This is a genomic window from Rhodococcus olei (assembly GCF_039540555.1).
In the GTDB taxonomy this organism is placed as follows: Bacteria; Actinomycetota; Actinomycetes; order Mycobacteriales; family Mycobacteriaceae; genus Rhodococcus_G; species Rhodococcus_G olei.
In genome coordinates this window covers 1-56,578 of sequence record NZ_BAABFB010000030.1, presented here as the reverse complement: position 1 = coordinate 56,578, position 56,578 = coordinate 1, and the positions used below count along the sequence as shown (strand labels likewise).

The following is a 56,578-nucleotide window of genomic DNA, read 5'->3' as shown; positions in this document are numbered from 1 at the left end:
GGCCGCGGCGGCCCGGTCGGCCGTCTCGTCCGTCGATCCGGAGTCCAGGACGATCAGCTCGTCGACCAGACCGCCGAGCAGCGGGTGGATGGTGTCCACGACCGCGGCGACGGTCTTCTCCTCGTTCAGCGCGGGCAGCACCACCGAGACGGTCCGGCCGGCCTTCGCCGCCTCGAGATCGGCGACGGTCCAGTCCGGGTGGTCCCAGCTGTTCGCCTCCGACCACAGCTGGACCCCGCCGGCGTTCACCGCACTCATGCCAGCCCCCGCACCGTCCGGACCGGTGCCCGGGTACCGGCGATCGCCGCGATCATGTCGACCACCCGCCGGGTGGACGCGACCTCGTGTACCCGGAACACCCGCGCGCCCCGCGCGGCCGCCCATGCCGTCGCTGCCAACGTGCCCTCCAACCGCTCGGCGAGTTCCACCCCCAGAGTCTCCCCGATGAAGTCCTTGTTGCTCAGCGCCATCAGGACCGGCCATCCGGTCTTCACGAGATCGTCCACTCGTCGCAACAATTCGAGCCCGTGAAAGGTGTTCTTGCCGAAATCGTGGGTCGGATCGATCAGGATCGAGTCCCGCGGCACCCCGAGCGCGAGCGCCCGCTCGGCGGCAGGCACCACCTCGTCGAGGACGTCGGTGACGACGTCGGCGTACCGGACCCGGTGCGGCCGGGTCCGCGGGACCGCGCCGCCGGTGTGCGAGCAGACGTACCCGGCACCGAGCTCGGCGGCGACCAGGACGAGATCGGGGTCGGCGCCCGCCCAGGTGTCGTTGATCAGGTCGGCGCCGGCGGCGCACGCCAACCGGGCCACCTCGCCCCGCCAGGTGTCCACCGAGATGATCAGGTCCGGGTGCCGGGCGCGGATCGCCTCCACGAACGGCACCACCCGCCGGATCTCCTCCGCGGCGTCGACGTCGTCACCCGGGCCTGCCTTGACGCCGCCGATGTCGACGAGGTCCGCGCCCTCGTCGACGGCCCGGTTCACGGCCGCCATCGCGGCCTCGTCGGTGAACGTGGCGCCGCGGTCGTAGAACGAGTCCGGAGTGCGGTTCACGATCGCCATCACCAGCGCCCGATCGGTCGCCACGGGTCGGCCGCACAGCGTCTGCCGCTGCGCAGGCCCCGCGGACGACGCCGACGGTCGCTGCGCAGGCTCCGCGGACGACGCCGACGGTCGCTGCGCAGGCTCCGCTCCGGTGATCTCCGTCATGGCTTCATAGTGGCATGCAGGCGTCGAGCGCCCGATCGACGTCCTTGGTGACCAGCAGAGCGTCGAGGGCGCGCTGCTGCACGAATCCGCCGTCCCGCAGTCCGTCCAGCCACCGCAGCAGGCCGGTGTAGTGCCCGACCGGGTCGAGCAGCACCATCGGTTTGTCGTGCATGCCGAGGTAGCCGGCGGTCCACGTCTCGAACAGTTCCTCGAGGGTGCCGATCCCACCGGGCAGCGTGACGAACGCGTCCGACCGGTCCTCCATGACCTGCTTGCGCTGGCGCATCGTGTCGGTCACGATCAGCTCGTCCGCGTGGACGTCGGCGACCTCCCGGTGCACCAACGCCTTCGGAATCACGCCGACGGTGTGGGCGCCGTGCCGCCGGGCCGACTCCGCGACCGCACCCATCATCGACACGTTGCCGCCACCGGACACGAGATGCATTCCGCGGCGGCCGATCTCGGCACCGAGCCGGGCGGCCAGCGTCAGGAACGACGGGTCGACGGGACCGGACGCGCAGTACACGCAGACCGCGATCGGGCGGCCGGTCACCACTCGTCGACCTCCTCGCGCGGTTCGACCACGACCTCCCCGAGCTGGGACTCCACCACGATGCGGACGGCTTCCTCGACGCTGTCGGTGACGTGGATCAGCTTGACGTCGGCCGCCGCGATCTTGCCCTCGGCCACCAGGGTGGAGCGGATCCAGTCGACGAGCCCACCCCAGAAGGCGGTTCCCATCAGCACGATCGGGAACCGCGTGATCTTGCGGGTCTGCACGAGCGTGAGCGCCTCGAACAGTTCGTCGAGGGTGCCGAATCCACCGGGCAGACAGACGAACGCCTGCGAGTACTTGACGAACATCGTCTTGCGCGCGAAGAAGTAGCGGAAGTTGATGCCCAGGTCCACCCACTCGTTGAGGGACTGCTCGAACGGCAACTCGATGCCGAGGCCGATGGAATACCCGCCCGCCTCGCAGGCGCCGCGGTTGGCGGACTCCATCACTCCCGGGCCGCCGCCGGTGATCACGGCGTATCCCGCTTCGGCGAGCCCTGCACCGAGTTTGCGGCCGAGTTCGTAGTCCAGGTGCTCCGAAGGTGTGCGCGCCGACCCGAACACGGCGACCGCGCGCGGCACCTCGGCCAGCGCGTCGAACCCCTCGACGAATTCGCTCTGGATGCGCAGCGCCCGCCACGGATCGGTGTGCACCCAGTCCACCGGCCCACGCCGGTCGAGAAGTCGCTGATCGGCGGTGCTGGGGCCCGTCTTGCGGTCGCGGCGCAACTGGACCGGTCCGCGCTGCTGGGCGGCGGAGCTACCGCGCTTGCCGGTGCTGCGTTTGGCGGGACGTCCTGGGGTTCTGTCGAGGGCCATGCGGCCAAGGTTAGTAGTCGGCGCGTCCCCCGCTGGCGTCGTACACGGCGCCGGTGGAGAAGCTCACCGCGTTCGAGCTCAGCCAGGCGACGAGTTCGGCGATCTCCTCCGGCATGCCCATCCGCCCCATCGGAGTCAGGCTCTGCGACCGCGCGAGGATCGCCGGGTCGGTGTCGGCGTTCATCGGGCTCGCCACCGCGGCCGGCGCGACGGCGTTGGCCAGCACGCCGGTGGTGGCCAGTTCCCTGCCGAGCGACTTGGTCAGGGCGATCACCGCGGCCTTCGACGCCGAGTACGCGCTCTGGATGGGATTGCCGCCCTTGGCCGCGATGCTCGCGAGATTCACGATCCGGCCCCATCCGCCGGCGACCATGCCCGGCGCGAAGGCGCGGCAGAGGAGGAAGGTGCCGTCGACGTTGATCCGGAACGTGCGACGCCACTGTTCGAGATCCACGTCGACGAGCAGCGCGGACGGGCCGACGACACCGGCGCTGTTGACGAGGATGTCGACCGGGCCGATCTCGGCACGCACCCGCTCGACGTCGTCCGGGTCGGTGACGTCGAGGCGGACGTCGGCGCCGGCCGCGACGTCCGCGGTGACGACGCGGACCCCGGCGCCGGCGAGCACGGTCGCGCAGGCCGCCCCGATGCCGCCGGCTCCTCCGGTGATCAGCGCGGTGGCGCCCTCCGGGTACGTCGCTGCCATGTTCGCTCCTGAGGATTGTGTGCCGACCCGGCACGGTTTATGTTGAATAGGCACATAATCACTTGTGTCACTGTGCTTGATTCACAAATATATGGCGCGGGACACACGCGTCAACCGCCCACTCGCCAACCACCGTGAGGACTCGATGGAGATTCGCTGGGTGCACGCATTCGTCGCCGTCGCCGAGGAGTTGCACTTCGGCCGCGCCGCCGCCCGGCTGCAGATGGCGCAGTCCCCACTGAGCCAGACGATCCGCAAGCTCGAGAAGGATCTGGGCGTCGCACTGTTCGAGCGCAGCACCCGCACGGTCTCGCTGACCGCGGCCGGCCACGCGTTCCTGCCGCACGCCTACCAACTCCTCGAGGGAGTGGACACGGCACGGCAGGCGGCACGCTCGTCGACGGGCGGCGTCTACGGACACATCCGGATCGGCTTCACGGGCGTGCTCAACCACCGGGCGCTCCCGCCACTGACCCGGGCGCTGCGACAGCGTTACCCGAACATCGAACTGTCACTGGTCGGCCGGATCATGACCCGCGACGCCGTCGTCCAGCTCGAGAGCGGCGCCCTCGACCTCGCCTTCGTCGGTCTGCCGGTCCAGTCGTCGTCCGTGCACACGCGGCTGATTCGCCGCGAGCCGTTCGGTGTCGTACTGCCCACCGACCACCGGTTGGCGGGCGCGTCCGCGATCGACCTGGCCGAACTCGCCGACGAGGGCTTCGTGACCACCCCACTGTCTGCCGGATCGAGCCTGCAGGAGACGGCGATGCGCGCGTGCCTCGACGCCGGTTTCCGTCCGCGGATCGTGCAGGAGATCACCGACCCGTTCATGATCCTGATGCTGGTCGCCGCGGGCGTCGGCATCTCGCTGATGACCTCCGGACTGAACGAAATCCTGCCCCCCGGAACAGTTTTCGTCCCACTGACCGGCGAGCCGATCTACATGAACCACGGCATCGGCTGGCCCGCGAAGGGCATGTCGGACGCCCTGCGGGTGGCGCTGGCGACATCGGAGGAGATCCTGCCGACACCCGGCGGCGACGAGCGCGCCAATTGAGATGATTCTGGTCTTTATTTCAGACTTATTCGGTGTTGGACTTGCCATAGTCGGCCGTGACAGGCTCGTTCCTCGCCGGCAGTTGTGAGACGGATCACGATTGGGAGCACAGGTGCGAGACGCGCCCGCCCCGCCGGTTTCCTGGGGACGAAAGGACCACCCATGCCACGCACGTCTGCGCCTGCACCCACCGGCGGACACTCCCACCCGAACGCCCGCCGCGCAGCGATCTCGGGCTTCCTCGGCAGCACGCTCGAGTACTACGACTTCTTCATCTACGGATCCGCCGCGGCGCTCGTGTTCGGCAAGATCTTCTTCCCCGGCGGCGGCACCACCGCCACCCTGCTCTCGATCGCCACGCTCGGCGTCGCGTACGTCGCCCGCCCGCTCGGCGCGGTGCTCTGGGGCCACCTCGGCGACCGGTTCGGCCGCCGCAACGCGCTGATGGCCTGCCTGATGCTGATGGGCCTCTCGACGTTCGTGATCGGCTGCCTGCCGACCTACGACACCATCGGCATGACCGCCCCGATCATCCTCGTGCTGCTTCGGCTGTTGCAGGGCCTGTCGGCCGGCGGCGAGTCGCCCGGCTCGTCCGCCCTGACGCTCGAGCACGCACCGGATCACCGGCGCTCGTTCTTCACCTCATTCACGATGAGCGGCATCATGTTCGGCATCGTGATCTCGAGCCTCGTGTTCATCCCGGTGGCCTCGCTGCCCGACGAGGCGCTGTACACGTGGGGCTGGCGTATCCCGTTCTGGCTCAGCATCGTCGTCACCGTGGTCGCACTGCTGCTGCGCCGCACACTGGACGAGCCCGAGGTCTTCGAGGAACTCAGGGAGCAGGACGAAACCGTCTCCCTCCCCGTCGTCGAGATCTTCCGCTCCCACTGGCGCACCGTGCTCCGCATCAGCCTCAGCGCCACCTTCGCGATGATCAACACCATCGTCAACGTCTTCGCCCTCGCGTACGCGGTCAACGGGGCAGGCATGGAACGGTCGTCGGTGCTGTGGGCGATCGCCGCCGCGAACTTCGTCGCCGTCCTCACCCAGCCACCGTTCGGCATCCTCGCCGACCGGATCGGCCGCAAGCCGGTCTTCGTGATCGGCGCGATCGGTGCGGGCGTGATGGTGTTCGTCTTCTTCCATGCGATCGAAACCGGAAGCGTCCCCCTGGTCTTCGCGTCCGGCATCGTGATGCTCGGCGTGTTCTACGCGATGCCGAACGGCGTCTACCCGGCGTACTTCCCCGAGCAGTTCCCGGCCCAGGTGCGGTACACCGGCATGGCGGTGAGCCTCATGCTCGGCCTGCTCGTCGCCGGCTTCACCCCCGCCATCGCCCAGGCACTGACCGGCGGCGACCCCGCCAACTGGGCGCCGGCGGCGTGGATGTGCCTCGGCTTCGCGATCCTGGCCGCGCTCGCGGCGCTGACCGGACCGGAGACGTACCGCACTCCCACCGCCCAGCTCGGCGAGCAGCAGCAGGTCGCGCCGGCACGACCTGTTCTCACCGAGACGAGGGTGTGACGGCCGTGCGCACCCCCACCGCATCGCACCGTATCGGTCTCGTCGGCGCCGGTATCGGGACGTCACTGTCTCCGGCACTGCACACCCGTGAGGCGCACGAGCTCGGCCTGACCGACTACCGCTACGACCTGCTCGACATCGACGACCGCGGGATCGCCGCCGAGTCGGCGGGCGACCTGGTCCGTACCGCATTCGCCGAGGGCTGGACGGGTTTCAACGTCACCCACCCCTGCAAGCAGACGGTGATCGCCGGGCTCGACGACCTCTCCGACAACGCCCGGTCGCTCGGCGCGGTCAACACAGTCGTCGTCCGCGGCGGAAAGCTGATCGGCCACAACACCGATCACAGCGGCTTCCTCGCGGGACTGCGGCGCGGCCTGCCCGACGCGCGACTGGAGGTCGTGCAGGTGGTCGGTGCGGGCGGCGCCGGGTCGGCCGTGGCCTACGCCCTCGCCGCTGCCGGGGTGCCGGAACTCCGGATCGCGGATGTGGACCCGGCCCGCGCGGCCGACGTCTGCACCCGCGTGTCGGGCGCGTTCGAGCACACCACCGCGGTCGCGGTGCCCCTCGGCGATGTCCCGGCGGGCCTCGCATCGTGCACCGGCCTGGTCAACGCGACCCCGATCGGCATGGTCGGGCATCCTGGCTCCCCGGTGGATGCGGCTGCGCTGCACCCGGATCTGTGGGTGGCCGATGTCGTCTACCGCCCGCTGCGGACCGAACTGCTGTCCGCCGCCGAGCGGGCCGGCTGCGCCGTGCTCGACGGCGGCCAGATGCTCGTCGCGCAGGCCGCGGACACCTTCGAGCTGCTCACCGGGCATGCCGCCGACCGGACGCGGATGCGCGCCCACCTCACGGAACTGCTTGCCGCCCAGCAGGTCACGGCCGGTCACTGACCGCCAGTTCGCACGGCCGGTCGCTGACCGCGCTGTCACCCGTCTCTTCATCTTCTCGCGATCGTCAGGAGTCCACGATGACCTCCACACCGCCCTTCGCCGCACCTCTCGACCTCGGTGGGTTGCGGCTGCGCAACCGTTTCGTCTCGGCGCCGATGGAACGCAACTACTGCGAGCTCGACGGCACCATGACGGACCGGTACGTCGACTACCTCGTCCGCCGCGCCGCGGGCGGTGCGGCGCTCGTCTTCACCGAGGCCAGCTACGTCCGCGCGGACGGCAAGGGCCGGATCCGGCAGATGGGGGTCGACGTCGACGAGCGGATCCCCGGCATCGCCCGGATGGCGGACGCGATCCACGCGCACGGCGCGCTCGTCGGTGTCGAACTCAACCACGGCGGACGCACCGCGCAGGGCGCCGTGAGCGGATTCGTGCCGGTCGCCCCGAGCCCGATCCCCTGCCAGGTGGTCGGCGGCGAGATGCCGGAACAGCTCGACGCCGACGACATCGAGCACCTCATCGAGTGCTTCGGCGAGGCCGCCGCCCGCTGCCGGCGAGCCGGTGTGGACGTGATCTCACTGCACGGCGGTCACGGCTACCTGATCCACCAGTTCCTCTCCCCCGCCTACAACAAGCGCGACGACGAGTGGGCCGACCCGACCCTGTTCGTGAACCGGGTGATCGCGTCGGTCCACGATCACGCCCCGGGAATCGTTCTCGGCCTGCGCTTCTCGGCTCTCGAGGCGGTCGACGGCGGACTGGACGCGGAGACGACGCGTGCCCGGATCGCCGCGATCGACACCGACCGGCTGCACTTCCTCGACGTCTCGGCGGGCAACTACGAGTCCGGGCAGTGGATCATCCAGCCCGGCGAGTGGGAGCGCGGACTGCTGGCCCCGTACGCGGCGCCCTACAAGCAGGACCACGACATCCCGGTCGGCGTCGCCGGCCGGATCAGCTCACCCGACGTCGCGGCCCGGATCATCGCGTCCGGGCAGGCGGACTTCGTGTCGATGGCGCGAACCCTGCACGCGGACCCGGACTTTCCGAACCGTGCCATCGACGGCGGCCGTTACCGGCCGTGCATCGCCTGCAACTACTGCATCGACAGCCTCGCGGCGGGACCGATCCCGTGCTCGGTGAACCCGTGGGTGGGTCGCGAGGCCGAGCAGCCGTCGACTCCGGCCGAGGCGCCGGTGCGGGTCGCGGTCGTCGGCGGTGGCCCCTCCGGGATGGCCGCGGCGCGCGAGCTGGCCGCGGCCGGGCACCGGGTGGTCCTGTACGACGAACGCGACGACCTCGGTGGGGACTTCGCGCTCGCATCGACGCTGCACGAATACCCCGAGTACCACCGGATCGTCGACTGGTACCGCGCCGAGCTCGCCGACCTCGGTGTCGACACGCACACCGGAGTCCGCGTCGACGCGTCGACGCTGGCCGGCGGCGACTTCGACGCCATCGTGCTGGCCACCGGGGGACGCGGACCCGCGCTCGACCTGCCCGGCGCGCACACCCGGCGCATCCGCGACGTCCGCGAGTTCCTGCGCTCGGGCGATCCCGCGCCGGAAACCGTGACCTTCTTCGGCGCGGACCGGGAGGCCGCCGCCGTCGCCGACGATCTGTTGCTGCGCGGCACGCGGGTTGTCATGATCGGCCCGCAGGAGAGCATCGCCCACGACGTCGGCAGACGCGGCAAGATCGTGCTGCTGCCCCGCCTCGCGGCGGCCGAGAACCTGACCACCCACCTGTCGTCGTTCGTCACCCGCATCACCGCGGACACCCTGGTCGTCTCGACCGACGGGGACGAACGTGAGGTTGCGGCCCCGGGCGAACTGCTCGTCTCGCACGGTGTCGAGCCACGCGCCGACCTGCTCGCCGACCTGCGTTCGCTCGCACCACGACTCGGCGTCCACACCGTCGGCGACGCCAGCGGCGACGGCGGCTCCATCCATGCGGCGGTCGTCACCGCGGCCGACGTCGCACAGACCGTCACCACGGCAGCGGTGACGTCGAGAGAGGAAGTCGGCGCATGATCCACGAGTTCCTGCCCCCGATCGGTCTCGGGACCTGGCCGCTGGTCGGGTCCGACGCGACCAGGTCGGTGCTCGCCGCCATCGAGAGCGGCTACCGACTGATCGACACCGCGTCGATCTACGGGAACGAGGACGCCGTGGGTGTCGCGCTCGCCGAATCGGGTGTGCCCCGCGACGACCTGCTCGTCACCACGAAGATCCGCGGCAACGACCAGGTGTCGGGTGACATCCGGGGCGCGTTGGAGCGAAGTCTGGAGAACCTGAAGCTCGACCGGCTCGATCTCTACCTGATCCACTGGCCGCTGCCGCGGATCGACCGCTACAGCGCGACCTTCGAGGCGATGCTGGCGTGCCGCGACGCCGGCCTGGTCCGCCACGTCGGCGTCTCCAACTTCCTCGGCCACCATCTGCAGCGGGTCGTCGCGGACACCGGCGAGGCGCCGGCGGTCAACCAGATCCAGATGGATCCCTCGCTCGCCCGGGCCGCGGTTCGGGCGGTGAACGACGAGCTCGGTGTGCTGACGCAGTCGTGGAGTCCGCTCGGCCGCGGTGACGTGCTCGACTCCCCCGTGGTGCGCGAGATCGCCGAACGCATCGGCGTCAGCCCGGCACTGGTCGTCCTCGCCTGGCATCTCGAGCAGGGCGTGGTGCCGATCGCCCGATCCGCGAATCCGGTTCGCCAGAAGGAGAACCTGGCGGCGGTGGACGTCACGCTCACCGCCGACGACCTGGCGGCACTCGACGCGCTGGACCGCGGCGAGTCGGCGGCGCGCGACGTCGAAGCCGAGGAGCACTTCTGATGGGCACAGGCACATTGCGGGTCGGCATCGTCGGCTGCGGCAGGATCGCGGGCAACCACGCGAGGGCGCTGCAGCGCGTCCCGGGTGTCGACGTCGTCGGGTGCTGTGACCCCGACCTCGCGCGGTCCCGGAACTTCGCTGCGACGCACGGTATTCCGCAGGCCTTCGGGTCCGTGGACGAACTGCTCGCCCTCGGCGTCGACGCGTGCACCGTCTGCACGCCGCATCCGGTGCACGAGGAGGTCGTCCTCGCCGCCGCGGCCGCGGGGATCCATGTGCTGTGCGAGAAGCCGATCGCGGTGGACGTCGCGGCCGCCGACCGGATGATCGAGGCCGCCGACCGCGCGGGCATCACGTTCGGGGTGCTGTTCCAGCGCCGCTTCTGGCCCGCCGCCCGCCGGATCAAGACGGCGATCGACGACGGCACCCTCGGCGCACCGACCCTCGGCGAGGTGTCGGTGATACTGCACCGCCCGTCGGAGTACTACTCCGCGGACGCCTGGCGTGGCCGGTGGGACACCGACGGCGGCGGCGTGCTGATGACGCAGGCAGTGCACCAGATCGACATGCTGCAGTGGTTCGTCGGCGACGCCACCTCGGTCAGCGGGTTCATCCGCACCCACACCCACGGCGATCACATCGAGACCGAGGACAGCGCCTCCGCCGTCGTGACGTTCGCATCCGGCGCGACGGCGACCATCACCGCGACCACCGGCGCCAATCACAACCTCGGAAACCGGGTCACCGTCGTCGGCGCCACCGGCGCGATCGCCAGCGTCCTCGAGTTCCCGGAGGGCCGCGAGGGCGTCAACGAGATCTGGACCGTCCCGGGCGAAATCACGCTCGGCACGCCGTACTCCCCAGACGTCCAGGCGAATCTGGACGTCGCGGACGTGAACGCGGGTCTGACCGACTTCCACACGCTGCAGGTGCAGGACTTCGCCGACGCCGTCCTGACCGGGCGCGCACCCGCCGTCACCGGCCGCGACGCCCGCGCCTCCCTCGCGATCGTCGCAGGCATCTACGAGTCGTCCCGCACCGGACGCGTCGTGGACCTGCGGGCGGCACCCACACTCGTCACCACGAAGGAAACCCGATGAACACCGACGCACCCACCACTCCCACCTACGACGTCGTCGTCGTCGGCTCCGGCGCGGGCGGGTTGTCCACCGCGATCACCGCGGCCCATGGCGGGGCCACCGTGCTGGTCGTCGAGAAGGCCGACGTGTGCGGCGGCGCGACCGCGTGGTCCGGTGGCTGGATGTGGACGCCGCGCACACTGTTCGCCCACGCGGACGGCGTGCACGAGGACCGCTCGTTGCCGCGCACCTACCTGGAGAACCGGCTGGGCGAGAACTTCGACGACGCGAAGGTCGACGCTCTCCTCGACGGCGCCCCGGAGATGGTCGAGTTCTTCGAGCGCCGCACGGCGCTGCAGTTCGTGCCCGGCGCGAAGATCGCCGACATTCACGGCGACACCCCCGGCGCGGGAACGGGACACCGGTCGGTCGGACCGAAGCCGGTGAGCCTGCGCACGCTCGGCCCGGACGTGGCGAGGCTGCTGCGCCGCCAGCTGTACGAGACCTCGTTCCTCGGCATGGGTATCATGGCCGGCCCCGACCTGCAGGCCTTCCTGCACTCGACCCGCTCGCCGAAGGCGTTCGTGCACTGCGGTGTTCGCGTCGGCAGGCACCTCACCGACCTGGCCACCAAGCGGCGCGGCCAGCAGCTCGTCAACGGCACCGCCCTCGTCGGCAGGTTGCTGCGGTCCGCGCTCGACGCGGGTGTGGAGATCCGGGTGAACACGGCCGCGACCGCGCTGACGACCGATGACACGGGCGCGGTCACCGGGATCCGGCTCGACGGACCCGACGGCGCCCACACCGTCGCCGCCCGCCGCGGTGTCGTCCTCGCCACCGGCGGCTTCACCCACGACCTCGATCGGATTCGCGAGCTGTTCCCGCGCACCCCGAGCGGTCGCGAGCACCACACCCTCACCCCGCCGACGACCACGGGCGACGGCATCACGCTCGGCGAATCCGTCGGCGGGCGGCTCGACACCACAGTCGCCTCCCCCGTCGCGTACTGCCCGGTGTCGATCGTCAAGTACCGCAATGGAAAGCAGGGTGTCTTCCCGCACATCCTCGATCGCGGCAAGCCCGGCACCATCGGTGTCCTGGCGGATGGTCGCAGGTTCGTCAACGAGGCACTCGGCTACCACGACTACACGCTGGCGATGGTGCAGAAGGTGCCGGAGGGCGAGGAGGTGTGCTCCTGGCTGATCGCCGACGCCCGGTACCTGCGGTACCTGCCGCTCGGATTCGCGAAACCGCTTCCCATCCCACTGTTTCCCTACCTGCGGTCCGGCTACCTGACGCGGGGGAAGACGGTCCGTGAGCTGGCCGAGAAGATCGGCGTCGACACCGACGGCCTGGAGAAGACCGTCACCGCGTTCAACGAGGGCGCCCGGGACGGCGTCGACCCCGAGTTCGACCGCGGCACAACCCCGTTCACCAGGGGCTCCGGCGACTACGACAACCCGTGGCCGAATCCGTCGCTGGCACCACTGGAGAAGGGCCCGTTCTACGCGGTCAAGGTCGTGCCCGGCAGCTTCGGCACCTTCGCCGGCCTGGCCACCGACGCCGGGTCGCGGGTGCTGGACGCCGACGACCGCCCGATCGGCGGCCTGTACGCGGTCGGGGTCGATCAGGCGTCGGTGATGGGCGGCCACTACCCGTCCGGCGGCATCAACCTGGGACCCGCCATGACCTTCGGCTTCCTCACCGGACGTCGCCTCGCCACGACAGGAGAGACCGCATGAGCGCACCGCTGGGCCTCGCGGCCCTGACCGTCCTCGATACCGCACCACTGCAGCAGATCGACCTGGCCGAGAAGCACGGCTTCGACACCGTCGGCATCCGCCTGCTTCCGGCCGCACCGCGCACCACCGCCTACCCCGTGCACACGGACCCCGCGGCGCTGGACACCCTGATCCGGCGCCTCGCCGATTCGCCCGTCGAGGTGTTCGACCTCGAAATCATCCGCCTCGGCACCGATTTCAACGCCGCGGCGTACGAGCCGCTGCTCGAGGCCGGGGCCCGGCTCGGCGCGAAGGCCGTCCTCGTCGGCGGCGACGACCGCGACCGTGCCCGGCTGACCGACTCCTACGCCCGGCTCGCGGACCTGTGCGGGCGGTACGGGATCGTCGCGAGCCTCGAATTCATGCCGTGGACGGCGGTTCCGAACGCCCGGGCCGCCGTGGAGATCGTCTCGCAGGCCGACGGTCCGGCGCGCAGCGTCCTCGTCGACGCCCTGCATGTCGCCCGCTCGGCGACCACCCTCGACGACCTGGCTGCGATTCCCCGGGAGTGGTTGCACTACGCGCAGATGTGCGACGGCGCCGTTCCCGCCCCCACCGACGACGCGGAACTGATCCGGCACGCCCGCGAGGAGCGCCGAGTCCCCGGCGAGGGTGGCATCGCGCTGGCGGACATCTGGTCGACGCTGCCCGCGGACCTGCCGATCAGCGTCGAACTACCCAACGAGCCGCAGCGCCGCGCGGTGGGCACCGGGCCGTGGCTCGACCATCTCGTCGCCGCGACCCGCCGGGTGCTCTCAGTTGCTCAGGTAGCCCCGTAGCGCTGCGGTCACATCGGTGATCTGCGAGACCGGCACCCGTTCGTCCCGCTTGTGGGCGAGGTTCGGGTCACCCGGCCCGTAGTTCACCGCAGGGATGCCCAGCGCCGCGAACCGGGACACGTCGGTCCAGCCGTACTTGGCGCGGACCTGCCCCCCGGCGGCGGTGATCAGCTCCGCCGCCGCCGGCGCGGACAGGCCCGGCAGTGCGCCCGCCGAACTGTCGGTCACCTCGAAGCCGAGGCCGAGGCCGTCGACGACCTCCCGGACGTGGTCGACGGCCTGCGCGACGCTGCGGTCGGGGGCGAAGCGGAAGTTCACGTCGATCTCGGCGGCGTCCGGCACCACGTTGCCCGCCACCCCGCCTGCGATGCGGACCGCGGACAGTCCTTCGCGGTAGACGCAGCCGTCGATGTCCACCGAGCGGGCCTCATAGTCGGACAGTCGCTGCAGCAGCGGGGCGAACTTGTGGATCGCGTTGTCCCCCAGCCACGATCGCGCCGAATGGGCACGCACCCCGGACGCGCTCAACCGCACCCGCAGCGTGCCCTGGCAGCCTGCTTCGACGAAGCCGCCGGTCGGCTCCCCGAGAACCGCGACGTCGGCCCGCAGCCAGTCGGGCAGGTCCCGCTCGATCCGTCCGAGGCCGTTGTACTTCGCGGCGATCTCCTCGCAGTCGTAGAAGACCAGCGTCACGTCGTGGGACAGATCCTCGATCGTCGCGGCCAGGTGCAGGAACACCGCGTCGCCGGACTTCATGTCGACGGTGCCACAGCCGTGCAGCACGTCACCCTCCGCGGAATCGCGTTCGCGCCGGCTGGGCACGTTGTCGGCTATCGGGACGGTGTCCAGGTGCCCCGCCAGCAGCACCCGGCTCGGCAGCCCCAGATCGGTGCGGGCGAGGACCGCGTTGCCGCTCCGGATCACCTCGAATCCGATGGTCTGCTCGCGCAACGCCAGTGCGACGGCGTCCGCGATCAGTCCCTCGTCCTGCGACACACTCGGAATGTCGACGAGCGCGGCGGTCAGGTCGATCGGGTCGGCGTGCAGGTCCAGATTCGGCAGCGCAGTCACCCGATCAGCCTAGGCGGTTCCGCCGCCCGTGAGTCCTCTTGCCCCCCAGAGGGACCAGAAGAACTCACTGATCGGAGACCGGAGCGAAGGTGCGGGCGGCCCTGTCCGACCTGGACTCGGCCCCGTCGAGGACGGGCTCCGGGCAACCCTGCGGATGCTCGGCATGCCGCCCCGGGAGGGACCGGTGGACGTCGGCGACGCCGTCCGTCACCGGATCTCGTGGATCGCGCCGTCGAAGCCGGCGCGGAAGAGCCGGCCGGCGGAGAAGCCGGTGTCGCCGCCCCCGTAGGTGAGGACGCTCGACAGCGGCAGGCCGGATGCGAGGACACAGAACCGGTTCGGGCCGTCGACGCGCAGGATCTGGCCGGAGACGTCGGTCGGGACGACCGGGCGACCCTGCGGGTCGAGCACGAGCCCGTCCGGCGCCGCGAACACGTCACCGCCGGTGAACGTCACCACCGATTCGGGGGCGCCGGGGTTCGCGGTCGGGATCCGGCTGACCCCGGGATCGCTGAAGGTCCGCGACACGTACAGGTACCGGTCGTCGGCACTGAGGGCGGCACCGTTCGCGCTGGGCAGCACCGCCCAGTCCGGCTGCACGACCCCGTTCGGCAGCACCCGCCCGATCAGCGACCCGAAGTCGTTGGTCGCGTACACGGTGCCGTCGCGGGCGACGGCGAGCCCGTTCGCGGCGCTGAGACCGGACGCGAACGGCCGAACCGCGCCGGTCGTCACGTCGACCGCGACGATCCCGGCCGAACGGGTGGCGTCACCGGTGAAGACCCGCGCGTCGGCGCCGTACCCGACCAGCAGCGACCCGTCCCGCGCCCACGCGAGAGCACCCGCGCCGCCGCTCGGCACCGTCGCGATCGGAACCGCGGCCGCACCGGGCCGGTCCAGCCGGAACACCCGGCCCGAGACCAGATCGGTGACGTACAGCCGGCCGGCGCCGTCGACCGTCGCGCCCTCGAGCACCGCGCCCGGCACCCGGCCGACCAGGACCGGTGAGCGGCTGTCCGGGCAGGCCGGCGCCGCCGTCGCGGCGGGGGCCGTGACCGCGGCGGCGACCACCGCGAACAGCACGCCGACGGCGGCAAGGGCGGCGGTGCGGGTGAAGGCAGGTCGGCGCATGGATTCCACGTCCCCTCGGGTGGCGATGACTGGTCGTAGCGTTGCACGAAACACCGGCCTGCGCTGGTTCACCTGGCCGGACGGTACCCTGAATGCCCGTGAGCATTCAGGGAGCTACCGCAGTCGGTATCGCAAACGTCACCACGGGTGGGGTCGTCCTCGACACCTGGTACCCGGAGCCCGCCCTCGGCGAGGTCGCCGAGACCGGCACCACCGTCCTGACCGGAGCCGACGTCCCGGCCGAGCTGGCCGCACTGACCGGTGAGGACGCCGACCGCGGCGTCAACCGTGTCGCCGTCCGCACCCAGGTCGCCGACCTGTCCGCCGCGCCGGTCGACGCCCACGACGCCTACCTGCGCCTGCACCTGATCTCGCACCGCCTCGTGCGGCCGCATGGCCTGAACCTCGACGGTGTCTTCGGCCTGCTCGCCAACGTCGTGTGGACCAACCACGGCCCGTGCGCCGTCGACGGCTTCGAGCTGGTCCGCGCCAAGCTGCGCGCCCGCGGACCGGTCACCGTCTACGGGGTCGACAAGTTCCCGCGCATGGTCGACTACGTGGTCCCGTCCGGCGTCCGGATCGGCGACGCGGACCGGGTCCGGCTCGGCGCCCACCTCGCCTCCGGCACGACCGTCATGCACGAGGGCTTCGTCAACTTCAACGCCGGCACCCTCGGCAGCTCGATGGTCGAGGGCCGCATCTCCGGCGGCGTCGTCGTCGACGACGGCTCCGACGTCGGTGGCGGCGCCTCGATCATGGGCACCCTCTCGGGCGGCGGCAAGGAGGTCATCTCCGTCGGACGGCGCTGCCTGCTCGGCGCGAACTCCGGCCTGGGCATCTCGCTCGGCGACGACTGCGTCGTCGAGGCCGGCCTGTACATCACCGCCGGCACCAAGGTGACCGGCCCGGACGGCACCGTCGTCAAGGCCAAGGACCTCAGCGGCCGGTCCAACATGCTCTTCCGCCGCAACTCGGTGACCGGTGGTGTCGAGGTGGTCGCGAAGACCGGCACCGGCATCGAGCTCAACGCCGCGCTGCACGCGAACGACTAGTACCCGAACGACTGGATTCATGACGCACGCCGAGGAACAGCAACCCACCCCGTCGACCACGGAGGCGGGCGACACCTCCCACCTCGGTCACGGCCTGAAGGTCCGCCATCTGACGATGATGGGCCTCGGGTCGGCGATCGGGGCGGGGCTGTTCCTCGGCACCGGCGTCGGCATCGCCAAGGCCGGGCCGGCCGTGCTCGTCTCGTACGTCATCGCCGGCATCATCGTGATCGCGGTGATGCGGATGCTCGGCGAGATGGGCGCCGCGATCCCGGCGTCCGGATCGTTCAGCCACTACGCCCGGATCGGCATCGGCGAGTGGGCGGGGTTCACGCTCGGGTGGCTCTACTGGTTCATGCTGATCATGGTTCTCGGCGCCGAGATCACCGGCGCGTCCGAGATCGTGCACAGCTGGATGCCCGGCGTTCCGCAGTGGGTGGTCGCGCTGACGTTCGTGACGTTCTTCGCCGCCGTCAACCTGTCGAAGGTTCGCAACTTCGGTGAGTTCGAATTCTGGTTCGCCGCGCTGAAGGTCACCGTCATCGTCGCGTTCCTGGTGATCGGCGTGCTGCTGGTGTTCGGCCTGCTGCCCGACACCGACCCGGTCGGAACGACGAACCTGCTCGATCAGGGCGGGTTCATGCCGAACGGGATCGCCGGCATCGCCGCCGGACTGCTCGTCGTGGCGTTCGCGTTCGGCGGCATCGAGATCGTCACGATCGCCGCCGCCGAATCGCGGAACCCCGAGCGCTCGATCGCGTCGGCGGTCCGCAGCGTGGTGTGGCGGATCAGCGTGTTCTACCTCGGATCGATCGCGATCATGGTGTTCGTGCTGCCGTGGAACTCCGGGCAGTTGCAGAGCGGCCCGTTCGTCGCGGTGCTCGACCAGGCGCACCTGCCGTACGTCGCGGGGTTCATGGAACTGGTCGTGGTGGTCGCGCTGCTGTCGGCGTTCAACGCCAACGTCTACGGCACCTCCCGGATGGCCTTCGCGCTGGCCCGGGACGGCGACGGCCCGACCGCGCTGACCCGACTGTCACCGACCGGAGTGCCGACGAACGCGGTGCTGGTGTCGGTGTTCTTCGGGTTCGTCTCGGTGCTGCTGAACTGGCTGCTGCCCGACTCCCTGCTCGAGATCCTGCTCAACGCGGTCGGTTCGGCGCTGCTCGTGGTGTGGATCTTCATCGTCGTCGCGCAGTTGCGGCTGCGCCGCCGCCTCGAGGCGGAGGGCCGGCTGACCGTGAAGATGTGGGGCTTCCCGTATCTGAGCTGGCTGACCCTCGCCGCCCTGGGCGGCCTGATCGTGCTGATGCTCACCGACCCCGACGCCCGCAAGCAGCTGATCTCGACGGCGATCCTGACCCTGATCATCGCGGGGCTGTCGGTGCTCAACGCACGGCGGCGCAGGACTCCGGCACCCGCCCTGTCCTGACCGTCCGGCACTCCCCCTCCCTGGGTGCAGCCCGCACCAGGCCACGCCACCGCCGTCATCGTCCGCCCCGACCGGAGCGTCATGCACGGCGAGCGATCGCACTGCGGGCTCCGACCTCGACGGGACGTGACGGGTGTCGGTGCCGACGACGTGGCACCCCGGGGCGGGCTGGGTCATGCCTCGCGGATGCTGGACTGGACGAGACCCTCGCACCCCTGTCAACGCCCTGTTCGCACGGGCCGATGACCACCTGTCCGAGGTCGCGGACGCGCGCAGCGAGATCGACTGATCGGGCAAAAGCGCTGACGCGGGCGCTTCGGGCGACCATCATTCGAACATGGGTTCGAACGCGGCGAAGGATCGAGTGGAGCACCACCCTGGCGGCGCTGCACGCAGCCGTCGAGGGGCCGCTCGCCGCCCCGTTGACCGGACTCCCCGACGACGACGTCATCCACGTACTGCGGCGAATGGAAACGACGCTGCGGAAGACGGCCGCGGTCGGACACCGACTGGTCGTCGAGGTGATGGAGCGGTCGATCCCCGGGAACCTGGACTGCCGCTCGATCACCGACTTCCTCACCCAGACCCTGCGCATCTCCGGCGCCGACGCCACCCGCCGGGTCAGGGGCGCAACGAAGGTCGGGACCTGGCACACCCCCACCGGCGTCGATCTCGACCCGGTACTGCCGGAGTCCGCCCGCGCGGTCCGCGACGGCGACATCGGCCCCGACCACGTCGCCGCCATCGCCACGATCCTGCGGGAAATCCCGCACAACACCCCGATCGAGCGCATCGAGGTCGCGGAAGCGATCCTGGCGACCGCGGCCCGCTCGGCGACCCCCGAGGACGTGACGACGCTCGGACTGCATCTGCTGGCCCACCTGAACCCCGACGGCGACGGGCCCGACGAGAGGGACCGCCGCCGACGCCGGGGCCTGCGCACCGGCAAGCAGGACAGCGACCTCATGACACCCATCTCGGGCCTGATCGACCCGAGACACGGGCACTGCTCGATCCGATCCTCGCCACATACGCCCGACCCGGCATGACCAACCCCGACGACCCCGAATCACCGCGTGGCGACGTCGACTCCGACGCCCTCGACCGCACCGCCCTCGCACACGCGGCGGCCCGGGACACCCGCACCGCCGTGCAACGCAACCACGACGCCCTCGAAGCGGGTTTGCGGCACCTGCATTCGTCCGGGGTGCTGGGCAGCCACCGCGGCCTGCCGGTCACCGTCATCGCGACCATGACCGTGCAGCAACTGGAAGACGCCACGGGGCTGGCCACCACCGGCACCGGCGGCCTGGTCCCGGTCCGCGACGCGCTGCGGATGGCCGAGAAGGCGCACCCGGTGCTCGCGGTGTTCGACCACCACGGCCGACCACTACACCTGGGTCGATCCAAACGCCTCGCCTCCGCCGACCAGAGGCTCGCGTTGATCGCGGCGTCGCGTGGCTGCACCCGACCCGGCTGCGATGCACCCGCCTCGATGACCGCCGTCCGCCCCAAGCACTTCGTGCAGGGGGGACCCCCATACGTCACCGAATGGAACAAGGGTGGCCGCACCGACATCGACTCCCTGGATTTGGCGTGCGATCACTGCCACGCCCTGGTCCACGACGGCCCCGGCGGCTGGCGCACCCGCACCTCAGCCGACGGCACCGCGCACCCCGGCCGCACCGAATGGATCCCACCCGCCCACCTCGACCCCACCCGCACACCCCGGGTCAACCGCCGCCACCATCTCGGCGGGATCCTCGCCGCCGCCCTCGCCCACCACCGCGCCCGCCGCGACGCCGAAGTGCGGGAGCATCGGCGGCGGTGGAACCGCGGCGTGGACGAGACCGGCGACGGCGAGGTACCGCGACCGCGCGTGACGTGACCGCGACAAGGCACGCCCCGAACCCGTTGGAAAACTCGACGTCCGGCGGGGCGCCACCCGTGGACACGTCATGAGCGCACAGGGATTTACCGCAACCGCACCGTCGGTGTGGGCTTCCGACGTAGGGTCGGCGGACCGATCCCCCGTACCGAGCAGGAGTGCCTGGTGAGCTTCGTCCTCGTCGAACGACCGCGCGAGCAGGTCGCGCTGGTGACCCTGAACCGTCCCGATCGGATGAACGCGATGGCGTTCGACGTGATGGTGCCGCTCAAGGAGGCGCTCGAGGCGATCAGCAACGACAACTCGGTGCGCGCGGTGGTCCTGACCGGCGCGGGGCGCGGCTTCTGCTCCGGCGCCGACCAGGCCTCCGCCGGCTCTCCCCCGCACATCGACGGGCTGACCCGGCCGTCGATCGCGCTGCGCGCGATGGAGATCCTCGACGACGTGGTGCTGGCGATCCGGCGGATGCACCAGCCGATGATCGCCGCGATCAACGGCGCCGCGATCGGCGGCGGTTTCTGCCTCGCACTGGCCGCCGACATCCGCCTCGCATCCACCGACGCGTACTTCCGCGCCGCCGGCATCAACAACGGCCTGACCGCCAGCGAACTGGGTCTGAGCTACCTGCTGCCGCGGGCGATCGGCTCGTCGCGGGCGTTCGAGATCATGCTGTCGGGCCGCGACATCGACGCCGCCGAAGCCGACCGCATCGGCCTCGTCACGAGGCTCACCGCACCCGAGGACCTGCTCGACGAGTGCTACACGCTCGCCGAACGGATCGCGGGGTTCTCCCGGCCCGGCGTCGAACTGACCAAGCGGACGCTGTGGTCGAGCCTCGACGCATCGTCGATGGCCCAGCACATGAACCAGGAAGGCCTCGGTCAGCTGATGATCCGGCTGATGACCGACAACTTCGAAGAGGCCACCCTGGCCCGGAGGGAGAAGCGGGAGCCGGTCTTCCGTGACACGAAATGACGGGGACACGAAATGACACGACACGACGTGACAGGGTCAACGAACTGAGCCCGCACACGAGGTGACGGCGCGGCTCGTGTGGACGAGCCGCGCCGGGTGCGGCAGGGTCGGAGCATGGGCGCCGACGAGGAGAACCTGCGGGCCATCGAGCCGGGGATCGTCACGGACTTCACCGACCGGATGACGTACGCGTCGTACCTCGACCTGGACACCCTGCTGGGAGCGCAGCACCCGGTCAGCGTCCCCGAGCACCACGACGAACTGCTGTTCATCATCGCCCACCAGACCAGCGAACTGTGGCTCAAGCTCACGCTGCACGAACTGGAGGCCGCGAAAACGGCGCTCGCGCAGGACGACATCGCGGTCGCGCTCAAGTGCATCGCCCGCGTCAAGCACATCCAGAAGTCGCTGACCGAGCAGTGGTCGGTCCTGGCGACCCTGACCCCGACCGAGTACTCGGAGTTCCGCGGCTCCCTCGGCAACGCGTCGGGCTTCCAGTCGCACCAGTACCGCGCGGTCGAGTTCATCCTCGGAAACAAGAACGCCGGGATGCTGGCGGTGTTCGAATCCGATCCGGCGGCGCACGCGCTGCTGTCGCGACTGCTGGACGAGCCCAGCCTGTACGACGAGTTCTGGCGGCACCTGCATCGCACCGGGCTCGCGGTGCCGACGTCGGCGCTCGAGCGGGACGTGCGCACGGCGTACACGATGAACCCGGACCTGGTGCCGCTGATCAAGGACGTCTACGAGCATCCGCACCAGAACTGGGCGGCCTACGAGTCGTTCGAGGAGCTGGTCGACCTGGAGGAGAACTTCCAGCTGTGGCGGTTCCGGCACATGCGGACCGTGCTGCGCACGATCGGCACCAAACCCGGCACCGGCGGCTCGAGCGGGGTCGGGTTCCTGCGGCGGGCCCTCGATCTGACCTTCTTCCCCGAACTGTTCGCCGTCCGTACCGAAGTCGGTCGATGACCGGCGCGACCCGGGACACGGTCACGGTCGCGGCGCGTCAGGCGTGGCTCGGCCGGTGGGCGGGGCCGACCCGGTTCGCGCTGCGCGGCGGCCTGATTCGCGTGCTCGGCCCGGACCGGGCCACCACACCGACCGCCGGTCTCACCTTTGACGGCACCGTGTTCCCCGGATTCCGGGACGCCCACGTCCACCTCGAACTCGTCGACGCCGCAGCCCTGTTCGCGGGCGGCCTCGACGAGGTGTACGACCTCGGCGCCGGCCTGGCGGCGGCGGCCCACTGGACGTCGCGGTCGGACCGTCCCACCCCGGGACGACCGCGGATCCGGTTCGCCGGGCAGTTCCTGACCGCGCCCGGCGGCTACCCCGGCGACCGCGCGTGGGCCCCGACAGGCTCGGTGCGCGAGATCACCGGACCTTCGGACGCCGCCGACGCGGTCACCGAACAGGTCTGCGCCGGAGCGGATTTCGTCAAGGTCACACTAAACTCCGACGCCGGGCCGGTCCTCCCGGACGGCACCCTGCGCGCCGTGGTGACGGCGGCCCACCGCCTCAGCCGCGGCGTCGTCGCGCATGCCGAGGGCGCCGGCCAGGTCGACCGGGCACTCGCCGCCGGCGTCGACGTGCTCGCGCACGCCCCGTGGACCGAACGCCTCGGCGAGCGCGTGGTGCGCGACGCCGCGCGGTCGATGCGCTGGATCAGCACCCTCGACATCCACCGCGGCCACGACCGGGAGGTCGCCGGCGACAACCTGCGCCGCTTCCACGCGGCCGGCGGACGCGTGCGGTACGGCACCGACCTCGGCAACGGCGATCTGCCCGCCGGCGTGAACGCATCCGAGGTGGCGGCCCTGTTCGCGGCCGGCCTGGACCGGGCCGCGGTGCTGGCCGCGATGATCGACGGCGCCGCGGCGCTGCGCTTCTCGGCGGGGCTCTCGCGGTTCTGCTGGATTCCGGGCACCCCGCCATCCGACGACGGCGACTTCGCGAGCTGGCTGACCGGTGCCCGCATCGTCGCCGCCGCCGACCTCGAGGAGGAACTCCGATGACCACCGATCCGGCTGCCGACCTCGCCGCCGACGCCCGGGCCCGCGACGCCGCCGACCCGCTCCGCGACTACCCCGCTCTGTTCCACCGCGTCGACGCGTCCGACGTCGTGTCCTACCTCGACGGCAACTCGCTGGGGCGGCCGACGATCGCGGCGACCGAGGCGATCTCGGCGGCGGTGGCGCAGTGGTCGGGCCGGTTGATCCGGGGGTGGGACGAGGAGTGGTTCGACCTGCCGATCACGATCGGCGACCGTCTCGGCCGGGTGGTGCTCGGGGCCGCACCGGGGCAGACGGCGATCGGGGATTCGACGACCGTGCTGCTGTACAAGCTCGCCCGCGGCGCGCTGGCGATGCGGCCCGACCGCACCGAGATCGTGCTCGACACCGACAACTTCCCCACCGACCGGTACGTTCTCGAGGGCATCGCAGCGGAGCTCGGTCTCGACTTGCGGTGGATCACCGTCGATCCCGCGTCGGGCGTCGAAGCGGGTGCGGCGCGGGAGTCGATCACCGAGCGCACCGCGCTGGTGGTGCTCAGTCACGTGGCGTACCGGTCCGGGTTCCTCGCCGACGCCGAGGAGATCACCCGGGCGGCGCACGACGCCGGGGCACTGGTGTTGTGGGACCTGTGCCACTCGGTGGGCAGCGTGCCGATCGAATTGGACCGCTGGCAGGCGGATTTCGCGGTCGGCTGCACCTACAAGTACCTGTGCGGCGGACCCGGGTCGCCCGCGTTCGGGTATGTCCGCGCCGCGCACCTGGACGGGTTCACCCAGCCGATCTGGGGCTGGATGGGGCGCCGCGACCCGTTCGAGATGGAGGCGGGTTACATTCCGGCCGACGGGATTCGGCGGATGATCAGCGGCACCCCGTCGGTGCTCGGGATGATCGCGATGCGGTCGACGCTCGACCTGATCGATCGGGCCGGTATCGCCGTCGTTCGGGACAAGTCGGCCCGCCTGACCGACTACGTGATCGAGCTGGCACGGCTCCTGCTCCCCGAGGCGCGGATCGCGTCCCCCCTCGACCCCGCCCGCCGCGGCGGACACGTCACCCTCGACCACCCGCGGTTCCGGGAGGTGCTGCCCCGCTTGTGGGATCGCGGGGTGATCCCCGACTTCCGGGCACCGCAGGGGCTGCGGCTCGGCCCGAGCCCGCTGAGCACGACCTACGCCGAGGTGCTCACCGGGATCGAGGTCATCGCCGACCAGCTGTGACCGCGTCCCTCCGCGCCAGCACCCCGAACACGGTGGTCGCGGCCAGGAAGAACACCGCACCCACCCACGGGGCGAGCGTCGCCGCCGCGAGCACACCCGTGACCGCGAACAGCAGGACCTGCACGACGAGTCGCCGCGGGTTCGGCAGCCGGTGCGCCGACGTCGGCGCCATCCACACCGCCCAGACGGCGGCGGCGGCCACCGGCAGGCCGACCGCGGCCAGCACCCGGATCGCGGTGGATCCGTCGACCTCCGCGCCGGACAGCGCGAGAATCGTCAGCATCGCCAACTCCAGCAGGAACGCGGCCGCCTCGAGCGGGCCGGCCGAGGCGTGCGGGCGCCCACCCGCCGCCTGCGTCATTCCGCGACCTTGACGAGCAGCTTGCCGAAGTTCTTGCCGGCGAGGAGCCCGACGAAGGCGGAGGGAGCGTTCGCCAGGCCGTCGACGATGTCCTCCCGGTACCGGACCCGGCCGTCGCGAATCCACTCGGACATGTCGGCGATGAAGTGGGTGTACTGGTCCCGGACGAACTCGGCCTGGATGAACCCGCGCACCGTCAGGCTCTTGGTCAGGATCCGGCCCATCAGTGCCGACGACCGGTCCGGACCCTCCGGGGCGGCGGTCGCGTTGTACTGGGACACCAGTCCGCACACCGGAACCCGCGCGTAGGTGTTGAGCAACGGCAGAACCGCGTCCCACACCTTGCCGCCGACGTTCTCGAAGTAGACGTCGACACCGCTCGGGCAGGCGGCCGTCAGCTGCTCGGCGAAGTCGGCGGCGCGGTGGTCGATCGCCTCGTCGAAACCCAGTTCGCGCAGGTACGCGACCTTGTCCGGACCACCGGCGATCCCGACCGCGCGGGCGCCCTTGATCTTCGCGATCTGCCCGACCGCGGATCCCACCGGGCCGGTCGCGGCGGCGACGACGACCGTCTCCCCCGCCTTCGGTTTGCCGATCTGCAGCAGCCCCGCGTACGCGGTGAACCCGGGCATGCCGAGCACACCGAGCGCGGTCTGCACCGGGGCCGCGGCGGGGTCCAGCTTGCGGACGTGCCGGGCGTCGGCCAGCGAGTGGGTCTGCCAGCCCGAGAACGAGAGCACCACGTCACCGGCCGCGAAGCCCGGGGACCGGGAGTCGACGACCCGGCAGACGGTGCCGCCGACCATCACCGCGTCGAGCGGAACCGGATCGGCGTACGACTCGGCGTCGCTCATCCGACCACGCATGTACGGGTCGAGCGACAGATACAGGGTTTCGAGCAGCAACTCGCCGTCCCCGGGCACCGGGACCGGCACGGTCTCGACCCGGAAATCGGACGACTGGGGCTCCCCGACGGGGCGGGAGGCGAGCACGATGCGAGTGTTCTCGACAGGCAGGCTCATGCCAGTCGAGGTTAGTCCCCCGACGCCGGGGCCGCAGGGCGCGACGGCGCCGGAGTCGGTCCCCGGTGGCAGGATTCGAGGGCGGGGCCGGGCTGCGTCCCGCGCTCCGACGCCCGAGAACGCACGCGACGAAGGGACGACGAATGAGCACCGTGAACATCAGCAAGCACCACCCCGACGCGTACCGGCAGCTGCTCGCGCTCGACAAGCTCGCGGAGGAGGCCGTGCAGCGTGCCGGACTGGACCCGCTGCTCGCGGAACTCGTCAAGATCCGCATCTCACAGCTCAACGGCTGCGCGTTCTGCCTGCGCATGCACACCCGAGACGCGATCTCCCACGGCGAGACCGCCGATCGGCTCGCGGTGGTCGCGGCGTGGTGGGAGTCTCAGTACTTCACCGACCAGGAGCGGGCCGCGCTCGCGCTCGCCGAGGAGGTCACCCGGCTCCCGGTGCCGGCACCGCGCATCTGGGACGACGGCACCCTCACCGACGAGCAGGTGTCCGCGGTGACCTGGCTGACGGTGGTGATGAACTCGTGGAACCGGGTCGCGATCTCGAGCCACTACCCGGTGGCGCCCTGACCGCCGGGTACGCCTAGAGCAGCAGCTTCTTCTGGACCTTGCCCATCGCGTTGCGCGGCAGCGCGTCCACGACCCGGATCTCACGGGGTCGCTTGTGCACCGACAACTCGGACGCGACGTGCGCGATCAGGGCGTCGGGGTCGACGCCGTCGCCGACGACGAACGCGACGATGCGCTGCCCGAGGTCGTCGTCGGGCACCCCGACCACCGCGACCTCGCGCACGCTCGGGTGTCCGAGCAGGCTGGTCTCGACCTCGCCGGCGCCGATGCGGTAACCACCGGACTTGATCAGGTCGGTCGACGCACGGCCGACGATCCGGTGGAAGCCCTCCGGGTCGATCGCGGCGACGTCGCCGGTGACGAACCACCCGTCCTCGGTCCACGATTCGGCGGTCGCGTCGGGTCGGTTCAGGTAGCCGTCGAACAGCATCGGCCCGCGCACCTGCAGGCCTCCGATCGACTCGCCGTCGTGCGGGACCGGGACGCCGTCCTCGCCGACGATGCGCGTCTGCACCCCCTCGACCGGCTGCCCGACCCAGCCCGGCCGCCGCTCGCCGTCGGCGCGGGTGCTCAGCGTGATCATCGTTTCGCTCATCCCGTACCGCTCGACCGGGGTGAGCCCGGTCAGCGCGGCGAGCCGCTCGAAGACCGGGACCGGGAGCGGGGCGCTCCCGGAGACCAGCAGTCGGGCCCCGGACAGTGCCCGCGCCGACTCCTCGTCCTCGGTGACACGCGACCACACGGTCGGCACCCCGAAGTACAGCGTTCCGCCGGCCTCGGCGTAGGCCCGAGGCGTGGGCTTGCCGGTGTGCACCAACCGGCTGCCGACCCGCAGCGGACCGAGCAGGCCGAGGATCAGCCCGTGCACGTGGAACAGCGGAAGACCGTGCACCAGCGTGTCTTTCGAGGTCCACTGCCACGCCTGCGCGAGTGCGTCGAGTCCCGCCGCGATCGCGCGCCGGGACAGCAGCACCCCCTTGGGCGCGCCGGTCGTGCCGGACGTGTAGAGCACGAACGCGATCGACGCCGGGTCGGGCTCGGGGTGGCCGTGCCAGTCGCGGGCGTTCACGCGCACCGGCACCACCGGCAGGGGCGAGCCCTCCGGTGCCGCGCCGAGCCACGCCTGCGCGCCCGAATCGGCGAGGATGTGGTCGAGTTCGGCGGGCCCGGAGTCCGGCGGCACCGGGACGACCGTGACACCGGCCAGCAGCGATCCGACCACCGCCACGACCGTCGAGACGCTCGGGGTCGCCAGCACCGCGACCCGCCGGGCGCCGGCGATGCGGCGGGCGAGCGCCCCGGCGGCGCCGAGGACGTCGCTGCGCGAGAGGGTGCGGCCGTCGATGCGCACGGCGTCGGGCAGGTCGTCGCCGCGGGCGACGGCGAGCGGGTTCAGGGAACTGAGCAGCACGGCTGTCAGCGTCTCACAGCGGCCGCTGAGGGCGCGCGGCCCCGGGCCTGAGCCCGGGGCCGCGCGGGGACACGCGATCAGTCCGGGACGGTGATCCGGCCGTCCAGGACCGCCTTGTTGATCGATTCGCGCAGCGCCGAACACCGTCCGACGTGCGCGCCGCGCAGCGTCAGCGTCGGATCCTGCTGGAACTCCTCGCAGATCACCTCGGGGTGATCGGTGCTCCACTGCACCGACGTGTGCTGCCAGCTGTTCTTCTCGACGAGAACCCGGTTGCCGCAGCGTTCGCAGTCGACCGGCTGCATCAGGCCGACGCCTCCGCCTCGGCGGCCTTGCGGGCGAGGTTCTCCTCGACCTCCCTCTTCCACGCCTCGACCGGCTTGGTGGTGTCGAGCTCGAACTCGAAGCGGTCCACCATGTCCGGGGTGATGTCCGCGACGTCGACGTAGAACTGCTCGTACCAGCGCCGCAGCTGGTAGACCGGTCCGTCCTCGCTGCACAGCAGCGGGTTCTCGATCCGGGTCTTGTTCTTCCAGATCTCGACGTCCTGTTCGAATCCCATGCCGATGTAGCCGATCATCGCCTCCACCAGCTGGTCGGCGATGTCCGCGGGCACCTGCTCGGTCTTCTTGACCGCGATGCCGTACATGAGCACGAACTTGTCGGGGCTGACCGGGTAGTGGCAGTTGATCAGCATGGACTCGACCTCGTACCGGTCGTACACGTAGACGAGGTCGTCGGTCATGAACGAGGGCCCGTAGTACGCGGCAATCGACCGGTTTCCGAGCAGCCTCGGGACGTCCGGGTCGTCCCACTCGACGACGTCCTCCCGGCTCTCACCGGACTGCTCCTGAATGGCGACGTGACCCTCGAAGACGTTCTTGAAGTATGTCGGCATGCCGTAGTGCACGTAGTAGAAGTGCGCCATGTCGACGACGTTGTCGATGATCTCGCGGCAGTTCGTGTCGATCTCGATCGTCTTCCACGTCCACTCGGTCCACTCGGCCTCGGGGTCGCGGATCTCCGGGATGGCGACCTCCGGCGGCGGCGGGTTGCCCTCGGGGTCGTGCCAGACGAACAGCAGCTCGTCCTTCTCCATCGTCTGCCACGCGCGTGTGCGCGCCAGCGGCGGAACCCGGCGGGCGTAGGGGATGCCGGTGCACTTGCCGTTGCCGCCCCAGCGCCAGTCGTGGAACGGGCACGCCACCGAATCGCCCTTGACGGTGCCCTGACTCAGGTCGCCGCCCATGTGCCGACAGTAGGCGTCGAGGATCTTCACGTCGCCGTTGCTGTCGGCGAAGACCACGAGCTTGGTCCCGAACGCCTCGACGGAGTGCGGCTTTCCGTCCTTGAACCCCTCGACGAGGCCCAGGCAGTGCCACCCCCGCGCGAAACGGGTCGGCGGCGTCCCCTGTTCGATGATGCGAACCTCGTCGTCCCCGGTCTCGACGGTGGTCATGGAGCATCCTCTCGTTCAGCGACCGCCCCGCGGTCGCAGGTGATGATAGTCACAGCCTCTACCAATCTCGTTGCACTGGAACGTGTTCACCAGGGCCGATCCCACCCATCGGGATGTAACGATCTTGATCAATGAATTGAATCACGTGATACAAGTTGTCGGACGAAGAACGCGAGATTGGCGGGGCGTTCGGCCAGTCGGCGCATGAAGTAGGCGTACCACTGCGACCCGTACGGGACGTACACCCGCATGCCCGCCCCGGCGTCCGCGAGCCGCTGCTGTTCGCCCTCGCGGATGCCGTACAGCATCTGATGTTCGAACGCGTCGGGGCCGCGACCGGCGCGGACCGCCTCGTCGCCGGCGGCCGCGACCATCGCCGGGTCGTGCGAGGCGACCATCGGATAGCCCTGCCCCGCCATCAGGATCGCCAGGCACCGCCGGTACGAGGCGTCGACGTCGCCGGCGCTCTGGTACGCCACCGACCCGGGCTCCCGATAGGCACCCTTGCACAACCGGATCCGGGACCCGGGCCCGGCGAGGTCACGGCAGTCCGCCTCGGTGCGCCGCAGGTACGCCTGCAGCACCGCACCGAGCCACGGGAAGTCGGCACGCAGCGTCGTGACGATCGACAGTGTCGAGTCGGTGGTCGTGTGGTCCTCGGCGTCGACCGTGACCCACACGCCGGCCGCCTCGGCCGCGGCGCACAGAACCCGGGCGTGCTCGAGGGCGATCGCCTCCCCGTCCGCAGGCAGCGCCTGCCCGAGCGCCGACAGCTTGACCGACACCTCGAGCGGACGCGGCTCACCGGCGCGGGCCTGCGGGAGATCGCCGAGTTCGCGCAGCAACGCCCGGTACTCGGCGACCGTGGCCCGGGCCTGCCCGAGGTCGGCGGTGTCCTCGCCGAGGTGGTCGAGGCTGATCGACCGCCCTGACGCGAGCAGCGCCCGGGCGACGGTGAGCGCCGCGCCGCGGTCCTCGCCGGCGACGAAGCGGGTGACGAGCGACCGGGTTCCCGGCGCGTGCGTGATCGCCGATTTCATCCGCGGTGACCGAGCCGCGGCCAGGATCGCCGGCCGCAGCGGATTGGCCACCGTCACACCTCCGGCCCCATGTGCGGGTAGCGGTGGTCCGTCGGCGGAACGAACGTCTCCTTGATCGTGCGCGCCGACGTCCACCGCAGCAGGTTCAGCGGCGACCCCGCCTTGTCGTTGGTGCCCGACGCGCGCGCCCCGCCGAACGGCTGCTGCCCCACCACCGCACCGGTCGGTTTGTCGTTGACGTAGAAGTTGCCCGCGGCGAACCGCAGTGCCGCCGAGGCCTTCTCGACCGCGGTCCGGTCGTCGGCGATCACCGACCCGGTCAGCGCGTACGGCGCGGCCGCATCCACCATGTCGAGCACGTCGGCGAATGCGCCCGGGCGGGCGTCGTCGTAGACGTGCACCGAGAGCAGCGGTCCGAAGTACTCGGTGGAGAAGGCCACGTCGCCGGGGTCGTCGGCGAGCAGCACCGTCGGCCGGACGAACCAGCCGGCGACGTCGTCGTAGGTGCCCCCGACCGCGACCTTGACCCCCTCGGCGCCGCGGGCCCGCTCGATGGCCGCGACGTTCTTCTCGTACGCGGCCCGATCGATCAGCGCCCCACCGAAATTCGTCAGATCGGTGACGTCGCCGTAGGCGAGCTCGTCGGTCTCGGCGAGGAAGTCCTCCCCCATCTCCTCCCACACCGACCGCGGCACGTACGCCCGGGACGCGGCCGAGCACTTCTGCCCCTGGTACTCGAAGGCGCCGCGGATCAGGGCGGTGCGCAACACGTCCGGGTTCGCGGACGAGTGCGCCACGACGAAGTCCTTCCCGCCGGTCTCCCCGACCAGCCGCGGATAGCCGTGGTAGCGGTCGATGTTCGTGCCCACCTCCCGCCAGAGGTGCTGGAAGGTGCGGGTGGATCCGGTGAAGTGGATCCCGGCCAGCCGCGGATCGCCCAACGCGACGTCCGAGACCGCCGGGCCGGTTCCGGTCACCAGGTTGATCACCCCCGGCGGCAGCCCGGCCTCCTCGAGCAGCTTCATCGTCCAGTAGGCCGAGAGGGTCTGCGTCGGTGAGGGTTTCCACACAACGGTGTTGCCCATCAGGGCCGGGGCGGTCGGAAGGTTGCCGGCGATCGCGGTGAAGTTGAACGGCGTGATCGCGTACACGAACCCTTCGAGTGGCCGGTACTCCATCCGGTTCCACACCCCGGGGCCCGACACCGGTTGCTCGGCGAGGATCCGGCGCGCGAAGTGGACGTTGAACCGCCAGAAGTCGACCAGCTCGCAGGGCGCGTCGATCTCCGCCTGCTGGACGGTCTTCGACTGACCGAGCATCGTTGCCGCGGCGAGGGTTTCCCGCCACGGACCGGCCAGCAGGTCGGCGGCGCGCAGCAGCACCGCGGCCCGCTCGTCGAACGGCAGGCCCCGCCACGCCGGTGCGGCCGCGACGGCGGCCTCGACCGCGGCGGCGGCGTCCTCGTGGGTGGCGTCGGTGAGAGTGCCCAGCACCGCGGAGCGTCGGTGCGGTTGCACGACGTCGATCCGCTCGCCGGCACCCAGCCGGTGCACACCGCCGATCACGTGCGGCAGGTCGATCGGTGCGCCGGCCAGCTCGGCCAGCTCGGATGTCAGGATCGTGCGCTCACGACTGCCCGGCGCGTACGAGTGCACCGGCTCGTTGACCGGCGCGGGAACTCCGGTGACGGCGTCCATGCTGCCTCCTGCCCCGAGGTGGCGACCGGAGACGTACCCCGGTCGCCGAGGAACTGCCGTCCAGGCTAGCCCAACCCCGTTGTCCCCGCCGGGTTCCGGACGGGGCGTGGCCGCCTACAGGCGGCGGGCGGCGGCGGCGATGCGCTCGTCGGTCTCGGTCAGCGCCATCCGCACGTGGCGGCGGCTGCCGGGGCCGTAGAAGTCGCCGGGGGCGACGAGGATGCCGCGCTCGGCGAACCAGTCCACGGTGTCGCGGCACGCCTCCTCGCGGGTCAGCCACAGGTACAGCCCGGCCTCGGAGTTGTCGACGGTGAACCCGGCGCCGCGGACGGCGGCGAGCAGGATCTCGCGGCGCCTGCGGTACCGCTCCCGCTGCTCGTTCTCGTGCTCGTCGTCGTTCAACGCCGCGGTCATCGCGGCCTGCACCGGCAGCGGCATGATCATGCCGGCGTGCTTGCGGACCTCGAGCAGCTCCGCGACCAGTGCCGGGTCGCCGGTGACGAAGCCGGCCCGGTAGCTGGCCAGGTTCGACGTCTTCGACAGCGAGTGCACGGCCAGCAGGTTGGTGTGGTCGCCGTCGCAGACCCGCGGGTCGAGCACCGAGTACGCGTCGGCCTCCCAGGTCAGACCCAGGTAGCACTCGTCGGACACCACGATCGCGCCGCGGGTGCGGGCGAACTCGACCACCTTGCGCAGGTGGTCGATGCCGAGCACCTTGCCGGTCGGGTTGGACGGCGAGTTGATGAAGATCAACTCCGGATTCTCCGGCCCGAGCCGGGTGAGCCCGTCCGCACGCAGCACCCGGCATCCGGCGAGCAGCGCACCCACCTCGTAGGTCGGGTACGCGACCTCGGGGATCACGACGAGGTCGCCGGCGCCGAGCCCGAGCAGGCTCGGCAGCCAGGCGATCATCTCCTTGGTGCCGATCGCGGGCAGCACCGCCGCCGGGTCGATCCCGGTGACGCCGTACCGCCGCGCCAGTGCGGCCGCGGCCGCCTCCCGCAGGGCCTGTTCACCGTGCGTCGTCGGGTACCCGGGCACCTGCGACACCGAGGCCAGTGCCTCGCGGATCAGCGGGGCGACCGGATCCACCGGGGTGCCGACGGACAGGTTGACGATGCCGTCGGGATGCGCCTGTGCCGTCGCCTTGGCGTCGGCGAGCGAATCCCACGGAAAGTCGGGCAGGCCGCGCGAGACGGCGGTGCGGGGCACGTTCAACGACCTCGTATCTCGGTGGAGCTCAGTGCTCGCCCATGGGCGGGAGGGCCTTGATGAACGGCGGGTCGTAGTCGACCTTGCCGAGCTTCGCCGCGCCGCCGGGCGACCCGAGGTCGACGAAGAAGTCGACGTTCGCGCTCACGTACCCGTTCCACTGGTCCGGGACGTCGTCCTCGTAGAAGATCGCCTCGACCGGGCAGACCGGCTCACACGCGCCGCAGTCCACGCACTCGTCGGGGTGGATGTAGAGCATGCGGCCACCCTCGTAAATACAGTCGACGGGGCATTCCTCGATGCACGCCTTGTCGAGCACATCCACGCACGGTTCAGCAATCGTGTAGGGCACTGCCGCTGCCTTTCTGACACGGACCTTCGTCGTAGGGCGCACGACGTGCACGCCCGAGCAACCAGTATCACCCCTGGCCCGGACGCGCGCCGGGGCAGGGTCCCCTCAGACCGTGGTCGTTCCGCGATCCCCGGTGCCTGCGACGGCCGTCCGGACCGTGTGTCCGTCGATCCACCGTTTCCCCTGCACCGCCGCGTCGATCAGCGCACCGCGTTCACCCAGGTAGTCGGCGATCGCACCGATCACGGGCAGGTGCCCGAGGGTGCGCCACGGCTGCGCCGCCTGCGGCCGCTTGCCCAACTCGTCCGGGATCGCGCGCAGCACCCGCGCCGTCGACCACAGGCCCCCGAGCGCGGCGAGCGGGCGCCACGGCCGGGGTGCCGCCTCCCAGCCCGCCTCGTCGGCGGTCAGCAGTGTCCGGGCGTCGATCTCGCGGTCACACAGCACCGACGCCAGCAGGTCCACCTGCGCGGTCCGGTCCGTGACCCCCAGTTCCCGGGCGACCGCGATCAACACGATCGTCTGGTTCGCGAAACCGAGCAGGACCTGCAGCGGCAGCCGCTTCGCGATCGGGCCGAGCACCCCCGGGAACGCGACCACGATCGTGTTCAGCAGCCCGAGCCGAGTCAGCCACCACCGCGCCCGCCGCTCGTCCCCGGCCCGCTCCCAGGCCGCGGTGCCGGGCACCTCGGCGAAGTCGAGCACCCACGCCACGCCGTCGAGCAGCCGGTCGAGCCGGGTGCCGCCCTCGACCGGCGGAACGAACGTGCGGGCCTTGATCCCGAACGGATCGGCCGACGCCAGATCCAGCACCGGGTTCACGCCCCACGCCGCGCGGTCCAGCACCGCGACGACCCGGGCGTCCCCGATCGCATCCCCCGAACCATTCGCACCGACGCTCATGACACCCCCACTCTCTCGGCGTACCCGGTGGTGCGCTCCCGCGCGGGACGGCCGATGCCCTCGGCGATCGCGCGCAGTTCCGCCACCGTCTTCTCCGACCCGTGCTGCGAACCGGCCATCCGCGAGATGGTCTCCTCCATCAGGGTCCCGCCGAGGTCGTTGGCGCCGCCCTGCAGCATCGCCTGCGTGCCCTCGACACCCAGCTTGACCCAACTGGTCTGGATGTTCCGGATCCGTCCGTGCAGCATCACACGGGCCAGCGCGTGCGCGGCCCGGTTGTCGCGTCGGGTGGGCCCCGGCCGAGACGCACCGGCCAGGTACAGCGGCGAGGACTGGTGCACGAACGGCAGCAGCACGAACTCGGTGAAACCGCCCGTGCGGTCCTGGATTCCACGCAGCACGTTCAGGTGCCCGACCCAGTGGTGCGGCTGGTCGACGTGCCCGTACATCATCGTCGAACTCGACCGCAGCCCCACCTCGTGCGCGGTCGTCACCACGTCGACCCAGGTGCTGGTCGGCAACTTGCCCTTCGTCAGCACCCAGCGCACCTCGTCGTCGAGGATCTCCGCCGCGGTGCCCGGGATGGTGTCCAGGCCGGCGGCCTTCAGCTCGATCAGCCAGTCCCGCACCGACTGCCCGCCGCGGGAGGCCCCGTTGACGATCTCCATCGGGCTGAACGCGTGCACGTGCATCGACGGCACCCGCTCCTTGACCGCGCGGACCAGGTCCGCGTACCCGGTGACCGGCAGTTCGGGGTCGATGCCGCCCTGCATGCACACCTCGGTCGCGCCCGCGACGTGCGCCTTCCACGCCCGGTCCGCGACCTCGGCCGCGGACAGCGTGAACGCGTCGGCGTCGCCCTTGCGCTGCGCGAACGCGCAGAACCGGCAGCCGGTGTAGCAGATGTTGGTGAAGTTGATGTTCCGGTTCACCACGTAGGTGACGTCGTCACCGACGGTGTCGCGGCGAAGGGTGTCGGCGAGGGCGACCAGCGCCTCCAGCCCGGGGCCCTCGGCGGTCGCCAACGCGCGGTAGTCGTCGTCGGAGCAGCCCGCCGGGTCGCGCTCGGCGTTGCGCAGTGCCGTCAGGACGTCCGAGTCCACCCTCTGCGGCGCACTGAGCGAGAGGACCTGCTCGCGGACGGTCTCCCAGTCGCCGAACGCGCTGCCGAGGTCGCTGCGGGTCTCGGTGTTGCGGCCGTCGGTGTCGATCGCGGTGTTCAGGTCGATCCGCCCCGCCGACGCCCACACCTCGTCCGGCTCCTGCCACGGCAGACCCGCCGGGACGGCACCGGTGCGAGCCAGGCCCGTCTCCGGATCGGCGAGCGCCTGCACGTGGCCGGCGATCCGCGGGTCGATCCACGGCGAACCCGCCAGCACGTACTGCGGCTGCGCGGCGGTCCGCTCGACCAGCGTGTAGCCGGCCTCCGCGGTGATCGCGGCGAGCGTGTCGAGGTTCGGCCACGGCCGCTCCGGGTTCACGTGATCCGGCGTCAGCGGCGAGACGCCGCCCCAGTCGTCGACCCCGGACGCGATCAACGCCAGGCACTCGTCGCCCGACACCAGGTTCGGCGGCGACTGGATCCGCATCCCGGGCCCGAGGACCAGCCGGGCGACCGCGATCGCCGCCCGGAACTCCTCGATCCCGGCGTCCGGGGTGTCGCGCATCGCGGTGTCGTCCTTGGCCAGGAAGTTCTGCACGATCACCTCCTGGACGTGACCGAACGCCTTGTGCGACTTCCGGATCGCCATGATCGTCTCGGCCCGCTCGGTCATCGTCTCGCCGATGCCGACCAGCAGACCGGTGGTGAACGGCACCGACAGCCGGCCGGCGTCGGTGAGGGTGCGCAGCCGCACCGCCGGATCCTTGTCGGGGCTGCCGTGGTGACACTGCCCCTTCTCGGTGAACAGCCGCGTCGACGTCGTCTCGAGCATCATCCCCATCGACGGGGCGACCGGCTTGAGTCGCGACATCTCCTCCCAGCTCATCACGCCGGGATTCAGGTGCGGGAGCAGCCCGGTCTCCTCGAGCACCCGGATCGACATCGCGCGCACGTAGTCCAGGGTCGAGTCGTAGCCGCGGGACTCGAGCCACTCCTGCGCCTCCGGCCAGCGCTCCTCCGGCCGGTCACCGAGCGTGAACAGCGCCTCCTTGCAGCCGAGTTCGGCTCCGCGCCGGGCGATGTCGAGCACCTCGTCCGGGTCCAGGTACATCCCGTGCCCCTCGGCCCGCAGTTTGCCGGGAATGGTCACGAACGTGCAGTAGTGGCACTTGTCGCGGCACAGCCGGGTGAGCGGGATGAAGACCTTGCGGGAGTAGGTGACCGTCAGCGGGCGTCCGGCCGCCTCCAGTCCCGCGTCACGGACCCGCGCGGCCGAAGTGCACAGGTCCTCGAGGTCCGCGCCGCGGGCATGCAGCAGCACCGTCGCCTCGTCCACGTTGAGCGTGGCGCCGTCCCGGGCACGTCGGAGCGCCCGGCGCATCGCCGACGCGCCCGGTGCCGACACCGGCATGGTCGGCACGGGCAGCATCGCGGAGGTCGCGTGGTCGTCAGCAGTCACGCCGTCGATCATGCGCCATCCCGGGAGACACACGCCACAGCAGGTTCGGCCGCCGCCGTCCCGACGCGGCTCAGCGGGGGTACTCCTCGTCGTCCGGGACGTCGCGGGACTGCTCGACCGCGTCGGCCTCGTTGACCTCGCGGGTTCCGACGGTCTCCAGGATCGGCGCGTGCTCGCGCTCGTCCTCCGGCAACGCCGGGTCCGCCTGGGCAGCTCGATCGGCCTCGGTCATCTCGTCGTCGAGTCGATCCACGGGACACTCCTTCCGCCGTCCCCTCCAGGCTAGGCCACTTCGCGACTGGTGCGCGGGTGCACACGAGCGTCGACGGCGCGCGTGCGGCAGGGTGGACTCGTGAGCGTTCCCCAGACCTCCGTCGTGACGATGGCCGACCCGAAGTGGCGGCCGAGCACCAAGGCCCCGGCGCTGTGGGCGGTGAATGCGGTCCTGATGTGGCTGCCCGTGTTCGTCGCCCAGGTCGTGTGGGCGGTCGTCGACGGAGCCTGGACCACGTGGCCGCACCTTACCGTGTTCGCGGCGTCCGTCGTGCTGTCGCTGGCCCACGTCCTGATCGTGCCGCCGTGGCGGTACCGGGTGCACCGCTGGGAGATCAGCGACACGGCCGTGTACACGAGGACCGGGTGGTTCACCCAGGAGCGGCGGATCGCCCCGATCTCCCGGATCCAGACCGTCGACACCGAACGCGGGCCGATCGACCGGATGCTGGGGCTGGCGACCGTCACGGTCACGACCGCGTCGTCCGCGGGTGCCGTGAAGATCTCGGCCCTGGACCGGGAGGTCGCCGACGCCACCGTCACCCGGCTCACCGAGATCGCCGGCCGCAACGTCGGGGACGCGACGTGAGCACCCCGCTGTCGCCCGCGCCGGGCACCGCCCCGCCGGAGGGGTCCGGGCCCGAGGCACTCGCCGCCGAGGACCGGCAGCCGTGGCTGCGACTCGACAAGCGGATGCTGCTGGTCCACCCGGTGGACGAGTTCGTCAAGCTCCTCCCGGTCCTGCTGCTGTCGCTGGTGGTCGGCACCCGGAGCGGCAACCACCTGTGGGGTCTCGGTGCCGTGACCGTGCTGGTGATCGCCGCCCTGCTCCGCTGGGTGACCACCACCTACCGGATCGGGCCCGTGCACGTGCAGTTGCGGCGCGGCGTGTTCCAGAAGAAGCTGCTGTCGGTGCCGCGCAACCGGATCCGCTCGGTCGACGTCGAGGCCCGGGTGCTGCACCGGCTGCTGGGACTGGCGGTCGTGCGGATCGGGACCGGGCACCGCGCCGGCCCCGGCGACTCGCCCCGGTTCGAACTCAACGCACTCGACGCCCGCCTGGTGCCCGCGCTGCGTGCCGCGCTGCTGGCCCGGCCGTCCGACCCCGTGGCCGGGCCGACCGTCACCGCGACCGCACCGCCTCGGGAGATCGCGCACTGGTCACCGGCCTGGGTGCGGTACGCCCCGTTCTCCGCCACCGGGGTCCTGACGGTCGCGGCGATCGTCGGTGTCGCGTTCCAGTACGGCGTCGGCCAGCAGATCGCCCGCTCCTCGGTCGTCTCCCACGGTCTCGACACCGCGCAACAACTCGGGATCGCCGTGGCCGTGGTGGCCGGCGGGCTGCTCTTGCTGCTGGTGGCCAGCGCCCTGGCCGCCGCGCGCTACCTGATCGCGTTCGGCAATCTCGAGGTCACCGACGACGGCCGCCGGCTGCACGTGCGGCACGGCCTGCTCCGGACCCGGGAGACGACGCTGGACCGGGCCCGGCTGCGGGGCACCACCCTGCGCGAGCCCCTGCTGCTGCGGAGTGTCGGCGGCGCCCGCCTGGACGCGATCATGACCGGTGTTCCCGCCGAACACCGGCAGTCGTCGCTGCTGCTGCCCCAGGCACCCGCCGCGGACGCCCGCCGCGTGATGGACCTCGTCCTGCGCGAGCGTGGCTGCCCGACGGACGCGACGGCCCCACTGCACCGCCACGGGCCTCGCGCCCGGCGCCGCCGGTACACCCGGGCGCTGCTCCCGGTCGCGGCACTGGCGGTGGCGCTCGCGGTCGCGGCGGCGGCCGGCGCGCCGATCCGGTGGCCCGCCGCGCTCGTGCCCGCGGTGCTGGCGGTCGCCGCGGTCTTCCTCGCCCGCGACCGCTACCGGGGGCTCGGGCACGCGACCGCACCCGGATGGCTGGTCACGCGCAGCGGCTCCCTCGATCGCGGCCGGCACACCCTCGAGGCGGACGGCATCGTCGGATGGACGGTGCGGCAGACCCTCTTCCAGCGCCGCGCGGGGGTGGCGACCGTCGTCGCGGCGACCCCGGCCGGCACCGGCCGCTACGAGGTTCTCGACCTCCCGGCCGAGCAGGCGTGGACGCTGATCGAGACCGTCGCCCCCGGCGCCGGTGACGTCTGGGTGCGCCGATGACGTACCCGACGCTGCCCGACATGGACGCCGACCTGGTCGACTGCCGGCGCTGCCCGCGCCTGGTCGAGTGGCGCGAACGGGTGGCCCACGAGAAGCGGGCCGCCTTCCGCGACCAGACCTATTGGGGTAGACCGGTTCCCGGATTCGGTCCGGCGGACGCCGCACTGTTGATCGTCGGGCTGGCTCCCGCCGCGCACGGCGGCAACCGCACCGGTCGCATGTTCACCGGCGACCGCAGCGGCGACATCCTGTTCGCGGCACTGCACGCGGTCGGGCTGGCCAACCAGCCGACGGCCGTCTCGGTCGACGACGGACTCACGTTGCGCGGCACCAGGATCACCGCCCCGGTGCACTGCGCTCCCCCGGACAACAAGCCGACCCCGACCGAGCGTGACACCTGCAGGCGCTGGCTCGACGAGGAGCTGCGGCTGCTGACCCCGACCGTCCGCGCGGTGGTCGTCCTCGGCGGGTTCGGGTGGCGGGCCCTGCTTCCCGTCCTCGGCGACGCGGGCTGGTCGGTGCCGAAACCCCGCCCCGCGTTCGGCCACGGCGCGCACGTCGAACTGGCCGGCACCCGTCCGCTGCACCTGTTCGGCTGCTACCACGTCAGCCAGCAGAACACCTTCACCGGACGGCTGACACCCGCGATGCTCGAGACGGTCCTCGCCGACGCCGGCCGCGCCGCCGGACTCGTCTAGGACCCCAGGCTGCCGAGTCCGCCCGCGGAGCCACCGGTCCCGGGCTCCGGTCCGGGCGTGCCGGTCCAGCCGTCCGGGACGTGCCCGAGCCGCACCCGCTGCGGGTGATCGCCGACCGCGACCGTCGCGACCTTCTGCCCGGTCGCGAAGTCGATCGCGCTGACCGTGTCGTTCGCGCTCTCGGAGATCACGCACTGCGTCCCGTCGCCGTTGACCGTGGCCCAGTAGGGCTTGCCCGCCGGGACGGTCGGGGTCTCCTGCAAGGTCGCGGTGTCCACGGTGGTCACGTAGTCGTCCATCGTCCCGGCAATGCACAGCCGACTGCCGTCCGGGTTGATCGACATGCCGTGATGGCGCGAGTCGTTGACCCAGGTGGTCCGGTCCGGGTTGGTGGCCGGATTCTTCGGCAGCTCCTTGATCCGGGTGATCCGGTCGGTCGCGACGTCGTACTCGACGAACCCGTTGAAGAACGACACCTGGAAGTACAGCGTCTTCTCGTCCGGGGCGAACGCGACCGGACGCACCGAGTCGGACAGGTCCGTGCGCCCGAACGCGTCGAGCCGGTCACGCATGTCGATCACCTTCACCGTCTGGAACGTCTGGGCGTCGACGACGGTGATCCGGCGATCGCCCTTCGTACCGTCCAGCTCCGGTGCGTCGAGTGGGGTGTTCACCTCGCCGATCGACATGTTCCAGAGGTAGCGGCCACCGTCGGTGAAGACGTTCTCGTGCGGCTTGTCGCCCGTCGCGAACGAGCCGACCTGCCTGCCGGTGTGGATGTCGAGGACGTGGACCGTGTTGCTCGTCGACGCGGAGACCGCGACCCGGGTGCCGTCCGGCGAGACCGCCATGTGGTCGGCCCGGTGGCCGGACACCGGGAACCGCCAGTTGACCTTGCCGGTGGCCAGGTCGATCGAGACGACGTCGGCGAAGCTGGGCCGGGACGCGACGACCGCGGTCCCCTCGGGGGTGGTGTACATGTCGTCGACGAACTGGTCGTGACCCTCACCGGCCGTCTCGCGGATGCCGAGGAAGTACGCGAGTCTGATCGGGTTGGAGTAGATCTCCTTCAGCCGTTCGTCCCGGTCGGGAATCATGTTCACCCGGCCGACCTTCGCGTAGGAGCCGGTCGACTCGATGACGTCGGCGGTGCCCTCCCAGTTGTTGCCGACGAACAACACTTCGTTCAGTCCGGGGACCGCGGGCGCCGCGGACACCGTGGCCGGGGTCAGCCCGGCGGTCAACGCACACGCCGCCATCGTCGCTGCCCACGCAGCCCGGCGCATCGAACGGCTCACGGACATGGCTCCCCTCGTCTCGGTGTCGGCGGGCACGCTAACAGGACCGGTCACGACAAACGGGGAAATTCGCCGAACCGGTGCGGCGAACCGGGACCTCAGCGCACGCGGGCGGCCTGACCGCGCGCGACGGTCGCGTCGGCGCCCCACTTCAGCAGCAGGGCGGTCGCCGGGACCAGGCCACCGGCGAGCAGGAGCAGGGTGCGCCAGTCCGCGAGCAGCAGCGCGTCCCCACCCGGACCGCCGACCATGCACGCCAGGAAACCGAGGAACCAGCCGATCAGCGGCAGCGCCGCACGGCCCGGCCGATCCGTCACCGTCCGGGCCCCCGCCACGAGCAGCACGTTGACGACCGCCGCGACGAGCGCGCTCAGCGGCAGCGGCACCGCCCCCACCCGGATCGGCAGGAACAGGACCGCGAGAATCGCGGTCAGGAATCCGTCGAACACCAGCAGCGCCAGAATGGCGTGGTCGAGGTACCGGTGCGCGGGCGCAGTGGGTGCGGAGCCGACGGTCATGACATCGATCGTAGGCGGGCGCGGTCTCACGGCACCGATCGGACGAGGGCAGTGGTCACGGCACCGGCGGGTACCCGAGCATCGTCAGCAGCTGCGACTGCTGGTCGACGAACCCGTACAGCGCGTTCATGTACATGTGGTGATACATCGGCCCGTTCGGGCGCAGCGAGTCCACCAACGCGATGATCTGGTTCTGGACGCTCCAGTTCACACCGACACCTCCGGCCTCACCCCGACCCCTATGACGTGCATCACATCATAGGGGTCGGTGGGCCGGATCGGGGCCGGTAACCGTCAGTGGTGGAAGGCCGTCCGCTCGCTCTGGTCCGGGGCGCCGCGGCGCAGCCGCGCGATCGCGCCCTCGACGTCGGTCGCGAGCAGCTCGATCTCGTCGCGGGGGATCCCGTGCCGCACCAGAACCCGCTGGATCACGGTGTTCTCCCGGTTCGGCGGCAGCGGGTACGACGGCACCTGCCAGCCCCGCAGCCGCAGCTGGTCGCTCAGGTCGTACAGCGAGAAGCCCGCGGTCGCGGGGTCGGCGAGCGTGTAGGACACCGCGGGCAGACCGCCGGTGCCGTCGTAGAGGATCGTGAACGGTCCCATCGCGCGGATTCGGTCGGCGAACGCCCGGGCGGTGTCCGCGCACGCCTGCTGGATCCGGGCGTACCCCTCCCGGCCGAGCCGCAGCAGCAGGTAGTACTGCGCGACGATCTCGCCTCCGGGCCGGGAGAAGTTCAACGCGAAGGTCGGCATGTCGCCGCCGAGGTAGCTCACCCGGAACACCAGATCCTCCGGCAGCAGGTCGGCGCTCCGCCATACCGCCCAGCCGACGCCGAGCGGGGCCAGACCGTACTTGTGGCCGGACGAGTTGATCGACGCGACCCGCGGAATCCTGAAGTCCCACACCAGATCCGGCTGTACGAACGGCGCGATGAACCCGCCGCTCGCCGCGTCGACGTGGACCGGGACGTCCCAGCCGTGCTCGGCTTCGATCGCGTCCAGCTCCGCCGCGATCTCCGCGATCGGCTCGTAGTCACAGGTGTAGGTGACGCCGAGGATCGCGACGACACCGATCGTGTTCTCGTCCACGAAGTCCCGCAGCTGGTGCGGCCGCAACCCGGTGGCACCCTCCTCGAGCGGTACCTGCCGCAGTTCGACGTCGAAGTAGCGGGCGAACTTCTCCCAGCAGACCTGCACCGGCCCGCACACCAGGTTCGGACGATCGGTCGGCTTGCCCTCGGCGCGGCGCCGCTCACGCCAGCGCCACTTCAGCGCCAGCCCGCCGAGCATCGCGGCCTCACTGGACCCGGTGGTCGAGCAGCCGACCGTGTTGCGGCCGTCCGGCGAATTCCACAGATCCGCGAGAATGTGCACGCACCGGGACTCGATCTCCGCGGTCTGTGGATACTCGTCCTTGTCGATCATGTTCTTGTCGAGGCACTCGTTCATCAGCCGGTGCACCTCGTCCTCCGACCACGTCGAGCAGAAGGTCGCGAGGTTCTGCGAGGAGTTGCCGTCGAGCGCCAGCTCGCTGTGGATCAGCGCGTACGCGATCCGTGGATCCGAGGAGTCCTGAGGCATCTGGTATTTCGGGAGAACAGCTTCGCTCAGCGGCGTCGAGTAGATGTCGTCCCGATCGCTGACCCGGTACAGCGCCATCCGTCGAGTCCCTTCGTGAGTGAGTATCACGCACTTGGAAAACCGAGCCCAGCGTAACCCGGAACCGGCGGCACCGCCCCGCGTATCAGACGCCGGAGAACAGGTCGTGTTCGCGGCCGTCGGCGGCGACCTCGCCGCGCGTGCCCCGCACCAGCACGTAGTGCTCGTCCACGAGGATCGGCTGCACGACGTTGTTCGACAGCGCGTACTCGGTTCCGCTCGGGGACACCGTCACCTGGGTCGCGTGTGCCTCGAGTGCGGCCACCTTCGCACCGAGGTGCGCGCGGACGTCGACGGTCGTCGTGACCTCGCCGTCGGGCACACACGGCAACTCGCCGGGCTCCGGTAGCCGCCAGTGCGCCGGGAACTCGGTGACGCACTCGAGTCCCGCGGCCAGCGCAGCGCCTTCGGTGACGGTCCAGTACAGCTTCGCCACATCCCACGGCGCGCCGGCCGCGGGCCGGTCCGCCGACCCGGCCGCCTCGACGGCGGCGGTCACGACCTCGTGGACCCGGATGTGGTCGGGATGCCCGTATCCGCCCTGCGGGTCGTAGCAGACGACCACCTGCGGGCGCCGCTCGCGGATCACCTCGACCAGGGCAGCGACCACCTCGTCGGGGTCGGCGTTGACGAACGCGCGCGGGTTCGCCGCGGCCGGGGTGCCTGCCATCCCGGAGTCCCGCCACCGGCCCGCACCGCCGAGGAAGAACGGCGCCGCGACCCCGAGCCGGCTCAGCGCCGTGGTCAGCTCGAGGATCCGGTAGCCGCCGAGTTGGTCGGCGTGGTCGGCGACCAGACCCGCCCAGGCGTCGCCGATCACCTCGCCCTCCTCACCGAGCGTGCAGGTCACCACCGTCACCTCGACCCTCTCGGCGACGTATCGGGCGATCGTGCCGCCGGTCGTGAGGGTCTCGTCGTCCGGATGGGCGTGGACGACCAGCAGCCGCCGCGGCTCGTCCGGGTTGTCCGTCGTCATTTCTGCTTCCTCGACCAATTCGCGGCATCGCCGAAGATGCCCACCTGGATCGCGCCGGTCAGGGACACCCCGTCCACGTCGGGACCGGCCGCGACGACCGTCGCGTCCTGCAGGACCGGCAGGACCACCGCCAGATCCCACAACCGCGGCTCGGCCTGGGCGATCACCTGCCCGACATCGCCGACCCCGCGAAGCGCGTCGTCGATCCCCTGCTGCAACGCCGGATCACAGACACCCGAGACGTTGCTGGGGGCAGCCGGATTCGGCACCGCCTCGGGAGCCTCGGTCCCGCCGTCGCCGGTCGGGCGCCCGGCCGGGGCCGCCGGTGGCGGGCAGCCGTACCGGGAGGCGAGCGACGTGGCCGGATCGGAACCGGCGCGGGTCCAGCCGACCACCGCGTCGACCCGGCCCTCGACCAGGGCCTTCCCGTACAGCTCCTCGGCACGCATCGTCGTCACCGTCACCTTGGCACCGGCCCCGCGCAGCTGGTCGGCGGCCGTGTTCGCGACCGCGATCGCGGTGTCGTCCCCCTCCGCGGCGCCGATCGTCAACGACAGCGGCGAGCCGTCCCGCACCAACCGCGGCGTCCCCGCCGGATTCGCGGGATCACTCGGCGCGGGCACCCAGCCGGACTCGGCCAGCCAGCCGAGCGCCTGCTCCCGGCTCGGGGCCGGGGGTGCGGTCGGCGCGTACCCGGGGTCGGACGGGGCCAGGACCTGCGCTCGGGCCACCGTCGCGTTCGCACCCGACGGTGTGCCGACCGAGGCGAGCAGGTCGGGGCTCAGCAAACCCAGCAGCCCGTGGCGCACCCGCTGGTCCGCCAGGGTCGCGGTCCGGCCGTTGAGCGTCAGCTCGAGCACCCGCGGCTGCGGCGTCGTGTTCGCCCGGACACCCGGGACCGCGGCCAGCTGCGCCTGCAGCGACCCGGCGCCGCGCACCTGCACGACCTGCGCGTCGCCGGAGCGCACGGAGTCGGTCAGCTGGGCGTTCGACCCGCCGCGCCGCATCAGGATCTGATCGGGGGTCGCGGGCCGCCCCCAGAACCGGTCGTTGCGTTCGAGCACGATCTCGTCGCGTCCCCGGTCGATGCTCTTGATGTGGAACCGCGCCCCGGAGACCGGGATGTTCTCGGCGAGACCGCGCGCGAACCCGCCCGGAGTGTCCTTGACCAGGTGCGACGGCAGCAGGTCGGTGAACAGTTCACGCCAGGCGGGATACGGCTCCCGCATCGTCACGGTCACGGTCTTCCCACCCGCGGACGATCCGATGTCGTCGATCAGGGCGTACCCCGCGGGGTCCACGACACCGGGCTGACTGATCATCTGCTGCCACAGGTAGCGGAAGTCCTCGGCCGCGATCGGGGCGCTGTCGGACCACTGGGCCTCGTTGCGCAACTGGTAGGTGATCGTGAACGGCGCCTGCGACGTCACGTCCGCCGACACCAGCAGGGAGTCGTCGGGGACCCAGTCGGTGCCCCCGGGCCGGCTCACGCTCGGCACCGGCCGGAACGGGCTCGGCAGCACCATCGACGTGACCGCCGAGTTGACCGGTGACTGGTCGGCGAGCAGGTGCGGATTGAAGCCCTGCCCGATCTCGTCGATCGCGACCACGACGGTGTTCTTCGTCGGGACGGTGGTGGTCGGCTTGGGGCTGTCGGTGCTCTCCACCGGCGGCGGCGGGTTGGCGGTGCAGCCCGCGAGGGCGAGGCCGGCGACCAGCACGGTCGCCATCGACAGGATCCGTCGCACTCACCACATCCCTTCTTGCGGCGCAGCCGCCTGTGAGTGGTGTTCACCCCGGCCGGGGTGAACACCACTCACAGGCGCGAAGCGCAACCTTACAGCGCGGCCTTGTCGCGAGCCTTCTGACGCGACCGCTCGCGGGCGCGGTCGGTGGCGTTCAGGTGCACCTTGCGGACGCGGATCGCCTCCGGGGTGACCTCGACGCACTCGTCGCCGGCGCAGAACTCCATCGCGGACTCGAGGGTGAGCTCGATCGGCTTCGCGAGGGTCTCGGTGACGTCGGCGGTCGCGGACCGCATGTTGGTGAGCTTCTTCTCCTTGGTGACGTTGATGTCGAGGTCCTCGGCGCGCGGGTTGATGCCCACGACCATGCCCTCGTAGGTGTCGGCGCCCGGGTCGACGAAGAACGTGCCACGGTCGGAGAGCTGGATCATCGCGAACGGGGTGACCGTGCCCTGGCGGTCCGAGACCAGCGACCCGGTGTGGCGGGCGCGGATCTCGCCTGCCCACGGGGCGTAGCCGTGCGAGACGGCATTGGCGATGCCGGTGCCGCGGGTCTCGGTGAGGAAGTCGGTGCGGAAACCGATCAGGCCACGCGACGGGACGATGAACTCCATGCGGACCCAGCCGGTGCCGTGGTTGGTCATCTGGACCATCTTGCCCTTGCGGTTCGCGAGCAGCTGGGTGATCGCGCCGAGGTGCTCCTCCGGGGTGTCGATCGTCAGTTCCTCGAACGGCTCGTGCACCTTGCCGTCGACCTGACGGGTGACCACCTGCGGCTTGCCGACGGTCAGCTCGAAGCCCTCCCGGCGCATCTGCTCGACGAGGATGGCCAGCGCCAGCTCACCACGACCCTGCACCTCCCACGCGTCCGGGCGGCCGATGTCGAGGACGCGCAGCGACACGTTGCCGATCAGCTCGGAGTCCAGACGGGACTTGACCATGCGGGCGGTGAGCTTGTGGCCCTTGACGCGGCCGACGAGCGGCGAGGTGTTGGTGCCGATGACGACCGAGATCGCGGGCTCGTCGACGGTGATGGTCGGCAGGGCGACCGGGTTCTCGGTGTCCGCGAGGGTGTCGCCGATCATGATCTCGGGGATGCCCGCGACGGCGACGATGTCGCCGGCGCCCGCGCTCTCACCGGGCTCGCGGGTGACGCCGACGGTCTTGAGCAGCTCGGTGATCTTGACGTTCTTGACACCGTCGGCGTGCATCCACGCGACGGTCTGGCCCTTGCGCAGCTCGCCGTTGTGGATGCGGACCAGCGCGAGGCGGCCGAGGAAGTCGGAGGCGTCGAGGTTGGTGACGTGGGCCTGCAGGGGCGCGGAGGCGTCACCCTTCGGGGCCGGGACGTGCTCCATCAGCACGTCGAAGAGCACGTCGAGGTTCTCGCTGTCCGGAGCCTGACCGTCCTCGGGACGGTTCAGCGACGCCTTGCCCTCACGACCCGAGGCGTACAGGACCGGCAGGTCCAGCAGCGCCTCGGCGGCCTGGGCGGCCTCGTCGTCCAGGTCGGACGCCAGGTCGAGGAGCAGGTCCTGGCTCTCCGAGACGACCTCCTCGATCCGGGCGTCGGGACGGTCCGTCTTGTTGACGACGATGATCACCGGCAGCGACGCCGCGAGCGCCTTGCGCAGCACGAAGCGGGTCTGCGGCAGGGGGCCCTCGGACGCGTCGACGAGCAGCACGACGCCGTCGACCATCGACAGACCGCGCTCGACCTCGCCACCGAAGTCGGCGTGGCCGGGGGTGTCGATGACGTTGATGACGGTGACCGAACCGTCGGCGTTGTGGCGGTGGACGGCGGTGTTCTTCGCGAGGATGGTGATGCCCTTCTCGCGTTCGAGGTCACCGGAGTCCATGACGCGGTCGACCAGCTCGGCACGCTCGGCGAAGGCGCCGGACTGGCGCAGCATGGCGTCGACGAGGGTGGTCTTGCCATGGTCGACGTGCGCGACGATGGCGACGTTACGGAAGTTGGTGGTGCTCACGCGGGGCGTTCTCCTGGCTGCTGACGGGGCCACGCGAGGTAGGTGTCGCACGGCATCTGGGCTGCCGCTGCGCGCATGCGTGATTCCCATTCGCGATCCCAGGGCACCGAACGCCTGACGAAAGTCACGACATGCGCGCCGAGGACGGGATTGCGGCCAGCGAACACCCTACCCGCCCGCAGCGCTCCCGCACACATCGCGACCCGAGTTCAGGGCCTCTGACCTGCGGATCGTGATCTCCGCCACTGTCGGATCACGGATTGGGCGCGAACCAGCCCGACGGGTCGAGGGCATCCCCGATCCGCGGTGCGTAGTGGTCGAAGAACACGCGCGACGTCAGTTCCCGCCGGCTGGACACACCGGCCTTGTCGAAGACCACCTTGAGGTGGTCCTGGACCGTGTAGGGCGACAGGTGCAGCGCCTTGGCGATCTCGGCGGTGCTCGCGCCGCGGAGCACGCCGTCCACCACGTCCCGCTCCCGCGGGGTGAGCCCGAAACCCGCGACCACCAGCGGCACCACCTCGGGCGCACCGGAACGCTCGATCGTGACCACGACCTGCGCCGCTGCGCGACCGCGGCCGGCCAGCGGGGACGCGTGTACGGTCAGCCAGCGACCGGCCCGCGACCGGACCCGCACGCTCGGCACCACCGACGTCCGGCCCGCGGCCAGCGCCCGCGCGGTCGCGACGATCGCGAGGACGGGCTGCGGCAGTTCACCCCAGATGTCGCCGCCGAGTTCGGCGACCCGGTGCTCGGCGGCGACCGTCGCCTGGCAGACGGTGTCGGTGTGGTCGAACGTCAGCACCGCGGGGCCGGTCGCGGCGTCCCGCAGCTCGGGCGGGCCGTCGGTGGCCCGATCCGCGGCGCCGGCCAGCAGACCCGCCCGGACGCCGACCGCGAGCACCCCGGACAGCCCGTCGAGGAAGTCCGCCTCGGCCGGGCTGAACCCGCTGCCGCCGGCGCGCCGGTAGACCGCCAGACCACCCCACACCTCGCCGCCGGTGCGCATCGTCGCGCGCATCTCGTGCCCGAGGCCGAACACCGGCTCGAACAGGTCCCGGAACCGGGAACTGCGGCGCGGATCCCCCTCCGTCTCCTCGTGCAGGATGCTGATGCCGACCTGGCGCCGGGCCAGGTCCGTGAACAGACTGACGTCGTCCTCCACGTACTCGTGGTGCGCGAACTCGGCCTCGCACGGGTCGTCGAGACCGGACTTCACCGAGCCGGTGACCATGTGGGTGACCGGGTCGATCGTGCCGAAACACGCGGAGTCGAACGGCACCGCCTTCGTCACCAGGTCGAGTGCCTGCTCACCGAACTCGTCCCACGGCAGCCCCGCCCGGGAGAGGGCGTCGAGGCGGGTCCGTACGGTTTCTGCGCGCATCGTCACCATGCCGTCGAATTGTTCCGTGCCCCGGGCGGTTCCGACACCCCAGAAGTCTGGGTGTCCGGCTCACTCCGAGCCGGCCCGGTGGGCGAACCGGCCGGACGGCCCGAGCGCCGAGTTCTTGCGGTGTGCGTAGTGGTCGAAGTACACCTTGGCCACGAGTTCGCGTCGGCTCCGCACGCCGGCCTTCTCGAAGACGACCTTGAGGTGGTCCTGGACGGTGTAGGGCGACAGGTGCAGCGCCTTGGCGATCTCCGCCGTGGTGACGCCCTGCAGCACGCCCTCGAGGACGTCGCGCTCCCGGGGCGTGAGGCCGAATGCCGCCACCACCAGCGGCAACACCTCCGTCGTACCGGCCTTCTCGATCGTGACCGCGACCTGGGCACCGCGCTCGGTCCGGCGACTCAGCGGCGAGGCCCGGACCGTCAGCCATTCACCCGACCGGGACCGCACGCGCATCCGGGGCACCGACCCGGTCCGGCCCGCCTCGAGCGCTCGCGCGGCCGCGACGATCCCCAGCACCGGCGGCGGTAGCTCCCCCCAGACGTCGCCGCCGAGGTCGGCGATGCGCTGCTCGGCGGCCGGCGTCGCCAGGCACACCTCGTTGTCGCGGTCGAAGGCGAGCACCACCGGGCCCTCGTCCTCGTCCGCGACCTCGACCGGTCCGGTGGGTGCCTGGTCGCGACGGCACGCGGCCCCGGCGACCAGGCCGGTCCGGATTCCCGCCGCCAGGGTGTCCGAGAGCCCGTCGAGAAAATCCGCCTCGGCCGGGCTGAACCCGCTCCGGCCCGAGCCCCGGTAGAACGCCAGAGCACCCCAGGTCTGCCCCCCGGACCGCATGACCGCCCGCAACTCGTACCCGACACCCAACTTGGGCTCGAACAGGTCCCGGAACCGGGAGCTGCGCCGCGGGTCACCCCCGGTCTCCTCGTGCAGAATGCTCACGCCGACCTTGCGCATCGCCAGATCACGGAACAGGCTGACGTCGTCCTCGACGTATTCGTGGTGCGCGAATTCGGCCTCGACCGGGTTCTCCATGTCGGCCTTGACGGAGCTGGTGAGCATCAACGTGGCCGGGTCGACGGTCCCGAAACAGGCGCCGTCGAAGGGCACCGCCCTCCGCAGGACGCCGAGCGCGGTCTCCGCGAACTCCTCCCAGGACAGGCCGGCCCGGGACAGCGCATCCAGGGCGGCCCTTGCGGTTTCGGCGCGATAGGTGGTCACCGTGGTAAGTGTGACGCGCGACCGACGGTCGCGGTACCCCAGACGTCTGGGGGCGACGGCGTACCGGCGTTCCGCGGGTCGGGATCGGCGAATCCCCGGCACAGTGCTGAGGTTATGCTCACCTCAGACCGCACGACGCGAGCAGGGAGGACAGCGCCGACCATGGGCAAGGTCAAGGCGAAGAAGGTGTCGAGCCTCCGCGCGAAGAAGAAGTGCTGCCGCAGCAAGACACGCTGCATCACGTGCCCGGTGGTGATCATGCGGATGAAGAAGCTCGAGGCCGCGGGCGTCACCGGCAAGGACCTGAAGAAGGGGCTGAAGAAGGCCCGCGCCGCCTGACCTCCACGCTCCGGGCCGCGGCCTACGGCATCGACCGGTCCCGGCCTTCGAGCAGGTCGATCAGGTCCGGCACCCACGCGGTGTCGTTCGGCACCAGGGCCGCGGTCCGCAACCCGGGCGCGTCCACCCACCGCACCGCAGCGTGTTCGAGGGCGACGGGTGTCCCGGACTTCAGTTCGACGACGTACGCCCGCAGCACCATCCCGTTCGGCAGCGGCACGTCGACGCCGATCCGGCGACCCACCGCCGTCTCCACGCCGAGTTCCTCGCGCAGCTCGCGGCGCAGCCCCTCGGCGGGCGTCTCCCCCGGCTCGATCTTGCCACCCGGCAACTCCCACAGTCCGGCCAGCTCGGGCGGGCCGATCCGCTGCGCGACGAGGAGCCGGCCGGAGTCGACGATCGCCGCCGCGGCAACTTCGCGCGGCGGTTTGCTGTCGCGATGCCAGGTCTGCATGGGACCATCATGACCATGGCCGAGTTGCTGAACGACGCCGAGGTCACCGCCGCGCTGGCCGGGTTGCCGGAGTGGCGGCGCGAAGGCGACGCGATCGTCCGGACCGTCAAACTGCCCACGTTCCCCGATGCCATCGCGCTCGTCGATCGGGTCGCGCAGGCCGCCGAGGCCCGCAATCACCACCCCGACATCGACATCCGATGGCGGACCCTGACCTTCGTCTGCTCCACCCACGCGATGGGCGGGATCACCGAGCTGGACGTGCACCTGGCTCAGGAGATCGACCGGCTCGCGGCGACCTGACCCGGGTCTCCGGCGAGGTACGGCCGGCGACGATCAGCCACAGGTAGAAGGCGGCGGTCCCGACGACGTCGACCGCGCCGAGCCAGGCCAGCAGGCCGGGCCGGGAGATGAGCCAGATCGAGTCCTGGAAGAAGCTGAGGACCCACGGCACGCCGATCAGTGTCGACGCGAGCCAGCATCCGGCGAGGATCTTCGACCCGAGCCGGTCGCCGAGCGGGCCGTGCACGAGCCAGATCAGCATCGGGATCAGCCACACCCAGTGGTGGGACCAGGAGATCGGCGAGAGCAGCAGCCCGAACAGCTGGACCACCACGAGCGTGCCGAGCCGGTCGTCGCGGCCGAGGGCCCGCCACGCGAACCAGGCCAGGACCGCGGCCACCGCGACCCCGAGCACCCACACCCACCCGGTGCCGACGTCGTGTCCGGCCACGCGGCTGAGCGCTCCGCGCATCGACTGATTCCACACCGACCCGACCGGTCCGATCCGGGAGGCGTCGCCGAGCAGGTTCTCGAAGTACTCCCGCGCCTCCGCGCCGATCAGCGCGTAGCTGACCGCGACGGTGCCTGCGAACGCGGCCGCCGAGAACACCGCCGCCGCCCAGCGCCGGCGCAGCACGAAGTAGAGGCCCGTGACGGCCGGGGTCAGCTTGATCCCGGCGACGAAGCCGACCAGCCCGCCCGCGACCCACCAGCGGGAGGACCGCACCGCGACCATCGCGCCGAGCACCAGGAACACGTTGACCTGGCCGTAGTCGAGGGTCGTGCGGACGGGTTCGGTCCACATCCCGACCGTGGTCCAGACCAGCGCGATCGCGGTCCACCGGGAGTCGAATCCGGCGGTCCAGGGCGTCCGGGTGCCGAGCAGCAGTTCGATGCTCATCCGGACCACCAGGTACAGCGCGCCGATCGTCGCGAGTTGCCAGAGAACCCCGACCAGACCGAACGGCAGGTAGTGCAGGGGAAAGAAGACGAGCGCCGCGAACGGCGGGTACGTGAACGGCAGCGGGAAGTCGGGGGTGAGTTCCGAGTACGTGTAGTCGTACAGGTCGCCCCGCAGCAGCGCCGCGGACCCGTCCACGTACACGTGCAGGTCGACCAGGTTCATCCCGTTGGGACTGAGGAACCCCCACGCCATCCGCAGCAGAACCGACACGAGCAGCAGGTACGGCGCCAGGCGCAGCAGCCGCTCCACCCGCGGCCCGGTGCGGGGGCTGCGGACCGTGGTCGCGGGCGTCGTCTCGGACAAGGTCTCGTGTTCTCCCCGGTGATGTGTTCCTGCGGGCCGAACCCGACGCGGTCGTCGGCGAGCCTACGGCAGACGTGTGACCGACCGGCGAGGGGCAATCGGCTCGCATAACAGTTGCATCAACAACCACATCAATCACTTCTGTCACGAGATATCGTCGTCAAGTCAGCATCGCGACACCATCGCATGACTAGAATGCCGCGGGATGCCGGGCCCATGGTCACTTCATGGGACGGGCACACCCAACGCTGCACAACGCCAGACGCCCGGGATATAGAGTGACCCCACGACACCTGAGGGGCCTGCCGGGCCAGTCGTCGCCCGAGGGGTGCCGACGTTTGACGAACTAGGATGGGGAGACCGTGTTTCGTACGCGAGGAACGCGCACAACGATCATCGCGCTGGCGGTAGCCGCGGCAGCCTTCGCGGCTCCGGCGAGCGCAGTCGCCGAGCCCGCCGTCCCCCAGATCCCCGCGGGACTGGACATCGAGGCCCTCGCCTCTCTCGCCCCGGCGATCGTCGGAGCCGTCGCGGGCCCCGTCGACGTGTCGGCCCCCGCGGGAGACCCGGCGGCCCCGGCGGCCAAGGGCCCCCAGGCCGAGCTGCTCGCCCAGGCGCGGGCCCTGCTCGAGGCGTCCAACCTGCCGCCGCAGACCAAGGCGACGCTGGAGCGGGTCATCACCTTCCTCGACGGCAGCGGCGGCGGCGGGCCGGCGCTCCCCCCGGAGAACGGCCCGGTCATCTCCCAGTTCCTGTACCCGACCGTCGGCAAGGGCTGCATCGGCGGCACCTCGGATTCGGTCGGCGCCGCGCTCGCGGTGCCCGGTCCGGCGCACCTGCCCCCGCCGGGGCCGAAGGCCGGCGAGGCGGGCTTCGTGTTCACCGCGCTGGGCACCAGCGAGGCCACCGACAACCAGCCGAACCCGCTGGTCGTGGACTGGGTCAACATCGACCACCCGAAGACGGGCCGCACCACGCTGACCACCGCGTCGCGGATCAACCCGGGCGGCCCGGCCACCCTGTCCGCCATCGCGGAAACCGGTCCCGGCCGCGTGCTCGCCGTCATCTCCGGCGGCCTGACCACGCAGGCCGACGGCGGCGCGCCGGTCACCTGCAGCTTCCTGCCGACGGTCGGCACGGTCTTCGTACCCTGATCCGGACCAGCACAGAAGGCCCCTCGCTCCGGCGAGGGGCCTTCTGCATTACCGGGGTGGCGTGGTACACCGAGGCATGGCATCCCCCAACCGGCATTCCCTCAGGTCCATCCGGTCCCGCCGATCGATCCTGTCGATCAGGTCGGAGGGGTCGATCCTCTCGATCGGGTCCGCCTACTCGATTCTGTCGATCGGCAGCGTCGGGTCGATCCTGTCGATAGGCTCGATCGGATCCGCGGGGTCCGCACTGTCCTCCGCCTCGTTCGGCAGCCTCGGCTCCGCGCTGTCCGGACTGTCCCGGTGGTCGGTGCTGTCCTGGCGGGCCGACGGCGAAAGCCCCGGCGAGCGTCCGCTGCACGTCCTGGCCGAGGAGCAGAACCTGGCGTCCTCACCGCTCGCCCACACCCAGACCTGAACCGCGACAGTCATTTTCGACGACCACGGAGGACACGTGACCCGACCGGCAGACGCCGCACCCACCACCGCGACCGGCACGGGCCGCTGGACCCGAGAGGAGCTGGAGGAGGCGTTCGCCGGCTACCAGCGCACGGTGGAGGAGGCGAAGCGAACCGGCGACTGGAACCTCTTCGCCGACATGTTCACCGAGGACGCGACGTACATCGAGCACGCGTACGGCAACTTCGCCGGACGCGAGGAGATCCGACCGTGGATCATCCGGACGATGAACAGCTTCCCCGGCAACCACATGACCGAGTTCCCAGCGCTCTGGTACACGATCGACGAACAGCGCGGCTGGGTGATCTGCGAGATCGACAATCCGATGTGCGATCCCGGTGACGGCTCCGAGCACGGGGCGTCGAATCTGACGATCCTGCACTACGCCGGCGACGGCCTGTGGTCGTGCGAGGAGGACGTCTACAACCCGACGAAGTTCCTCCGGATGGCCAAGAAGTGGTGCCGCGCGGCCGAATCCGCCGGCACGCTGCCGGACGAGGCCCGGAAGTGGCTGGAGGCCGTCGGCGCCTAGGCGGGACCCGCGGCCCATCCCGCGACGTCGGCGCCGTCGCCGAGCAGCTGGTGTCCCCGCAACCCGACGTACAGTTCGGCGGCGTGCACCGGGTCGGCGAAGTCCCGCCCCGTCAGCTCGCGGATCCGGCGCAGTCGGTACAGCACGGTGTTGCGGTGGTAGTGCAGTTCCGCCGCGGCCGCCGCGGTGGACCCGCCGCACCGGAACCAGGCGTCGAGCGTCGACAGCAGGCTCGCCCGTTCCTCGGCCGGGAGCGCGAGCACCGGTCCGAGGATCTGTCGGGCCGCGAGGCGACCGTCGTCCGGCCGGCGCACGAGCAGCAGGGGTACCGGCACCTGGTCGTAGCGCGTCACCCCGGCGGACCCGCAGCGCCGCGCCAGGCGGGCCTGCTCGACCGCGGTCACGGTCGCGGCGGGCCGGTCGAACTGCGCGCTGACCCCGATCCGCCCGGCGTCCGCGAGCAGGTCGAGGCCGCGGTCGAGCCCCGCGGGGTTGGACGACCACAACAGTCCGATCCGGCCGACGATCTCGGTGTCCCACACCGATTCCACCCCGACGCCGCGCAGCCGCGCCTGCGTCGACTCGGTGGCGCTCGCGGAGTCCGGCTCATCCAACGACACCACCAGGAAGCGGCCGCGGTCGGGTATCCGCAACGCGCGCACCGCGTCGGCGACGGCGCCCGGATTCGCGGCGTGATCGGCGAACAGCACCCGGACGAGCCGGGTCCGCGCCTGCGCGTCCTCCCGCGCCCGGGTGTCCGCGGTCTCCCGATAGCCCTCGGCTGCGGCATCGGAGTAGACGTCCACGAGCGCCCACACCTGCGCCGCCATGTCCAGCAGCTCACGGGTCGGCTGCCCGCCCGAGCGGGTCATCAGCTCCTCCCAGATCATCCGGCCGCCGAGACGGTAGGCGTGCAGCAGGGCCGCGAGGGAGACGCCCTGCTCGGCCTTGACCCGGCCGGCGGCCCGGGCCGCGTCGAGCCGGTGCGGTGCCGAGCCGGCGAGCGTCGTGAGCATCGCTTCGACGTTGTCCCGGCAGGTGCGATAGAGCTGCTCGGGGGTGAGCAGGGACGATTCGGCGTACGCCTGCTCCGACGTGAGGATCCGCTCGGCCAGCCGGCCGGCGAAGTCGTCGATGTCGGCGAGAATCGCCCGCGCGAGTTCGACGGCGCGCGGCGGGGCTGCGCTGAGGACCGGACCGGCGACCATGACCCCAGGCTATCCGAGCCGGTGAGCGACGTCACGCCGCGATTGTGCGGCGGCACAATCACGGCACCGAGTCCGGCGGCCTCCGCCCATAGCGTCCGCCACCCGAACGAGACGACAATCACACACTGCCGGGATGTTCACTGGTCAACGACCGTGTCGTCGACCGCGTGCGTTCGCCGGCGGCCGCCTCGGCGGCCGACGCCGATCGTGCGGCTGCACACCCGCAGGCAGCGCCCGCACACCCACGTCGTCAGGAGTTCACCCCGTGCACAGCACCATGCAAGACGCCCCGCTGTCGATCGCCCAGCTGCTGCGCCACGGCAGCACGGTGCACGGTGGCGCGGAGGTCGTGACGTGG

54 protein-coding genes and 1 pseudogene (1 of these 55 cut by a window edge) are annotated in these 56,578 nt (G+C 71.1%); 24 read left to right on the top strand and 31 right to left on the bottom strand.

Features of this window, described 5'->3' with window-relative positions; all coding sequences use genetic code 11:
• The 5 genes in view from ABD951_RS09770 to ABD951_RS09750 are tightly spaced (at most 10 nt apart) and all read right to left on the bottom strand, a layout consistent with a single transcriptional unit that may run on beyond the window.
• Window positions 1–258, bottom strand: partial view of a glucosyl-3-phosphoglycerate synthase gene (locus tag ABD951_RS09770; RefSeq protein ID WP_345344089.1) — the 5' portion only. 672 nt of this gene lie to the left of the window's left edge; the window shows 258 of its 930 coding nt (coding positions 1–258); the start codon lies at window positions 256–258; the stop codon falls past the left edge of the window.
• A complete protein-coding gene (gene folP / locus ABD951_RS09765) occupies window positions 255–1,214 on the bottom strand; it encodes a dihydropteroate synthase (protein ID WP_345344088.1) in 960 nt (319 codons plus the stop codon). Before folP ends, ABD951_RS09770 begins: the two co-directional genes overlap by 4 nt.
• A gap of 4 nt (window positions 1,215–1,218) precedes the next feature.
• Window positions 1,219–1,767 (bottom strand): LOG family protein, encoded by a 549-nt coding sequence (locus ABD951_RS09760; protein ID WP_345344087.1) that lies wholly within the window; start codon window positions 1,765–1,767, stop codon window positions 1,219–1,221.
• Window positions 1,764–2,588 carry an LOG family protein gene (locus tag ABD951_RS09755; RefSeq protein WP_345344085.1) on the bottom strand — a complete coding sequence of 275 codons (825 nt, stop codon included), beginning with the start codon at window positions 2,586–2,588 and terminating at the stop codon, window positions 1,764–1,766. The genes ABD951_RS09760 and ABD951_RS09755 overlap by 4 nt, the downstream gene beginning before the upstream one ends.
• A 10-nt stretch (window positions 2,589–2,598) precedes the next feature.
• Window positions 2,599–3,294: an SDR family NAD(P)-dependent oxidoreductase gene (locus tag ABD951_RS09750; RefSeq protein WP_345344083.1), complete on the bottom strand. Its 696-nt coding sequence runs from the start codon at window positions 3,292–3,294 to the stop codon at window positions 2,599–2,601.
• Between the two features lie 145 nt (window positions 3,295–3,439).
• Here ABD951_RS09750 and ABD951_RS09745 point away from each other — a divergent pair, with 145 nt between their 5' ends.
• From ABD951_RS09745 to ABD951_RS09710, 8 genes are all read left to right on the top strand, one after another.
• Window positions 3,440–4,351, top strand: a complete 912-nt coding sequence (locus ABD951_RS09745; protein ID WP_345344081.1) for a LysR family transcriptional regulator — start codon at window positions 3,440–3,442, stop codon at window positions 4,349–4,351.
• A 162-nt stretch (window positions 4,352–4,513) separates the two neighbouring features.
• Window positions 4,514–5,875: an MFS transporter gene (locus ABD951_RS09740; protein WP_345344079.1), complete on the top strand. Its 1,362-nt coding sequence runs from the start codon at window positions 4,514–4,516 to the stop codon at window positions 5,873–5,875.
• Window positions 5,876–5,880: 5 nt separating this feature from the next.
• Window positions 5,881–6,771, top strand: coding sequence for a shikimate dehydrogenase (locus ABD951_RS09735; RefSeq protein WP_345344078.1), 891 nt, complete (start codon window positions 5,881–5,883; stop codon window positions 6,769–6,771).
• Window positions 6,772–6,848: 77 nt separating this feature from the next.
• Window positions 6,849–8,804 carry an FAD-dependent oxidoreductase gene (locus ABD951_RS09730; RefSeq protein ID WP_345344076.1) on the top strand — a complete coding sequence of 652 codons (1,956 nt, stop codon included), beginning with the start codon at window positions 6,849–6,851 and terminating at the stop codon, window positions 8,802–8,804.
• Window positions 8,801–9,604, top strand: coding sequence for an aldo/keto reductase (locus ABD951_RS09725; RefSeq protein WP_345344074.1), 804 nt, complete (start codon window positions 8,801–8,803; stop codon window positions 9,602–9,604). Before ABD951_RS09730 ends, ABD951_RS09725 begins: the two co-directional genes overlap by 4 nt.
• Window positions 9,604–10,704 carry a Gfo/Idh/MocA family protein gene (locus ABD951_RS09720; protein ID WP_345344072.1) on the top strand — a complete coding sequence of 367 codons (1,101 nt, stop codon included), beginning with the start codon at window positions 9,604–9,606 and terminating at the stop codon, window positions 10,702–10,704. The genes ABD951_RS09725 and ABD951_RS09720 overlap by 1 nt, the downstream gene beginning before the upstream one ends.
• Window positions 10,701–12,425, top strand: coding sequence for an FAD-dependent oxidoreductase (locus ABD951_RS09715; RefSeq protein WP_345344070.1), 1,725 nt, complete (start codon window positions 10,701–10,703; stop codon window positions 12,423–12,425). The genes ABD951_RS09720 and ABD951_RS09715 overlap by 4 nt, the downstream gene beginning before the upstream one ends.
• Entirely contained in the window at window positions 12,422–13,243 is an 822-nt protein-coding gene (locus ABD951_RS09710) for a sugar phosphate isomerase/epimerase family protein (protein WP_345344068.1), read from the top strand. Before ABD951_RS09715 ends, ABD951_RS09710 begins: the two co-directional genes overlap by 4 nt.
• Here the strand turns inward: ABD951_RS09710 and dapE are convergent.
• Together dapE and ABD951_RS09700 are read right to left on the bottom strand one after the other, a co-directional pair.
• Window positions 13,220–14,305 (bottom strand): succinyl-diaminopimelate desuccinylase, encoded by a 1,086-nt coding sequence (gene dapE, locus ABD951_RS09705; RefSeq protein WP_345344553.1) that lies wholly within the window; start codon window positions 14,303–14,305, stop codon window positions 13,220–13,222. The genes ABD951_RS09710 and dapE overlap by 24 nt on opposite strands.
• Before the next feature lie 216 nt (window positions 14,306–14,521).
• Window positions 14,522–15,445 carry an SMP-30/gluconolactonase/LRE family protein gene (locus tag ABD951_RS09700; RefSeq protein ID WP_345344066.1) on the bottom strand — a complete coding sequence of 308 codons (924 nt, stop codon included), beginning with the start codon at window positions 15,443–15,445 and terminating at the stop codon, window positions 14,522–14,524.
• A 98-nt stretch (window positions 15,446–15,543) separates the two neighbouring features.
• Here ABD951_RS09700 and dapD point away from each other — a divergent pair, with 98 nt between their 5' ends.
• The 7 genes and pseudogenes from dapD (at window position 15,544) to kynU (ending at window position 24,027) form a co-directional block, all read left to right on the top strand.
• Window positions 15,544–16,497: a 2,3,4,5-tetrahydropyridine-2,6-dicarboxylate N-succinyltransferase gene (dapD, locus tag ABD951_RS09695; RefSeq protein WP_345344064.1), complete on the top strand. Its 954-nt coding sequence runs from the start codon at window positions 15,544–15,546 to the stop codon at window positions 16,495–16,497.
• A 19-nt stretch (window positions 16,498–16,516) separates the two neighbouring features.
• Window positions 16,517–17,929 carry an amino acid permease gene (locus ABD951_RS09690; protein ID WP_345344062.1) on the top strand — a complete coding sequence of 471 codons (1,413 nt, stop codon included), beginning with the start codon at window positions 16,517–16,519 and terminating at the stop codon, window positions 17,927–17,929.
• A gap of 242 nt (window positions 17,930–18,171) precedes the next feature.
• Window positions 18,172–19,817: pseudogene (locus tag ABD951_RS28655) on the top strand (DUF222 domain-containing protein).
• Window positions 19,818–19,982: 165 nt separating this feature from the next.
• The gene (locus tag ABD951_RS09675) at window positions 19,983–20,792 is read left to right on the top strand and encodes an enoyl-CoA hydratase (protein WP_345344055.1); all 810 of its coding nucleotides are present in this window, start codon (window positions 19,983–19,985) and stop codon (window positions 20,790–20,792) included.
• A gap of 114 nt (window positions 20,793–20,906) precedes the next feature.
• Window positions 20,907–21,764, top strand: a complete 858-nt coding sequence (locus ABD951_RS09670; RefSeq protein ID WP_345344053.1) for a tryptophan 2,3-dioxygenase — start codon at window positions 20,907–20,909, stop codon at window positions 21,762–21,764.
• Window positions 21,761–22,810 carry an amidohydrolase family protein gene (locus ABD951_RS09665; RefSeq protein WP_345344051.1) on the top strand — a complete coding sequence of 350 codons (1,050 nt, stop codon included), beginning with the start codon at window positions 21,761–21,763 and terminating at the stop codon, window positions 22,808–22,810. The genes ABD951_RS09670 and ABD951_RS09665 overlap by 4 nt, the downstream gene beginning before the upstream one ends.
• The gene (gene kynU, locus ABD951_RS09660; protein ID WP_345344049.1) at window positions 22,807–24,027 is read left to right on the top strand and encodes a kynureninase; all 1,221 of its coding nucleotides are present in this window, start codon (window positions 22,807–22,809) and stop codon (window positions 24,025–24,027) included. Before ABD951_RS09665 ends, kynU begins: the two co-directional genes overlap by 4 nt.
• On the opposite strand, the gene ABD951_RS09655 is transcribed toward kynU, so the two are convergent.
• Both ABD951_RS09655 and ABD951_RS09650 read right to left on the bottom strand, forming a co-directional pair.
• Window positions 24,008–24,388, bottom strand: coding sequence for a YrdB family protein (locus ABD951_RS09655; protein ID WP_345344047.1), 381 nt, complete (start codon window positions 24,386–24,388; stop codon window positions 24,008–24,010). The genes kynU and ABD951_RS09655 overlap by 20 nt on opposite strands.
• On the bottom strand, window positions 24,385–25,410 hold the full coding sequence (locus ABD951_RS09650; RefSeq protein WP_345344044.1) for an NADP-dependent oxidoreductase: 1,026 nt from the start codon (window positions 25,408–25,410) through the stop codon (window positions 24,385–24,387). Before ABD951_RS09650 ends, ABD951_RS09655 begins: the two co-directional genes overlap by 4 nt.
• 143 nt (window positions 25,411–25,553) lie before the next feature.
• On the opposite strand from ABD951_RS09650, the gene ABD951_RS09645 reads away from it, so the two are divergent.
• Window positions 25,554–25,991 carry a carboxymuconolactone decarboxylase family protein gene (locus ABD951_RS09645; protein WP_345344042.1) on the top strand — a complete coding sequence of 146 codons (438 nt, stop codon included), beginning with the start codon at window positions 25,554–25,556 and terminating at the stop codon, window positions 25,989–25,991.
• Between the two features lie 13 nt (window positions 25,992–26,004).
• Here the strand turns inward: ABD951_RS09645 and ABD951_RS09640 are convergent, their stop codons facing one another.
• The 10 genes from ABD951_RS09640 to ABD951_RS09595 form a co-directional block, all read right to left on the bottom strand.
• Window positions 26,005–27,402: an acyl-CoA synthetase gene (locus tag ABD951_RS09640; RefSeq protein WP_345344040.1), complete on the bottom strand. Its 1,398-nt coding sequence runs from the start codon at window positions 27,400–27,402 to the stop codon at window positions 26,005–26,007.
• A gap of 77 nt (window positions 27,403–27,479) precedes the next feature.
• Window positions 27,480–27,707, bottom strand: coding sequence for a hypothetical protein (locus tag ABD951_RS09635; RefSeq protein ID WP_345344038.1), 228 nt, complete (start codon window positions 27,705–27,707; stop codon window positions 27,480–27,482).
• Entirely contained in the window at window positions 27,707–28,861 is a 1,155-nt protein-coding gene (locus ABD951_RS09630) for a 3-ketosteroid-9-alpha-monooxygenase, oxygenase component (RefSeq protein WP_345344036.1), read from the bottom strand. Before ABD951_RS09630 ends, ABD951_RS09635 begins: the two co-directional genes overlap by 1 nt.
• Before the next feature lie 128 nt (window positions 28,862–28,989).
• A complete protein-coding gene (locus ABD951_RS09625; RefSeq protein WP_345344551.1) occupies window positions 28,990–29,901 on the bottom strand; it encodes a proline dehydrogenase family protein in 912 nt (303 codons plus the stop codon).
• Window positions 29,902–29,954: 53 nt separating this feature from the next.
• Window positions 29,955–31,598: an L-glutamate gamma-semialdehyde dehydrogenase gene (gene pruA / locus ABD951_RS09620; RefSeq protein ID WP_345344034.1), complete on the bottom strand. Its 1,644-nt coding sequence runs from the start codon at window positions 31,596–31,598 to the stop codon at window positions 29,955–29,957.
• A gap of 114 nt (window positions 31,599–31,712) precedes the next feature.
• A complete protein-coding gene (gene dapC / locus ABD951_RS09615) occupies window positions 31,713–32,810 on the bottom strand; it encodes a succinyldiaminopimelate transaminase (protein ID WP_345344032.1) in 1,098 nt (365 codons plus the stop codon).
• Between the two features lie 28 nt (window positions 32,811–32,838).
• A complete protein-coding gene (gene fdxA, locus ABD951_RS09610) occupies window positions 32,839–33,162 on the bottom strand; it encodes a ferredoxin (RefSeq protein WP_345344030.1) in 324 nt (107 codons plus the stop codon).
• A gap of 105 nt (window positions 33,163–33,267) precedes the next feature.
• Window positions 33,268–34,065 carry a hypothetical protein gene (locus tag ABD951_RS09605; RefSeq protein ID WP_345344029.1) on the bottom strand — a complete coding sequence of 266 codons (798 nt, stop codon included), beginning with the start codon at window positions 34,063–34,065 and terminating at the stop codon, window positions 33,268–33,270.
• Window positions 34,062–36,596 carry a bifunctional FO biosynthesis protein CofGH gene (locus tag ABD951_RS09600; protein WP_345344549.1) on the bottom strand — a complete coding sequence of 845 codons (2,535 nt, stop codon included), beginning with the start codon at window positions 36,594–36,596 and terminating at the stop codon, window positions 34,062–34,064. Before ABD951_RS09600 ends, ABD951_RS09605 begins: the two co-directional genes overlap by 4 nt.
• Before the next feature lie 100 nt (window positions 36,597–36,696).
• A complete protein-coding gene (locus ABD951_RS09595; protein ID WP_345344028.1) occupies window positions 36,697–36,879 on the bottom strand; it encodes a hypothetical protein in 183 nt (60 codons plus the stop codon).
• A 129-nt stretch (window positions 36,880–37,008) separates the two neighbouring features.
• Between ABD951_RS09595 and ABD951_RS09590 the strand changes: the two genes are divergently transcribed.
• The 3 genes from ABD951_RS09590 (at window position 37,009) to ABD951_RS09580 (ending at window position 39,733) form a co-directional block, all read left to right on the top strand.
• Window positions 37,009–37,488, top strand: a complete 480-nt coding sequence (locus tag ABD951_RS09590) for a PH domain-containing protein (protein WP_425569819.1) — start codon at window positions 37,009–37,011, stop codon at window positions 37,486–37,488.
• 104 nt (window positions 37,489–37,592) lie between these two features.
• Window positions 37,593–39,035, top strand: coding sequence for a PH domain-containing protein (locus ABD951_RS09585; RefSeq protein ID WP_345344547.1), 1,443 nt, complete (start codon window positions 37,593–37,595; stop codon window positions 39,033–39,035).
• Window positions 39,032–39,733, top strand: a complete 702-nt coding sequence (locus ABD951_RS09580; RefSeq protein WP_345344026.1) for a uracil-DNA glycosylase — start codon at window positions 39,032–39,034, stop codon at window positions 39,731–39,733. The genes ABD951_RS09585 and ABD951_RS09580 overlap by 4 nt, the downstream gene beginning before the upstream one ends.
• Here ABD951_RS09580 and ABD951_RS09575 read toward each other — a convergent pair.
• From ABD951_RS09575 to ABD951_RS09535, 9 genes are all read right to left on the bottom strand, one after another.
• Window positions 39,730–41,037, bottom strand: a complete 1,308-nt coding sequence (locus tag ABD951_RS09575) for a YncE family protein (RefSeq protein WP_345344025.1) — start codon at window positions 41,035–41,037, stop codon at window positions 39,730–39,732. The two genes, ABD951_RS09580 and ABD951_RS09575, sit on opposite strands and share 4 nt — an antisense overlap.
• Window positions 41,038–41,129: 92 nt before the next feature.
• On the bottom strand, window positions 41,130–41,549 hold the full coding sequence (locus ABD951_RS09570) for a hypothetical protein (RefSeq protein ID WP_345344024.1): 420 nt from the start codon (window positions 41,547–41,549) through the stop codon (window positions 41,130–41,132).
• Window positions 41,550–41,604: 55 nt separating this feature from the next.
• The gene (locus ABD951_RS09565; RefSeq protein WP_345344023.1) at window positions 41,605–41,760 is read right to left on the bottom strand and encodes a hypothetical protein; all 156 of its coding nucleotides are present in this window, start codon (window positions 41,758–41,760) and stop codon (window positions 41,605–41,607) included.
• Between the two features lie 83 nt (window positions 41,761–41,843).
• On the bottom strand, window positions 41,844–43,208 hold the full coding sequence (gad, locus tag ABD951_RS09560) for a glutamate decarboxylase (protein WP_345344022.1): 1,365 nt from the start codon (window positions 43,206–43,208) through the stop codon (window positions 41,844–41,846).
• An 85-nt stretch (window positions 43,209–43,293) separates the two neighbouring features.
• The gene (gene mshB / locus ABD951_RS09555) at window positions 43,294–44,184 is read right to left on the bottom strand and encodes an N-acetyl-1-D-myo-inositol-2-amino-2-deoxy-alpha-D-glucopyranoside deacetylase (protein WP_345344021.1); all 891 of its coding nucleotides are present in this window, start codon (window positions 44,182–44,184) and stop codon (window positions 43,294–43,296) included.
• Window positions 44,181–45,914 (bottom strand): ABC transporter family substrate-binding protein, encoded by a 1,734-nt coding sequence (locus ABD951_RS09550; protein WP_345344545.1) that lies wholly within the window; start codon window positions 45,912–45,914, stop codon window positions 44,181–44,183. Before ABD951_RS09550 ends, mshB begins: the two co-directional genes overlap by 4 nt.
• Before the next feature lie 107 nt (window positions 45,915–46,021).
• Window positions 46,022–47,917, bottom strand: a complete 1,896-nt coding sequence (gene typA / locus ABD951_RS09545) for a translational GTPase TypA (protein ID WP_345344019.1) — start codon at window positions 47,915–47,917, stop codon at window positions 46,022–46,024.
• A 253-nt stretch (window positions 47,918–48,170) separates the two neighbouring features.
• Complete coding sequence (locus ABD951_RS09540) at window positions 48,171–49,301, bottom strand: LuxR C-terminal-related transcriptional regulator (RefSeq protein WP_345344017.1); 1,131 nt, start codon at window positions 49,299–49,301, stop codon at window positions 48,171–48,173.
• 69 nt (window positions 49,302–49,370) lie between these two features.
• A complete protein-coding gene (locus ABD951_RS09535; RefSeq protein WP_345344014.1) occupies window positions 49,371–50,528 on the bottom strand; it encodes a helix-turn-helix transcriptional regulator in 1,158 nt (385 codons plus the stop codon).
• A 162-nt stretch (window positions 50,529–50,690) separates the two neighbouring features.
• Between ABD951_RS09535 and ABD951_RS09530 the strand changes: the two genes are divergently transcribed.
• Window positions 50,691–50,867, top strand: coding sequence for a hypothetical protein (locus ABD951_RS09530; RefSeq protein ID WP_345344012.1), 177 nt, complete (start codon window positions 50,691–50,693; stop codon window positions 50,865–50,867).
• Between the two features lie 22 nt (window positions 50,868–50,889).
• Here ABD951_RS09530 and ABD951_RS09525 read toward each other — a convergent pair whose 3' ends face one another.
• A complete protein-coding gene (locus ABD951_RS09525) occupies window positions 50,890–51,321 on the bottom strand; it encodes a (deoxy)nucleoside triphosphate pyrophosphohydrolase (RefSeq protein ID WP_345344011.1) in 432 nt (143 codons plus the stop codon).
• A 15-nt stretch (window positions 51,322–51,336) separates the two neighbouring features.
• Here ABD951_RS09525 and ABD951_RS09520 point away from each other — a divergent pair, with 15 nt between their 5' ends.
• On the top strand, window positions 51,337–51,624 hold the full coding sequence (locus ABD951_RS09520) for a 4a-hydroxytetrahydrobiopterin dehydratase (RefSeq protein ID WP_345344009.1): 288 nt from the start codon (window positions 51,337–51,339) through the stop codon (window positions 51,622–51,624).
• Here the strand turns inward: ABD951_RS09520 and ABD951_RS09515 are convergent.
• Window positions 51,569–52,870 (bottom strand): mannosyltransferase, encoded by a 1,302-nt coding sequence (locus ABD951_RS09515; RefSeq protein WP_345344007.1) that lies wholly within the window; start codon window positions 52,868–52,870, stop codon window positions 51,569–51,571. The two genes, ABD951_RS09520 and ABD951_RS09515, sit on opposite strands and share 56 nt — an antisense overlap.
• Before the next feature lie 362 nt (window positions 52,871–53,232).
• On the opposite strand from ABD951_RS09515, the gene ABD951_RS09510 reads away from it, so the two are divergent.
• From ABD951_RS09510 to ABD951_RS09500, 3 genes are all read left to right on the top strand, one after another.
• Window positions 53,233–54,024 (top strand): Rv1157c family protein, encoded by a 792-nt coding sequence (locus ABD951_RS09510; protein WP_345344005.1) that lies wholly within the window; start codon window positions 53,233–53,235, stop codon window positions 54,022–54,024.
• 76 nt (window positions 54,025–54,100) lie between these two features.
• Window positions 54,101–54,439, top strand: coding sequence for a hypothetical protein (locus tag ABD951_RS09505; RefSeq protein ID WP_345344003.1), 339 nt, complete (start codon window positions 54,101–54,103; stop codon window positions 54,437–54,439).
• A 36-nt stretch (window positions 54,440–54,475) separates the two neighbouring features.
• On the top strand, window positions 54,476–55,012 hold the full coding sequence (locus ABD951_RS09500) for a nuclear transport factor 2 family protein (protein ID WP_345344001.1): 537 nt from the start codon (window positions 54,476–54,478) through the stop codon (window positions 55,010–55,012).
• Here ABD951_RS09500 and ABD951_RS09495 read toward each other — a convergent pair.
• The gene (locus tag ABD951_RS09495; protein ID WP_345343999.1) at window positions 55,009–56,220 is read right to left on the bottom strand and encodes a PucR family transcriptional regulator; all 1,212 of its coding nucleotides are present in this window, start codon (window positions 56,218–56,220) and stop codon (window positions 55,009–55,011) included. The genes ABD951_RS09500 and ABD951_RS09495 overlap by 4 nt on opposite strands.
• Window positions 56,221–56,578: the final 358 nt, after the last annotated feature.

Bases quoted from the DNA above. Each gene is read 5' to 3' on its own strand.
- folP (WP_345344088.1), bottom strand. From the start codon at position 1,214: ATGACGGAGATCACCGGAGCGGAGCCTGCGCAGCGACCGTCGGCGTCG.
- ABD951_RS09755 (WP_345344085.1), bottom strand. From the start codon at position 2,588: ATGGCCCTCGACAGAACCCCAGGACGTCCCGCCAAACGCAGCACCGGC.
- ABD951_RS09750 (WP_345344083.1), bottom strand. From the start codon at position 3,294: ATGGCAGCGACGTACCCGGAGGGCGCCACCGCGCTGATCACCGGAGGA.
- ABD951_RS09745 (WP_345344081.1), top strand. From the start codon at position 3,440: ATGGAGATTCGCTGGGTGCACGCATTCGTCGCCGTCGCCGAGGAGTTG.
- ABD951_RS09740 (WP_345344079.1), top strand. From the start codon at position 4,514: ATGCCACGCACGTCTGCGCCTGCACCCACCGGCGGACACTCCCACCCG.
- ABD951_RS09730 (WP_345344076.1), top strand. From the start codon at position 6,849: ATGACCTCCACACCGCCCTTCGCCGCACCTCTCGACCTCGGTGGGTTG.
- ABD951_RS09725 (WP_345344074.1), top strand. From the start codon at position 8,801: ATGATCCACGAGTTCCTGCCCCCGATCGGTCTCGGGACCTGGCCGCTG.
- ABD951_RS09720 (WP_345344072.1), top strand. From the start codon at position 9,604: ATGGGCACAGGCACATTGCGGGTCGGCATCGTCGGCTGCGGCAGGATC.
- ABD951_RS09715 (WP_345344070.1), top strand. From the start codon at position 10,701: ATGAACACCGACGCACCCACCACTCCCACCTACGACGTCGTCGTCGTC.
- ABD951_RS09710 (WP_345344068.1), top strand. From the start codon at position 12,422: ATGAGCGCACCGCTGGGCCTCGCGGCCCTGACCGTCCTCGATACCGCA.
- ABD951_RS09700 (WP_345344066.1), bottom strand. From the start codon at position 15,445: ATGCGCCGACCTGCCTTCACCCGCACCGCCGCCCTTGCCGCCGTCGGC.
- ABD951_RS09690 (WP_345344062.1), top strand. From the start codon at position 16,517: ATGACGCACGCCGAGGAACAGCAACCCACCCCGTCGACCACGGAGGCG.
- ABD951_RS09670 (WP_345344053.1), top strand. From the start codon at position 20,907: ATGGGCGCCGACGAGGAGAACCTGCGGGCCATCGAGCCGGGGATCGTC.
- ABD951_RS09665 (WP_345344051.1), top strand. From the start codon at position 21,761: ATGACCGGCGCGACCCGGGACACGGTCACGGTCGCGGCGCGTCAGGCG.
- kynU (WP_345344049.1), top strand. From the start codon at position 22,807: ATGACCACCGATCCGGCTGCCGACCTCGCCGCCGACGCCCGGGCCCGC.
- ABD951_RS09655 (WP_345344047.1), bottom strand. From the start codon at position 24,388: ATGACGCAGGCGGCGGGTGGGCGCCCGCACGCCTCGGCCGGCCCGCTC.
- ABD951_RS09650 (WP_345344044.1), bottom strand. From the start codon at position 25,410: ATGAGCCTGCCTGTCGAGAACACTCGCATCGTGCTCGCCTCCCGCCCC.
- ABD951_RS09645 (WP_345344042.1), top strand. From the start codon at position 25,554: ATGAGCACCGTGAACATCAGCAAGCACCACCCCGACGCGTACCGGCAG.
- ABD951_RS09635 (WP_345344038.1), bottom strand. From the start codon at position 27,707: ATGCAGCCGGTCGACTGCGAACGCTGCGGCAACCGGGTTCTCGTCGAG.
- ABD951_RS09630 (WP_345344036.1), bottom strand. From the start codon at position 28,861: ATGACCACCGTCGAGACCGGGGACGACGAGGTTCGCATCATCGAACAG.
- ABD951_RS09625 (WP_345344551.1), bottom strand. From the start codon at position 29,901: ATGAAATCGGCGATCACGCACGCGCCGGGAACCCGGTCGCTCGTCACC.
- pruA (WP_345344034.1), bottom strand. From the start codon at position 31,598: ATGGACGCCGTCACCGGAGTTCCCGCGCCGGTCAACGAGCCGGTGCAC.
- ABD951_RS09605 (WP_345344029.1), bottom strand. From the start codon at position 34,065: ATGAGCGTCGGTGCGAATGGTTCGGGGGATGCGATCGGGGACGCCCGG.
- ABD951_RS09600 (WP_345344549.1), bottom strand. From the start codon at position 36,596: ATGCTGCCCGTGCCGACCATGCCGGTGTCGGCACCGGGCGCGTCGGCG.
- ABD951_RS09590 (WP_425569819.1), top strand. From the start codon at position 37,009: ATGGCCGACCCGAAGTGGCGGCCGAGCACCAAGGCCCCGGCGCTGTGG.
- ABD951_RS09585 (WP_345344547.1), top strand. From the start codon at position 37,593: ATGCTGCTGGTCCACCCGGTGGACGAGTTCGTCAAGCTCCTCCCGGTC.
- ABD951_RS09580 (WP_345344026.1), top strand. From the start codon at position 39,032: ATGACGTACCCGACGCTGCCCGACATGGACGCCGACCTGGTCGACTGC.
- ABD951_RS09575 (WP_345344025.1), bottom strand. From the start codon at position 41,037: ATGTCCGTGAGCCGTTCGATGCGCCGGGCTGCGTGGGCAGCGACGATG.
- ABD951_RS09570 (WP_345344024.1), bottom strand. From the start codon at position 41,549: ATGACCGTCGGCTCCGCACCCACTGCGCCCGCGCACCGGTACCTCGAC.
- gad (WP_345344022.1), bottom strand. From the start codon at position 43,208: ATGGCGCTGTACCGGGTCAGCGATCGGGACGACATCTACTCGACGCCG.
- mshB (WP_345344021.1), bottom strand. From the start codon at position 44,184: ATGACGACGGACAACCCGGACGAGCCGCGGCGGCTGCTGGTCGTCCAC.
- ABD951_RS09550 (WP_345344545.1), bottom strand. From the start codon at position 45,914: ATGGCGACCGTGCTGGTCGCCGGCCTCGCCCTCGCGGGCTGCACCGCC.
- ABD951_RS09540 (WP_345344017.1), bottom strand. From the start codon at position 49,301: ATGCGCGCAGAAACCGTACGGACCCGCCTCGACGCCCTCTCCCGGGCG.
- ABD951_RS09530 (WP_345344012.1), top strand. From the start codon at position 50,691: ATGGGCAAGGTCAAGGCGAAGAAGGTGTCGAGCCTCCGCGCGAAGAAG.
- ABD951_RS09525 (WP_345344011.1), bottom strand. From the start codon at position 51,321: ATGCAGACCTGGCATCGCGACAGCAAACCGCCGCGCGAAGTTGCCGCG.
- ABD951_RS09520 (WP_345344009.1), top strand. From the start codon at position 51,337: ATGGCCGAGTTGCTGAACGACGCCGAGGTCACCGCCGCGCTGGCCGGG.
- ABD951_RS09505 (WP_345344003.1), top strand. From the start codon at position 54,101: ATGGCATCCCCCAACCGGCATTCCCTCAGGTCCATCCGGTCCCGCCGA.
- ABD951_RS09495 (WP_345343999.1), bottom strand. From the start codon at position 56,220: ATGGTCGCCGGTCCGGTCCTCAGCGCAGCCCCGCCGCGCGCCGTCGAA.